Here is a 57,671-nt window from a genome sequence, read left to right on the forward strand (position 1 = left end):
TTTCAGCATTTTCACTTGCTGCCGCGGCTTTCCGCAGTAGAAAATGTGGAGCTGCCACTCGTATATGGCGGAATGAGCAAAAAGGAACGACGCCAGCGAGCGCTTGAGGCATTGGGAAAGGTTGGCTTGGCAGATCGGGTTGATCATTTGCCAAATCAATTGTCAGGCGGTCAGAAGCAGCGTGTAGCGATTGCGCGTGCAATTGCTAATCAGCCGTCCTTCATTCTTGCTGACGAGCCGACAGGTGCGCTCGATTCAAAATCAGGCGAGCAGGTAATGGATATTTTTACGCAGCTTAATCAAGAGGGAACAACAGTGATTATGGTTACGCATGAGGAAGAAGTAGCTGCTTATACGAAGCGCCGCATTATTTTACGTGACGGTCGGATTACGGAGGATCGGAGGGAAGTACATGAGCTTCATGGATAGCATTAAAATTGCGCTTTCCTCCATTATGGCGCATAAGCTGCGCTCTGTTTTGACAATGCTTGGCATTATTATTGGTGTCGGCTCCATTATTACGATTGTGGCGATTGGGCAGGGCGGCGAAGCGGCGTTAAAGTCGCAAATTGCCGGCGATGGAAATAACACCATTCAGCTTACCTTTACACCAGATGAAGAGGATTTGTTTGCCAATCCTTTTGAGCAGACGCCGACATTTACGCAGGATAACCTGTTCCAGCTTCGGAAGATTCCAGAGATCTCACATGTGATTACCATGAATAGCTCCATGAATGACATCACAGTGGGGGAAAAAACAAGCAGCGTAAACATCAACGGTATTACAAAGGATTATTTCGCGGTGAACAAGGTGGAAGTGACAAAGGGGCGAAAGCTCGACGAAGGGGATTTTTCACAGTCAGATAATGTTGTTATGGTGAATGAACGAGCAGTGAAGGAAGTGTTTCAAGGGGAAAACCCGGTTGGACAAATTATTGAGGTCATGGGGCAGCCATTTCGGGTCATCGGCGTATTTAAGTCAGGTGATGAGTTTTTAGGCTTTGGACTTCCAGAAATGCTGATACCATTATCTCTTTGGCCAGTTTTATTTGGAACAGATGATATTCAATCTGTTACGATCCAAGCCGTGGATGCAGACAGCATGCAAATCGCCGGCCAGAAGGCAGCTGATATGCTCAATGCAAGTAAGTCCGATGATTTGAAAGGGAAATATGAGGTATTCAATTTAGAGGAGCTGCAGAAGCAAATTTCGCAGTTGACCGGTATTATGACAAGCATTATCGGTGGGATTGCCGGTATTTCTCTTCTTGTCGGAGGGATTGGTGTTATGAATATTATGCTTGTATCTGTGACAGAGCGGACAAGAGAAATCGGGATTCGTAAGGCACTCGGTGCAACGCGCGGAAAGATTTTGCTGCAATTTCTCATTGAGGCAATGATGCTTACTGCACTTGGCGGCATCATCGGGATTGGTCTTGGTGTTGGCGGGGCATATATTGTTTCCATCTTTGCAAAATGGCCGCCTCTTGTCTCATGGCAGGTCGTTGTCGGAGGTGTTCTATTCTCCATGATACTTGGTATCATCTTCGGGCTTATTCCAGCCAACAAGGCGGCGAAGCTCGACCCGATCGATGCGCTTCGGTATGAATAAAAGTGCAATCGACCCGCTTTGCTCCCGTGGAAGGTGCTCCTTGCCTTCTATGGCGGGGGAATATTCAGCGGATGCAGTCTGTTTTACAGCCTGTGGTCATAAGATCTACAGGTTGTATCATAGAATTTCTAATGAAAGAGGAGGAGATTTCTATTGGAACCAAATGTAACAGCAACAAATGTAGAGTTAGAAAAACCGTCATTATGGGGCGTCATTACCTCTCCATCCCTTCAATTTGAAAGGATGAAGCAAAAAGCGCCAATCGGTCTGCCTATGCTGCTGATGGCAGTTTTATATGGGGTCATTGGTGCACTGAGCGCTTATTTTGTTGCATCAAGTCCGGAGATTGCAGGACAGATGCCGGCAGATATGCCGGAGGAGGCGCAATTTTTTACCTCTGCGATATTCGTTGCGATTATGGGTGGCGCTGGTGCTCTAATTGGTATTCCGTTATTATTTTTAATTACAGCACTGTTTTATAAAATTTGTATGATGATTATGGGAAATGATACATCCTACAAGAAGCTGTTGTCACTTTCGATTTATACGAGCGTAATCGGTGTGCTTGGTGGATTCTTGAATGCACTATTGATGGCTATATTTGGCGGTTTAGATGTACAGTATACAAGTCTTGCTCCACTGTTTGAAGCAGGCACGATGCTGCATAGCATTGGGTCAGCATTTGAGGTATTTAGTATTTGGGGTCTTGTTGTAACGGCCATTGCATTGCAAAAGACGGCGGGTCTTCGCAAAGGTCAGGCAATTACACTTGTTGTAATATTCTTTGCGATTAGCCTTGGTTTCAGTATACTTGGTGGTGTGCTTGGCAATGCCAGCTTTGCACCTTAATACGTAAGAGAAACGCCCCCATTGGTGTTGTAATTTTACAACCAATGGGGGCGTTTTTTATTGGTGACACATATCTTAAAAGCTGCCCCCGGATACGGATATATGGATTAAAAAATAACTAGCGTATTCTGTACTGGGAACGGATTCCTTAAGTAGCTCTACCTAGGGGGTGATAGAATTTCATCCTCCCGTAGCTTGAACTATTAATGTACACTGATTTCAATTGATTCTAACAAGAGGGTAGCAAATGGGGCACATGATTAGAGCCATATTGGTCGTGGATGATGAATTTTGGTATCAACAGCTTCCTTCAGATTTAGACAAGGAATAAGACATTAAATATTCAAATATAAAGGAAGGTATTATTGCTTCTATAGCAAATATATAGATTTACAGTTTTTTATTTTCTAAATTTTAGGAGAATGGAAAACTATCTTAATTAATATGGTTTACTCCTATCAAGAAAGGGGGGCAGCCAAGTTACATAAGGAAGTTCGTATGATTAATTTATATCCCTTCATGTGGTTTACTTCTAAGGTTAGTATCGTTCTTAATCAAGAATTTAGGGGGGCATTATGAAAAAGATTACTAGTATCGTTTTAAGTGCGAGTTTGGCATTTGGGGCTATCCCTGCTCTTGCAGAAGCTTCTCAATCCGCAGATCAGCCAACTGGAAATCTGAAAAAAGGATCTCAAAAGGTAACGCCAATTGTTCAGGTTCCAGCTAAAAGCGCCAAAAAGGCCAGGAATGTACAAAGTTTTGCAGTCAAAAAAGGTAAAAAGTTTAAAGAAAATGAGCTCATCGTAAAATTCAAGAATACCTATGATGTGCAAAGCTTAGGGGAAGTTCAGGGTGCACTAGGTTTAAAGAAGAAGAAGGATTTGGGGGATAAGGGAACTAAGCTTGTGGAGTTTAAATCCGGGGTTAAAATTGAGGATGCAATTAATGCCTTAAAGGCTTCACCTCTAGTAGAATATGCAGAACCCAATTATATTCTATATCCTTCAGATGTAGAAGCGGAAGCAACACCAAAGGATGTTACAGATCCTTTATACGGAGAGCTGTGGGGATTGAGAAATACCGGACAAAGTATTGAATGGGTTACGGGAACACCAGGAATTGATATTAAAGCAGAGGGAGCATGGCTAAGAACACAAGGAAATCCAAATGTTGTGGTAGCTGTTATTGATACAGGAACAGATATTAATCATCCAGATATAAAGAATCAAATCTGGAAAAACCCAGGGGAAATTGCGGGTGACGGCATTGATAATGATAACAATGGCTATATCGATGACGTAAACGGTTGGGATTTCTTTCATAACGATAATACAGTTTTTGATGCTGATGATGGGGATGAGCATGGGACGCACGTATCAGGTACAATTGCAGGCTCTGCTAATGGCATAGGGGTAATTGGTGTTGCTCCAAACGTAAAGATTATGCCGCTTAAGTTCCTTGGACCGGATGGCGGGGATAGTGCCGACGCTATTCAGGCAATTAATTACGCCAAGGCTAAAGGTGTAAAGATTACTAACAACTCATGGGGGGGCGGAGACTTTAGCCAAGCCTTATATGATGCGATTAAGGGCTCAAATTCTCTATTTGTAGCGGCAGCCGGAAATGACGGGATCAATATAGATACTCAGGTGAGCTATCCTGCAGGTTTTGACTTACCTAATATTCTGTCAGTAGCTGCGATTGATAATACAGGAAATGTAGCTGATTTCTCTAACTACGGTACGAAAAACGTAGATATTGCAGCTCCTGGAGTAAGCATAAAGAGCTCTGTTCCAAAAGGATGGTCCTCGGATTATTCTTATGCCTATGAGTACTTGAATGGAACATCGATGGCCACTCCTCATGCGACGGGGGTTGCGGCATTGCTGCAGAGTACAAATAGCACTATCAGCCCAGCGGATCTGAAAAGCTCTATTATGAATACGGTTACAAAACTTTCCTCTTTAACGGGAATAGTTGGAACAGGGGGGCTGTTGAATGCGCAGGCTGCTGTTAACACACAGGCAGATAATGATATTCCAGGTAAACCATTCCCTGGTACAACAGTGAGCAATACTGTAAGTGCTACAACGGATTTGGATGATGTCTATTCCTTGGATCTGAAAAAGGGTGAAAAGGTAACAGTAACATTAACAGGTGCTGCTGGAACAGATTTTGATCTCTACCTTTATAAGCCTAGCGCGACAACAGTAAAAAGCAGTGATGGAATTGCAATTTACTCCGAAAAGGCTGGGACTTCCAGTGAAACCTTCACGTATATTGCACCTGAGGCAGGAACGTATTATGTTGATGTATATGCTTACAAAGGAGCAGGAAGTTACACGGCAACTGTGAAGCAAGGGGCAACAGCAGGAACATATGAAAACAATGCTAAGGAGATTGGATATATAGGATCATGGAGTACTCTCTCCGCTGCAGATGCATCAGGGGGATCTTTTGTAAGAACGAATGTAGGTGGATCTCAAGTACAATTCGTGTTTAATGGAACCGGTATATCGCTAAGGGGGGCTAAAAGTAGCACACAGGGAATTGCAAAGGTAACGATAGATGGTGTGAGTTCGGAAGTAAACTTATATGCTCCATCTCTTGCGTATAAAATTGAATACTTTAAAAAGACGGGACTAGCAGCAGGAAGGCACGTCGTAACAATTGAGTGGACTGGAAAAGCTGCACCAGGTGCCCGTAAGAGCGCTACCTATATTAACTTGGATACGATTGTTGTAAATTAATCATTTCGGATAATCTCATGAGGGACGAGCAAAATGCTCGTCCCTTTTACTGCAAAAGGAAAACCGCCGGCTATGAACTGCACCTTAATTTGAAACACTCCTAATTTTATACATAGTAGCTGTTTTCTAATTGGTAATTTTAAGTTATGTCTAACTAAACTTCAAGTTAGGAATACATAGGGTCATGTTTGGGCAGATGAGCATTTCTAGCATTACTTTTATTGTAAAGGTACCGCGGAATAACAAGAAGGACGCGTCTTTTAGAAGGATGCTATGATGAAGCCGTCTACATTTGAGGAAGCTGCCCAGTTATATGAACGAATGATTCGAAAACAATTAAAGAGACTATGTATTTATCGGAATCATGATGAATTTTATCAGTGCGGTTTAATTGCACTTTGGAAGGCATATGAACAGTTTGATGAGCGAAAAGGGGCCTTTTCGACGTATGCGTTCTATACAGTGCGAGGTTATTTGCTTGGGAAGCTGAATGGGGAGCGAAAGATAGAAGAAAGGCAGGTTATGCTGGATCCAGAGCTTGCAGAAACCATTGCAGCTGATGAACCGGCGAGTGATGCTGATTTTTTTCAGTATTTGGCACCGTTAAATGGGAGGCAGCGCTTAGTTATTGAGGAGCGGTTTTATCATGGTAAGAAACTGACTGTGATTGCGCAGGAGCATGGGATGACATACGATCAAGTACGTTCATTTTACCGGAGGGCTATTCAGAAAATAAAAGAGTATACCGATGAGAAAAAACTAATGTGAGGGAGAGAAAGGCTGCCGTTTGGCAGCCTTCATTACGTAGAGCAAAGCTGGAAGTGCGTAAGAATGCGGGCGGCTCTTTGCAGCTGTTGCTTAGTATGGTATGTACTGCAGTCAAGCAGAAGCTCCTCGCCATTTGTAAATAGCAGCAAGGTTTTCTTTCCGTGCGCCTGGACCTCGCGTACATGGGCATAGCAGTACCAAATGCAATCCCATTTATTTGGTGATGTAGATGGAATAGGGCAAATATTTCGTTTCCAGCACAGCGGAATCGGCAGGTTTCTTTGGATATGGAGAAGACGCTTAATAGCTTCTCGTTTGCCTTGGTAGCTTGCGCCAGTACGTATACAAGCATCGTCGAGCAGCTGCTTACATGTTTTTTCGGAATAAAAGACACCTCTTGTATCAAGAATTTTCGTTTGATATAGCGGATGGGCATAGGGAAGAAATGCAATGGTGTGTTCACAAATCTGATAATCTGTTAGCTTCATTGGATATCCTCCTTTTATTTTTGGAGTTTTATTTCACTTTTATATTATAACTGAAAATTAGTTCCTATGAGGTGCGAAATTTAAAATTTTAGGATAAAACTTGTAAAAAGATGTTTGAATGTAGCGTTTTCGGGTACGATAACCGTATCTTTACGGGAAAGAGAGAACGAGCATGAAACGAAAACGAATTTTTATTTGGCTGGTCGTTTGTCTTGCGGTGCTTGTAGGGGGAGCTGGTGTTTATGCTTATCAAGTCTACTCCAATGTGAATCAAACACTTGAATCGGTGCATCAGCCTGTGCGTAGAGAGGCGATTGAAGTAAGACCAGAGCCTCTTGAGTTAAAGCAGCTTGACCCTGTTTCGATAGTGCTGCTTGGTGTGGATGAACGGCAGGGAGACAGGGGACGTTCTGATTCTCTTATGCTTGTTACTGTTAATCCGAATGAGAACACAACAAAGCTTGTTAGCATTCCGCGCGATACATATGTCACAATAGAAGGAAAGGGCAGGCAGGATAAGGTTAATCATGCATATGCCTTTGGCGGCGTTCCAATGACGCTGAATACGCTGGAGCGATTTCTTGGTATTCCAATTGACTATTATATTGAGGTGAATATGCAGGGCTTTCAGGAGATTGTTGATGCGGTCGGTGGTGTAACCGTTCATAATACATTTCCTTTTAGCTATGAGGGCCATTCATTTGCAGCAGGAAGCATTCCGCTTAATGGAGCGCAGGCACTTGCGTACGCACGCATGCGCAAGGATGATCCAAAGGGTGATTTTGGCAGGCAGGAGCGGCAGCGGCAGGTCATTGAGGCAGTGATGAAAAAGGGCGCTTCTTTTTCTTCCCTTACGCACTACGAGGATATCCTCCAAGTTATTCGGCAGCATGTAAGGACGAATCTAACAGCTGCAGAAATCTATGAGATGCAGAAGGATTATCAGCAAGCTGCGCAAAGCGTAGAACAAATTGAAATTACTGGGGAAGGAAAGCGAATAGGGGGCATTTGGTATTACGTTGTACCAGAGGCAGTGCGGCAGCAGTTATCAAATCAGCTGCGCAAACATTTGGGACTAGCTACAGAATCTTAAAGCAGATTGGAGAATTCCAGTCTGTTTTTGTTTGCTCTGATTTGGTAACATAGAAACGAAGGGAGTTGGTACGATGTGGAAAAGAGTTGGCGCAGCTGGTATTGTAGCCGTAACGTTAGGGGTAACAGTAGCCGGCAATCTGCATTTTAAGGACAAAATTCAAGCTGCAACAATTAATATGAAAACGGTGCTTCAAGATGCTGTACCTGGAGGACAACAGCAGGACTCTTCTTATACCGAGCACATGAAGAACCTGCCAGAGGCAGTACAAACGAAAATCAAACAGGCCATAGAGACGAAAAAGCCACTTCAGCTTGTGATTGCTGGGGATGAAGCTGTAACAGGCTGGCCTGATATACTAACAAAGAATCTACAGGATACATATGGGCCTGGTGTTTTTCAGGTTACTGTGAAATCGTACCCACAAAAAACAACGCAGCAATGGGTAGATGAGCAGATTTTTGAGGATATAGCCCACTCGAAGCCTGATATTGTATTGTACGAGCCTTCTTTGCTTGTTGATGCCGGCGTGATTGGAAAGCAGAAGTCGATGAGTAATATTTCTGTCATTTTGGATGAGATTACAAAGAGCGTCCCAGGTGTTGCTATATTTGTACAGCCGCCGAATCCGCTGCACCAGGCAAAGAATTATCCGATTACTATACAATTATTAAAAGACAGCATGGAAAGCAAGGGGATTACATATCTAGATCATTGGCAAAACTGGCCTGATCCAAATGGAGATGATATTGTAAATTATCTTGAAAAATCGGATGGCTGGGCAAATTCACAGGGACAGCAGGTTTGGGCACAATATTTAACAAACTATTTTACAGGGGACCAAAAGGAATAGAATAGGAATCTACCTGAATATGTTGACTTCATTTCTGTTTACTCCTACGATTAGAGAGAGTACATACAGCAGTGAGGGGGAGCGGGAGTGTTTTCGGATTTTTTAAAGAAAAATAAGAAGATGGCATGGTTTCTAGCGATTGTGCGGTTTTTCTTAGGAATTGTATGGTTTAGGCATGGGTTTGAAAAAATTTCAAACAAAAGCTTTGATGCTTCCGTCTTTCTGAAAGATGCAATCGCTAAAACATCAGGGACTGATCCAGTTGTGCAGGATTGGTGGGCATTTATCGCAAAGTACTTTTTCCTGCCGAATGTTGATATTTTGAATTATCTCGTGCCAATTGGGGAGTTCTTCGTCGGTCTTGGTCTCATGACCGGTGCATTTACAAGACCGGCTCTCTGTTTTGCTCTTATTATGAATTTCTCCTATTTACTAAGCGGCTCCATGAATATTAATCCACAAATGATTCTTTGGTCATGGCTGCTTCTATCGGCACGTGATAATGCTGGACGAGTTGGGGCGGATGGTTGGATTTTTTCTTCTATCAAGAAGAGAATGGCCCCGGCGCCAGCCAAGCCACCGGCCAAACCACCAGCGTAAAGCAGCTTATCTAAGCTTAAGCTGGTTCACGTTGGAAAATCCCAAAGTTTTGGGATTTTTTTTATGGACTACTTCGTTTTTCAACACCGTGAGTGCACCAGATGCCAAAGGCATCAGGTGCACTTTTTTTATTGTTCTCACAATAATTCTCTGTGTATTATCCAAGTGTGGAAGCGAAGGGAAATATGGAAGTAGTTTACTTGCTCAGTTTCTTCTTTTCCCTTATATGATCATTACACCATTATTTCTTCTTGCTCTATTCGGTTTTCTTGTAGAGCAAACAAGTCTGGGTGATTACTTTATTGAGGAAACTAGTAAATCACATCCCCTACCTAGTTACTTATTCTTTGGTCTGGCTCCTTTGTTTGTAGTTGGAATCACCGGGGGACTTCTAAGTTTTTTTGTAGCTTGGTCAGGTGGTTCAGGGAACAAGAAAGAACAACAAAGAGTACAAGAAATGAAATTGATAGAAGAAGTAAGGGAAAGACGGTTAATAATGTTGGCACGGGCAGGGGTGGTTTACTTATGAAGGGGGACGTACAAAAGTATTGGAAATATTATGAAATCCCTTCAACACCAGTAAGGTTTTCCTAACATATAATAATAGGACAAGTTGATAATATTGAGAGGAGAGTGATATATGGAAGGAAACGAATGTCGAAAGGAAGAGATAAAACAATTTAATGAAGAACAAAAGAGCCTATACCGAGATGTCCGTTCCTTAGAAACAAAGGTACTTCTTAATGAAAGAGATATCAATGAAATCAAAGGAGAGATTCAAGGAATCAAAAGTAATACCACCTGGATTTTACGTGTTATCATAGGTGCCGTTATTACGTATATCTTATCAGTTTTATTTCGAGGTGGGCTGTAAGATTACTCCGGATAAATAGGTGGGACTATACGGTCTATTGATTCATGTTTGCAATAGGAGATAGTAAGATAAATAAGGAGATTTACTATGGAACTCACAAAAGAGGATATTTTTAAGGGGCGGTGCAACTGGAAAACCATAGTTGTGCTTTCCTCGCACTGTAGGAGAGTATAAACTTCCAGCGAGAAATGAATTCGACATATCGGAAAGTTTCGGGAATACAGTATAAATGCGACCACGCCCCTGTCTCCGCCCAAGAACAGGGCTCGCTAATCGGCAAGTTTTTTTATTGGCCGGCTTAATTGCAACTCATTATAATCTTTTGCATTGGAAAATCGGGCTAGACCTTTGGAAAGAATTCAAGGACAATCCGCATTTTGAGTTATACAATGTAGTAGACAAGTTTGTTTTTTAACAGTCAGAAGCAGTTTATCTAAGCTGCTTGTTTTATTTCTTGAACTTGTTTCATAATCTATATTAAAGAAAAGCATTCGGTAGATAACATCTGAAGAAACGGGGGTGAAGAAATGAAATGGCGTTATATTTTGCTGCTTGCACTGATGGGCGGTCTCCTCTATTTAGCGAATACGAATCCGGAAAAGGAAGAATACACAAAGTGGGCTTCTGAGCAGCTGATTCAAGGAAGTGATCTTCATAAGGCGTTATCAAAAACCGAGCAGGAGGATGCAGGCAGTCTTTTTGGAGAGCTGGCGTCTCTTGGTAAGCGGCTGACAGAGAAATACGTACAGCCACAGGTTGGTTTGTTAATTGAAGAGTATACAACAAAGAAGGACTATATATTTTTTTCTACATATACAACCTCATTTACTATCGGGGGAAAAACTTATACGTACGTAACAATTGGTGCGGCAGATCGCTTTGTGCCGATTCAAGTACCAGAACAAACGAAAGAGGAAGGAGCTTAGGCTCCTTCCTCTTTCGTACTGTAAGAAAGTATAAATTTCCGGCTGAAAGATAATTCGACATAGCGAGAAATTTTAAGAATAGAGTATAAGGGCAACTATGACTCTGTCCCCGCCCAACGGCAGAGCGCGTCAATCGACGAGTTCTATTTATTGATAATAATTTATTATTACAGGGTTGTGTGGTGGAACATTTGGAGTAGAAGTCTGAGCCAACCGATAAGCGAAACCCATAAAATGAACGACAGGGCACCTCCAAAAAAAAGTCCCTTCAAAAAATTTCCTTCTGTGTGTGTGTTCATACTATCCTTCCTTTCTAGAATGAATGATAGTCATTATTGGTTTGAGATGCTTATACTATACATAATATTCTACATTAATTTTGAAAGCCCTTTCAAAAAGGGGTGTTTAACCTAAAATAATAAAATTTTTCTTATATTATAAAGATATGTAAAATTTTAATGAGAAGATTCTCTCCTTTTTACATCGTCGGTTATGGGCAAACGAGGACAATGTGATTTCTTATATTTTTATAGTGTGTGAGAGCAGAGGCTATATCTAATTTATAGGTGCTTTCCTCAAAATTAACCGTTCCTGTTTTTGTTGGATCGCGTTTAAAATATTTCATCTAATAAGGTAGTGGAAAATTAGAGAAGACCTAGTTTAGCTCACTTGCCTGGTTACACAAAATACAACATATGGGTAATTTATACTTTTCTGAGATTGATTGTTTAACATTAAAATCTATTATGCTATTATGGAAACATTGAAAATTAATAGATTGGGGAATGAAAGCATGAAATCGATCTTAGTGAGAGCAGGATTATTAGCTTGTTTGATACTCTTAGGTTGTTCCTATAAAGGAGCTTCCGCAGAGGTGACATGGCCATCTAAATGTGGATCATATGGTGTAATACAGCCAAATCAAAACCCTTCTTTTCAGCATTTAAACTGCTTACTTACAAATGCAGCTTTAGAAGCAAACATCCCTCCCGAGGTTGTAAAGGCTGTGGCTACAAAGGAGAGCGGTTGGAAGCAATTTGATGGGAATGGTCAGCCGATCATTTCACAAGATGGCGGAATCGGCCTTATGCAAATTACAAATCAATCAGGCTATGACCAACAGAAATTGAAGTATGACATCAACTACAATATCCAAGCTGGTGTTGAAATTCTTAGTAAAATGTATCAGCGTACAGATCTTCCAAAAATAAAGGATGCCAAACCAGAGGTTATTGAAAACTGGTACTTCTCTGTCATGGCTTACAACGGTACGAAGCCTGCAAATAGTCCTCTTTATCAGTCCAATGGGACAAGAAATCTAAACGCCTATCAGGAGAAAGTCTTCGCCCTTATTGAAAGGGACAGCTTCTTAAGTGATACGAAATTAGGCCAGTACCCTTTTAAGACAACTGATTTTGAATATAGTTCCAATAGTGATGCGAACATTAAGTTTAAAAAGCTGGAATACATACTAACGGATCCGCTGCATCCTTCTAGATACCTTTTCCAAACAGGTAATCAGGTAGTCGTAACAAGGGACAGTGTAAATTTAAGATCAAAACCTAGTAGCTCCTCTTCAATTGTAAGTGTGTTAGCTAAAAATACTAGCTTGATTATCCAAGGGAATTTTTCATATGATCAATCTTTAAGCAGTAGCAACCAATTTGTATGGTACCCAGTGAAAACTGCAGATCAAAGGGTAGTAGGTTATATTTCCTCTGCTTATATTATGAAGGTAGGAATGTAACAAAAGTAAATGTAGCAACAGATAAGGTAAGTCCAAAGGGTATTGGTACCCCAGTTATCATTTCAACAACATATGAGGGAAGCTGCAATCCGGAGTATCGATTCTTTGTCTGGGATGGTAACGGTGTTCTTACTACATTGCAGGGAAGTAATGAACGAAAAGCGTCCTCTAGACGGCGCTTTTCGTGACTGCTGTAATTGAAAATGTACTAGTTGATTTAATAGGAATACTGGTATATTGGTAACGTGGACAATTGAATTAGATAAGTTTATCTCCGCTGAATAGCGGTTTTTTTGTGCCCTACTATTACATTAGAGTTATGAACATCTTTCATAGAAGGGGATTTGATCCGTACCCTGCTGCTCGCATGACATATAGCAGCATGGCTGCACCAGGAAGAAAAGAACTGCAACTCGAAAAAATACATTATAATGATATCATTGCAACTACGGGGATAACTAACATCAAAGAAAGTACGGCTCACGTTCTTTCCGTCGAACAATTTAGGAAGTAAAAGGTATCGGAATTTCTTCATGAATAGCTATCTTAGCTAGAAAGGATAATATATGGGTAAGTCACTTAACAGAAAATCAGTATGGATCGGGATCGCTTTAATTTTTTTAGGCATTTCCATGCCGCATTGGCTCAGTTCGAAAAATATCGGTCTAGATAGGTTAATGAATAGTATGGAAGAAGATCCTCAAGGAAATACCCTCTTGATCATGGCTTTTTCGATAGTTACGCTTAATACAGTCCGTGCACTTCCTTTTTATCTCGGCGCTATTTTGTTGGGAAATGGGGTGGGAGAACGATTACAGAGAAATTGGCTCAAATTAGTTATTCCTATTGTGGCCATCCCACTTACCTATGTGATTATAAATCTATCAGTTAAATCCAATTATCATTTTGGTGCCCCAGCTATTCTTATACTTTTATGTATTATTTTAATACAGCTGTTGGAAAAAGAACGATTGGGGTTATTTATGAAATCCGTTATTATTGTTCAAATTCTTTTTGGAGTTCAATGGTTAGATGAAGTCCCCTTTCTCACGGATTATGGGTTTGGTCATGGAAGAATCTCAACTACAGTCAAGCTATGGGCTGTTAAAACTGGGTTTGATCAAGCTCTCTCATTATATGCAATCGTACTTTGTACTATATTTCTAATTAATGCGTTCATCCTAACGGGGTATTTGGTTAAATGGAGAATGATTCAAGAGCTGCATATTGTAAAATTACAGGCTCTTGAGGCCCGTTCTGATAAAGAGGTATTAAATCTAGTTCATGATCTAAAAACCCCATTAGCCTCTATTGAGGGGATTATTTCTTTAATTGGCCTATATAACAAAGATGGAAAAACCGAGGAATATTGCCGTGTGATTTCAGTGTCTATTCGTTCTATGAGTGAAATGATTTCTGAAATTTTATATAAATCTCATAAAAGCTGTTGTTCCTTAAAAAGTCTGGTTGATTACATATTATCAAGTCGGCTAAGTGGTACGAATAAAAGGGTTTATCTAGAATTACCCGATAACCCAGAAAAAGTTAAAATTTTGATTAACAAGATCCGGATGACCCGTGCAATCGTGAATTTGCTTAATAATGCTTTTGACGCTATTGAAGGATATCCTGGAGGAAAAGTGACGATAAAAGCTAAAATGTATGATAATCAGATTTTATTAGGTGTATCTGATAGTGGAAAAGGAATGCCTGAGGAGGAGCAGACGAAGATTTGGAGAGCAGGATATAGCACAAAAGGCCAATCAGGGATTGGATTATCTTTTGTTCAGCAAGTGATCGAAGAGCATAATGGAACAGTGTCTATTGAAAGTAACATTGGACAAGGAACCACAGTTTGGCTTCACTTAGCAGGGGGAAATGATGATGAAGATTTTAGTTGTTGATGATGACAAATCTGTTCGCTATATGTTGAAGGAAATTTGTGATTTTGCAGGGTGGGAAGCAATAGCTTGCAGCAATGGAATCGAGGGTGTAGAACAATTCGTAAAAAATGAGATTGATGTTGTTCTCGTAGATTTCCATATGCCTGAAATGGACGGATTAATGACTGTTCATGAAATCCGCAGGCTTAGTAGTGAGGTTCCCATTCTTGTTTTAACAGTAGATGAACGACAGGAGCTTGCGGATCGTTTTTTAGCGGGAGGGGCAACAGACTTTGCCTTAAAACCAATAAAGGCACCTGATCTCATTTGCCGCATTCAATTACATAAGCGGCTTTTCGAAGCGACAAAAACAAAGGAAGATGTTTTTGTAACGAAAGGAATGAGTCAAACGACGTTATCACATGTTTCGGTATTTTTACAATCCTGTAGCCAGCCCTGCACAATTGCTGAAATTACAGAAGAGGTAGGTTTAGCTTATCCTACAGTTTATCGCTGTCTCGTTCACTTAATCCAAACAGAGAAGGTCCGTAAGATTGTAAGCTATCAAAAGATTGGTAGGCCTAAACATCTTTATCAGTGGATATAAACTTGGCACGCAAAGCATAAATTTTGTCTAAGATTACAAAGACAGAATTTATGCTTTTTACTTTTTTTCTTTTTTTTCCGTTTTATTAGAAAAAAAGAAGAGATATACTCTTCTTAGCTTAAGAGGTGAAAGGGTTTTCAAAAGGGAGGGAGTTATCTTAAGTAAAAGAATTTTTTTGGAACCTAATCATGAAATTGACACAGAGGGGGTGTTTTTTAATTCTAGTAAGGTTATCCTCTGAGGAATGTAGCTCTTTGTAAAGATAAAGGATTTGCAGAACATCCATTATAGTAATGATTACCGATATTTCTGTTTAAACTCTGTTCTGTAATAGTAGCATGCGTCTTAACCTATCTTCATTTGTGCTTCCATTTCATTTTTTAATCACCCCAGACTAGACTAAACATTTATTGTTTCCATGTTTCCCTTGTGACTAAGGTCATGTTTTAGAATTCATTACACAATACAAAGTTAGTAAATTAGATTTATAAAGCGACTTTTTTTCTTTTTTTTCTCTGTGATTTATGTAAGAAAATATAACGCAAATGTGTTTTTAAAAAAAGTTAGCGATTATGATAGGAAACAAGGTTTTACAAAATCCTAGAAAAAGAAGGGAGTATTGGAATGAAAAGAATAGGACTAGCATGGCAAATTTGTATTGGATTAATTGGGGGAATTGTTGTAGGAGCCATTTTCTTTGGAAATCCAAAGGTGGCGGAGTTTCTGCAGCCAATCGGAGATATCTTTATTCACCTCATTAAAATGATTGTGATTCCAATCGTGGTCTCAAGTTTAATTATTGGTGTAGCTGGTGTGGGCGATTTGAAAAAGCTCGGTAAACTTGGTGGCAAAACCCTTTTATATTTTGAAATTATTACGACTATCGCCATTGTGGTTGGGTTGTTAGCAGCAAATATTTTTCAGCCTGGCAGCGGTATTGATATGTCATCCTTGCAGAAAACAGATATCGGCAGCTATGTTGCTACAACTGAAGAAACAAAGAGTCACGGCTTTGCGGAAACATTTGTTCATATTGTTCCTACGAATGTCTTTCAAGCAATGACGGAAGGAAATATGTTGGCGATTATTTTCTTCTCTGTGTTTTTTGGCATGGGAGTAGCTGCGATTGGGGAAAAGGGGAAGCCGGTTTTAAAGTTTTTCGAAGGTACAGCTGATGCAATGTTCTTTGTAACAAATCAAATCATGAAGTTTGCTCCGTTTGGTGTATTTGCCTTGATTGGTGTGACAGTATCTAAATTCGGTGTTCAATCACTCATTCCGTTGAGTAAGCTCACGATTCTAGTTTATGCAACGATGATATTCTTTGTTATTTGTATATTAGGTATTATAGCTAGATGGGTAGGCATTAACATCTTTCAGTTTATCAAACTATTAAAGGATGAACTTATCCTAGCTTACTCCACAGCAAGCTCTGAAACTGTTCTACCAAGGATTATGAACAAGATGGAGAAGTTAGGATGTCCAAAAGGAATTGCTTCATTTGTTATTCCAACAGGCTACTCGTTTAACCTAGATGGTTCCACGTTGTATCAGGCGATAGCGGCTATCTTTATTGCGCAAATGTATGGTATTGATTTATCGATTGGTACACAAATTTCGTTAGTGCTTGTACTAATGGTTACATCTAAGGGGATTGCTGGTGTTCCAGGCGTATCATTTGTTGTACTGCTGGCTACGCTCGGTACGGTTGGAATTCCTGTAGAGGGGTTAGCATTTATTGCTGGGATTGACCGTCTTTTGGATATGGCGAGAACAGCTGTAAACGTGGTAGGAAACTCATTAGCAGCAGTTGTTATCTCAAAGTGGGAAGGCCAGTTTAATGCTACCGGTAGAGTAGACCGCATAAAAACAAGAAGTGAAGAAGTTTCATAAGACTTTGATTTTCTGGTTCATTGCAATCCTAAGCGGAAAAACAAAAAAGATCTCGTTATTTTAAAAGAGCTAAACGGTTTCGTTGTTTATTGCCACAGTTTCTCGCACTGTGGGAAAGTATAAATTTCTAGCTGGAAGTCGATTCGATGTAGCGAGAAATTTTAGGAATACAGTATAAGTGCAACTACGCCTCTGTCTTTGCCCAAAGGCAGGGCTCGCCAATCGGCGAGTTTTCTTTAAAATTATTGTGGCAGAAGAAGTTTATTTTTATACATTTTGCAAGAGGCTATAGGCTTTTAAAAGATATAAAAGGAGACTATCTATGAAATATCTAAAAAAATCTATGTTAGTTACTTTTAGCTTTTTTTGTCTGACTACACCAGCTTTTGCAAGCGTTCCTGGGGTAGATGATTCTATGAAAAAAGGAGCCACAGAAGGAATAGTATCAGCTTCCCATCCACTAGCTGCCGAGGCGGGTAAAAAAATATTAGAACAAGGTGGAAATGCTGTTGATGCGGCAGCTGCTATTCAACTATCGTTAAACGTTGTTGAACCAATGATGTCAGGAATTGGTGGCGGCGGCTTTATGATGATTTATCGCAAGGATGAAAATAAAATAACTATGCTTGATAGCCGTGAAATGGCCCCGGAGAACGTCACACCTGAACTTTTTTTAGATGAAAAAGGACAACCAGTTCCTTTTAGTGAACGTCATACAACTGGAAAAGCAGTCGCTGTTCCAGGGACGATAAAAGGGGTTGAAGCAGCTCTTGAGAAATATGGAACAATGAAGCTATCCCAAGTGATTGAGCCAGCTATTGAGCAAGCAGAAAAAGGTATTAAGGTTAACTGGTCAATGGCTCAGTATATTGATGAGAATGTCCAGAAGCTCCAAAAATATCAAACAGCAGCAAATGTGTTTGTTCCCAATGGTAAGCCTTTAAAGGAGGGAGCAACCCTCATTCAGCCAGACTTGGCAAAGACGCTTAAATTACTTCAACAACAAGGGTCTAAGGCATTTTATACAGGTGAAATTGGGGAAGCACTTGTCAAAGAAGTGCAACAACGTGGCGGAACAATGACAACAAAGGATCTAGAAAACTATGTAGTGAAGGAACGGGAGCCTGTTAAATCGAATTATCGAGGCTTTGAGGTTGTCAGTGCAGCTCCACCAAGTTCAGGTGGTTTGACTGTTCAGGAGATTTTGAAGCTAATGGAAGGTTTCGATGTACAAAAGATGGGAGTAAACTCACCAGCATATCTTCATCATCTAACAGAAGCAATGCATTTGGCTTATGCTGATCGAGCGGCTTATATGGCAGATGAAGACTTTTATGATGTGCCAACAAAAGGACTTTTAGATGAAGAATATATAAAGGAGAGAAGAAAGCTTATTAATCCAGATAAGGCTACTGCTGATGTTAAAGAAGGTGATCCATGGAAGTATGAAGGCAAGGATTCCCCTTCCCAAGTGACAGTAAAAGAGAGCAACCCGATCGGACAAACAACTCACTTCTCCGTTATGGATAAATGGGGAAATATGGTTTCTTATACCACGACAATCGAACAAGTATTCGGTTCTGGTATTATGGTGCCAGGCTACGGATTTATGTTAAACAATGAAATGACCGATTTTGATGCAACCCCGGGCGGTGTTAATCAGGTAGAGCCAAGAAAACGGCCAAGAAGCAGTATGTCACCAACCCTTCTTTTAAAAGAAGGTCAGCCGTTTATGGCTATTGGTTCCCCAGGGGGACCAACGATTATCGCCTCAGTTGCTGAAACGATTCTTAACGTTATTGATCATCAAATGCCAATCCAGGAAGCTATTTTAACACCTCGCATTTATTCAGGGGGTTATCCTACTGTTAGATGGGAGCCAGGAATTGATCAAAATACAAGATTAGAATTAATGGCAAAAGGCCATGTGTTTGAGGAAGTCCCACAAAATATTGGGAATGTACAGGCGGTTATCTTTGATTATGAAAATGGAAAGATGTATGGGGGAGCCGATGATACAAGAGAAGGAACGGTGCTTGGTGTAGATGCAGTATCATATACGTCTAAAGAGCCAAGAGCAATAAAAGAAGAGGAAAAAGGACCGTTTACCTTTAAAGTAAATGGTAACGTGTATCCATATACGGCAAAGCAAATGAGGATAATAGATGGAAAACCTTTTATTCAATCAGATAAATTACTACTCGGTTTAGGGATTATCGAATCAACGGATTTAACAACATATAAATCGGATAAAACATCCTATTTACCTGTTATAAAAGTCGCTGAGTCATTGGGATATAAGGTGAGCTGGAATGAGGAAGAGAAGGTAGTACTACTAGAAAAGGATTTATCTAACTCTGACAGCCCAAATGATGATGAGGATGATGAGATTATCACGAAATAACCTTTTAAGTATTTTGTAGGTCTGGGTTAACTACAGTTTGTAGAGATAGATAGAGGAGGAATCGTAATGAGTGTGAAACAAGCCGAGATTAGAAAAGAAAAACGGGAGACAAACGAACAACTGAGTGTGTTAGAGAGCACCCAGCAGGTGATTCATACAGCACTTGAAAATATGGGATATAGAGAGGAAGTATATGAGTTATTAAAAGAACCCCTCAGATTATTAACGGTTCGGATTCCTGTGAGGATGGATGATGGCTCTGTTAGAGTATTTACTGGATACCGTGCACAGCATAATGATGCGATCGGACCGACAAAGGGTGGGATTCGTTTCCACCCGAATGTGACAGAGGAGGAGGTAAAAGCTCTTTCTATGTGGATGAGTATTAAATGCGGAATTACGGGTCTTCCTTATGGAGGGGGAAAGGGTGGAATTCAATGTGACCCGAGGGAGATGTCCTTCCAAGAGTTAGAACGGTTAAGTCGTGGTTATGTTCGTGCTATCAGTCAAATTGTTGGGCCAACAAAGGATATTCCCGCCCCTGATGTATTTACGAATTCGCAAATTATGGCATGGATGATGGATGAATATAGCCGAATTCGTGAGTTTGATTCGCCTGGGTTTATTACAGGGAAACCATTGGTATTAGGCGGTTCTGTCGGAAGAGAATCCTCTACTGCTAAAGGTGTGATTATCGCAATGAAAGAAGCTGCAAAAGTGAAGGGGTTAGAAATAAGAGGCTCCAAAGTGATTATCCAAGGATTTGGAAATGCGGGGAGTTTTCTTGCAAAGTTTCTTCATGATGAGGGAGCGAAAGTTGTTGGGATCTCGGATGCGTATGGCGCTTTATATGATCCGGAAGGTCTAGATATTGATTACTTATTAGATAAACGAGATTCGTTTGGAACGGTTACAAGGCAGTTCTCAAGCAGAATTACAAATCAAGAGCTTCTCATACAGCCGTGTGATATTTTAGTGCCGGCAGCACTTGAGAACCAAATTACCGAAGAAAATGCGGCAGATATTCAGGCGCAAATTGTAGTAGAGGCAGCCAACGGACCGACAACTTTAAGGGCGACAGAAATTTTAACTGAAAGAGGGACATTAATTGTTCCAGATGTGTTGGCAAACTCCGGCGGTGTCATTGTTTCTTACTTTGAATGGGTACAAAATAACCAAGGTTATTACTGGACAGAGGAAGAAGTCGACACTAAACTCGAAGCAATCTTGACGGCATCCTTTTTGCAGGTTCATCAAACGGCCATTACTCGAGGGATTAATATGAGATTGGCAGCATATATGGTCGGATTGAAAAAGATGGTAGAGGCTTCTAGTTTTAGAGGGTGGATATAAGTTTAATAGAGTAGAAGGTTTTGTTATTGGGGTTCTCTATCCATTCTAAAGGATTACAGGATAATTTTTCATTGGGGGAAGCGTTTCGTGTGGGTAATCACTGTTTATGCTAAAAATAAAATTAACATGCTTGAGTTTGATGTTGAAGGAGAGGCGAGAGCGGCTTTTGAGAGAATTCAAGGCTGTAAAATCCTTTCCGAGGTAATTTATTTTAATGATTGAAGCACTATGATATCAACTTAACGTATGATATCCCTCTCTCCTCCTGAGTGACCAAATGACTAGATAACTACGATTTAAGGGGGGAGAGGGGGAAATAAGAGAGAAGGCGGGATCCTCCTCTTTTTATGCATCAATCTGTTATAGTAACGGCTTCAAAACAGCATAAAATCAAGTATGTATAAAGTCATGCATAATTAATAAATTCCGGAAGTCATTCATACCAAGGGTTTTAGCATTTTCCAACTTCCGATAATTGTACGTTATGTAAATCTGACATGAAAAAATATGCATGTGTCATGCAACTTGCATTTTGAGGAAAGGCGAGCATCCATTTCTTCACCTCATTTAATCATTAATTAATTCTCACTTCCCAAATAAGCCTTTTCTTCCTCTGCTGTAGCAAGTCTGGTAGCTTTTCCGATGTTTCCACCTTCCCATTCCCAAACCTGATTATGAACCTCAACACAGTTGGAGAAATCACCTTGCTCCCACTTTTTCAGAGCTTCCATATAAAAGTCATAATGAGTAAGATGATCCTTATTTTTCTCCACTATTTCAATTGTTGACTTAATGTTTTTTGAAGACATTAAAGTGAATGTCCATTTCTCATTAGCTACTACCTTTTGATGAGTCATTCCATGAAGAAGATGTTCTACTTCTGCATCAGTAACCGATTCAGACTGTGGATCAACCACATCTTTGACTCTAAGCTCAGTTGGATTTACATCTTCAGCTTTATCTTCAGCTGGAACAGTCACATTCTTTACTTCCCAATTATTAATAAAATAAAAAGCCCCATAAGCACTTCCTGCTAACAATCCAATGGAAATCATAATCCACATTAAAATTTTCATTATCGATTTTGTCATAATATCCCCCTGTTGGAAAATCTTTTATTATTCATTATAACATCTGAATATCTTAGATGATCCAAAGGGAGGAAAGAAGCTTATTTTCTTGCTGCGATTCACCAACCTTATAAATACGAAATCATAGCACGGTTATGTATACTATATGTTTACTCATCTTTCACGTACTAGATTAAAAAAAGAAAAGTTTAAGACATTCCGTTCCCTGGGAGGTTACAATTAAAAGGTTAATATTTTTTACAAAAGGAGAGAAAACGTTGAAAAGAAGAATTGGAGTATTCACAGTATTATTATCATGCTCCCTTGCTCTTTTTGCATGTTCAGCAAAGCAAGAGACAAATGGACAAGCTACAACAACTACAGATAGTCCATCAAGCACAAGCAACACAGAAACAAAGCAAACGGAAGTGGAACCAGTTAAGGAATTGAAGTCAGTTGAAACAATGAAAAAGGAGACTCAGGAATTTTGGGAATCACTTAAGAATGTGGATGCTCCAAAATTGAATGAGTCTGTGCAGACATGGGATGAATATTACGCAAAACCAGATTATCCTAACCGATTATCTGCATTAAACTTTACTTCTTCTTCTTTTGAAGGGAAGTCAGTTGTTACTTCTTTCAGCATAGCTCCGCATAGTGCTACTGCTGGATATGACACAATAATGAGCTTACAAGATGGTATTGCAATTGCTAAGAACTTACTACCAAAAGGATATGATCAAAAAGAAGAGACATTTTCCATCTTATATCTAGATGCACCAGCATTATTAACTTATCAGGTGGAATATGTAGCAAATGGATCTGTACCAAAAGAATCAGAGCATTTTTATCTTGTGTTTACTTATAATAACCTTGGAATAACTTCAGTTTCTATGAGTAAGGAGAAGAGAGGTTATAACCAACCTGAAATGGGAGGTAAGTACACTTACCTCAAACCGGATCTAGTTGGAGATGAAGCTGCTCTCAAAAACCTCACAGAGGTTCAATCCAAGCAGGATGTCAAGCAAGAATATATTGTACAGTAGTCCACTTTATCCTAGAAACACCTTGTAGCATTGAATGAGCTGGCAAAAGAGTACAAAAAACAGCAGTATGCTAAGTATTTGGAGTAAATCGGCGGGGAGCTTGCAGAAATGCAGCTCCTTTTTATTTGAGATTAGATACCTCAAGGTGTCCGTAGATAAAAATATTTAAATTTATACATGTTTTTGGTGTAAATTACTTAGTGGACCATTAAATGGTAGTTCAATTTACCAGTCTAAAATAAAACATAACTTGGAAATTGAAGGCGTTGAAGAGGTTGAATGTTGGGCGGAAGCTCCATCGATTGCTGAAAAGGCAAATGTCAGATAGGATAGCATGCGGCAATGATGGAGGAGATGGAGCAAGAGACTGCTTAATTTAAAGTGAATTAATTGTAACAACACAAATCTTAGAAGCATGTATAAAAGAGGAGGCCTGAGAAAGCCCCCCTCTTTTGTATACTTAATTCAGCTTAACTTCCGCCACGGTACGCTCGACAATACGAGCTCCCTTTTTACGGGCATTTTGCCCAAGTGTTAGAAAGACATCGGCTGCGATCACTGTATCCATAACGCTGTTCACCGCTGCCTCATTCACAGGAGTGATGGGGCTATCGATGGTGAATGTGACGGTTTTGCCATCCTCACGCAAAAACTGCAATTCAAGAACCTGCATGTGAGATTCCTCCTTCTTTAAACGGTTTAGGATAGGGTTAGCTCAATGAAGAATATCAAGGAGCTAACCGCTTGATTACGCTTGGGCTACGTCATTTGTGCTTAGCACTTGCACCGCATCTAGTGTGTATGTTTGCAGGGAAGCAAGGGCAATTGCTGCTTCATGCACCTTGTCCGGCTGTGCATTTGGCTTGATTCCTTTGTACAGCTTGTTTTTCAAAACAGGTTTGCCGTTCATGTCCATCCCGCCATTGAAGACGAGGCGTACACTTACATCTGTTATCAATGTTTGTACTGCCATCTCCATCACCCCCTTCGCCTGATATATACATGCGAAGAGAGAAAATGGGCTTAAGCGGCGAAAAAATTTGGTTTTCCTGCCTGTTATAGAGAGAGACGTGCCCTATGTCCGCTTTTTATAAATATATGGTACACTGAGGGGGAGATGGAGGGACACTAGCAATGAAGAAATGGATGCAACTATGGCTGCCAGTGCTGCTTTGGATAGGGATGATTTTTTATTTTTCCTCGCAGCCATACGAAAAGCAGGATATGAGACCAACATTTGCGCAATATGTAGATGAGCATACTGTGGAGAAATATTTTTCTTGGGTAGATTTTACTTATGTGGGGCATGAGGTTAGCATTGCCCATTTAGGAGTACCAGGCTTTTTAGAGTTCTTTTTACGAAAGGGTGCACACTTCTCTGTATACTTTGTATTAGCTATTCTACTGCATCGTGCACTTTCTCATTATTCCATGAGGAAGGGACAGGCTGTGATATTTGCGCTACTGTTAACGGCTGCATATGCCGGATTTGATGAAGTTCATCAGTCGTTTACAAAGGATCGGACGCCGCTTTGGCAGGATGCTGTTTTAGATACAGTCGGAGGATCATTTGGACTTGCAGCTCGGTTGCTGTTTATGAGACTGAAGCGTAGAGGTTCAGCTGCCCGTATATAGGAGCTACAGAAAAGGAATATGCTTTGGAGAAGGAACGCCCTGGGAGAACCAGGGCGTTTCTTTTATATTTTGAACGCCCAGCTAAGCTATTGTCTGTTAGCTGATGAAAGTCTAGCCCGGAGAATATGGGTGAAGACCATGGACGGTGTGAAGAACTTGGAAGACAGCACCTAAGAATCCTCGAAGTTAAGGGGATATCTCCTCCCTCATAGTTTTCCTATACAACAATTACAAATATAAAGCTGCAATACCTACGTATTCTTTGATTGCAAGAAATAACGGTGTTTGGAGAGAAGGAGTGAGTTGATTTAGGTCTATAGATAAATCTTGGCTCGATTGGTAGTCTGTAGGATAGGGTTGTACACTAATCCCGAGATTGTTAAAGTTTCTTACTGCCCGTTCCATGTGAAAGGCCGATGTGACCAAAATAGGTTTGTGCCATTTATGTTTTTTCAATAATTGCTTTGTAAATTTGGCGTTCTGTTCAGTGTTAATACTCTTGTTTTCAAGGATAATTTTCTCTTCGGGTACTCCTAGGCTAATGAGTTGGCGTTTAGCGATATTAGCCTCATTTCCGTAATTTGTAAATACCTGACCACCCGAGAGGATAATAGGTAATCTTGTTTGATTGTAAAGTCTAATAGTAGTTAGTAGTCGATTGGCTCCATTACCAGAAAGTTGACCTTTCCCATCGATATCTGGTGAATCGGGTGTAGCTCCACCCCCTAGCATCACAATGACATCTCCATCCACTTGAGAAGGCGGTGTATGACGTTGCTCTAATGTTTGGGTGAGGATATTCCCAGTTAAAGGGATTACAGATATGTAAAGAAGTAACGTTATAATAAATAACACTTTAGCTACTAATTTTTCCCGTCGGTATAGCCAAATACTCAAAAGAACTAATAAGGTTACGAAGCCCCCCGGCGGAAGAATGAATCCGTAAATAAGTTTTATAATGTAAGTCATAGCATACGATGCCCCTTTCTTCTTCCCGATTATAACTCACACTTAACTTTAGATTAAACTAGTATGAAGTGAAAAGATTTAAATTTAAACAAATACGGTTTCGGTTCTTTGTTATATAGACATATTTTAAGAATAGCTCCGTGGTTGTTCTTTTCTTTTGAGTAAAGAGAGTATACAAAGGGATAGCTGGGAAGACTTTCATAATATTTTCATTTTGACTTTATAGAAAATAAACAAAAAATCTTTAATGAAAATTGGTTACTCTAGAGGTATTTAAAAAGGAAGAGTTTAATAAAATAGATCTTATTTTACTAAATTTACCAATTGGGAGATGGTAAAATGCGAGCCTTGTATTTGAAGCAAGTCTGGACGCCATTAAAATGGTTTGGTATATCCGTTTTTAAGGATCAAGAAGACGGAAGGTATTATTAAAGGAAGTAAGGTGAGCGTCTGAAACGTCTAGGGAAAGTCAGGTAGAGTAATTTTTATATTAATGTTTTTGAAGGGAGCTACATAGCTCTCTTTTTCCATTATGGGGAGGGGATGTAGACAGGGAGATCTGATAAAAATCTCATAATGTTTTCATTTTCATTTTATAAAATATAGATAAACCTTTAATAAAAATTGGTTATTGTAGATGAGTAGATTCATGGTTTATATATGGGCGTTGCTGAAAATAAAGTATTTATGTTTTAAATAAATACGGATTTTGTAATATAGGCATTCTACTTTGTAAAAAATATATACATTGGAAACGTTTTCATATATGATTGATGTACACAGTTAAAAATTGTAATTAATTAACAAAGCCTGTTAAGGAGTGAGTTTACATGGAAGAGCAAGGGAATTTCTTAATTGGTTTAATGTGTGGGGCCCCTTTGAGTGTTCTACTATGGATTTCATTCTTTGGGTGGTTAAAGTTAATATGGAATCTTATTTGATAAATGCTTTGAGTAGAAACTTAGAGAAGAGAATATTATGTTTTTTATGTCAAAACACCATTTTTTATTAAGCTAGAGGGGCAGAGATGCTGCAAATACAGTTTTTGTAGTAAATAAAGAACGATTTCTCTCCCTTTTTATGATTAAAAGAAACTTTAGAAGATAGCAGGAGTAAAAACCTTACTAATAATCGAGGTTTCCTTGAAAGAAAGGATCTAGGGTTCTCATTGGTTATTTTCATGCAGACCTGTTTACTAGAAAAAGGCCTATAAATAGGCCTTTTTTATCAGAGCGTTGAGGCAGCCCAAGGGCTGTCTCGAGAAATCAGTCCTCTACTCTACGAGTGCAACTACAGCACCGTCCTCGCCAATTAGCGGGTGTTCTTTACTAGTCTCATCTTATGCCAATTAGTGTGTCGCCCGTATAGCTGATTTCAACAATTTTATTATAGTATTCGTTTGTATAGTCTATCCCTTGTCGTGAAGGGATTAATTCGAGTGTTTCTCCGCCATTTAGAGGTGAAAACGCAACTGTATCGTCACCTGCCCCTAAACAAATGGCAACGACTACTGTGACATCAGAAGGAATTTTAATAATCTGGTTGGCTCTAACCTTGTTTAGGTTAAGTCCTGGATTAGCGGCTGCAATGTCTTGCAGTGTCGCATTATAAAATGAGGCTAGTTCGCTAACCGTTTCTCCCTTTTTGATGCTAACATCAAGAATGGTCTTCTTTGTAGCATTTACAGGACTTGCGATAGGTTGTTGAGCCTGCTGTTGTATCATTGGACTTGCAGTAGGGGTTACTGCCGTTTCTTGACTTGCTGGTATGTATAACGAATCAGGATCAACCTGGTGTTGTGTAATATAATTACTTCCGTTTACTTTGAGTTTCTCAGCTGGCGGCAGGGTGATAACCGTTCCGGCAACGAGCTGCCCTTTTTTGTTCAATTTGTCTTGGTTCACATCTAAGACCCTCTGCCAAGAGAGTTCCTGATAATAAGACGCTAATTTGCTCGGTGAGTCCCCAGGCTGAACCTGATAAGCAATATCCATTCCGCATTCACAAGCTTCTGAATGAGTATATACCAAAAGTCCACTCACGAACACAAATCCTGTCAGCGCTCTTCTTAAAACTGGCTTTTTGTTGCTATTCTTCGTTCTTTGTAGAAAGCTTGTGCTGATAAATTTTAATTGGATCCCCTCTAGTTTAAAGATTTTTCTCTTTGGTTTCTTTCCAAACCTTGCTTTTCTGCTTGCCCCGGCTGGTACAAAGAAGCCGTCCATTGTTAATGTGGCAGTTGCTTGAATAGTTGAAGTTTGCATTTGTTCTCCTCCTTATGAATAGGACGTGTTATTTTGAAATTTGAGGCTGTTGAAAAATATCAGGATTTTCAAATGTGTCAACCATTTCTTATGTATAAATGTAGAGCAGAGCAAGCATAGCGCGGTAGTTTGCGCTGTAAAAGCGTATAAATCTCTAGCTGGAAGACTATTCGACGTAGCGAGAAATGTTAGGAATACAGTATAAGGGCAACCACTCCTCTGTCTTCATCCAAGGGCAGGGTTTGCCAATCGGCGAGTTTTCTATATTTAGATGTCGAAAAATTCTGATTTTTATTTTCATACTTGAACTTATATCTATCTATGTGTAAATAATTCGTCATGATTTTACATAACTCCTTCAGATTAGGAGGAATTCGTGTCTTATAAGCATAAATGAAGTATCTGAAAGGGGAGTATATCAAAAGCTATTAGCAGCACAAGAAAAAGGAGTGCTGCATCATGCTACACTCCTAATAACTCCTTCAATTCATCTGTTGTTAGCTCTGTAATCCAGTTGTCGCTTGTAATAATGGCATCATTGAGCGATTGCTTTCGGTCGAGCATTTCATCAATTTTTTCTTCTAAGGTTCCGGTCGTAATCATTTTATGCACGTGTACAAATCGCTTTTGGCCAATGCGGTAGGCGCGGTCGGTTGCTTGGTTTTCTACAGCAGGATTCCACCAGCGGTCGTAGTGGATCACATGATTGGCAGCTGTTAGGTTCAGACCAATGCCGCCTGCCTTTAATGAGAGAATGAAAAACTTATAATGCCCATTTTGAAACTGTTCAATCATGTTGTCGCGTTCTGTCTTCCGAACGCTGCCGTTTAGAAAGAGAACCCGTTCTCCTGTTGCTTCTTCGATGAGCTGCTTCAGCATATCGCCCATGCGGATGTATTGCGTGAAGATCAGGCAGCTTTCATTACGATCCTGAATATTGTCTACAAGCTCCAGCAGCTTTTGCATTTTTTCTGAGCGTTCAATCACATCATGCGGCTCTGCTTCCTTTAGGTATAGCGCAGGGTGATTGCAAATTTGCTTGAGCTTATTGAGCATCAGCAAAATAAAGCCGCGTCGTTCAATGCCCGAGAGCGTTTGGATATGAGAGAGTGTATCTTGAACGAGCTGCTCATATAAAGAGGCTTGCTCGACGGTGAGCGGGCAATATTCCTTTTGCTCCTGCTTGTCCGGCAAATTGAGCGCAACATCTGGGTCCTGCTTCGTGCGGCGCAGCAAAAATGGTGAAATGAGGCGCTGCACCTGCTGAATTTTTGAATGATCGTTATCTTTTTCAATCGGTGTTACAAAGCGGCGCTGAAACTGCGGCAAGCTGCCGAGATAGCCATGGTTGAGAAAATCAAAAATGGCCCATAGCTCAGAAAGCCGGTTTTCCATCGGTGTTCCTGTCAGTGCAACCTTATGATGGGCGTTCAGATGGCGAACGGCGCGGGATTGCTTCGTTTGCGCATTTTTAATATTCTGCGCCTCATCAAGGACAACGCTGCTCCACGTATAGGAAGCAAGCTCCTGTTCATCTAGATTAGCTAACGCGTAGGATGTGAGAACGACGTCAGCTTCTTGTAGAGACGACAAGAATTGATCGCCCTTTGGACGGTTGCTTCCGTAATGAAGAGAAACACGTAAGCTTGGCGCAAAGCGTTCCAGCTCTCTTTGCCAGTTTCCAAGCACAGAGGTTGGAGCAACGATGAGCGCTGGTCCTTGGCTTAAGCTATGTTCTTTTGCGTATAAAAAGTAAGCAATGGTTTGGATGCTCTTGCCTAGCCCCATATCATCAGCCAGTAGCGCCCCGAATCCCAAGCCGCGCAAATATAGCAGCCATTCCACGCCCTTTTGCTGATATGGCCGTAGCTCGGCGTGCAGCTGCTCTGACACCGAAAGCGGCGGCACTTCACCAATTTCTATTAAGCGGTGCAGCAAGCCCTCATAATAATCATCCAGCTCAATTTCAATTTCAGAAAATGGATCATCCTCATCAAGCTCCTGCACGAGCTCGGCATCGGCGCGAAGCAGCTCCTGCTGCAGCAAATCTTTCATTTGTAAACCATAGCGGTCCGCTTTGTCCATCAGCTTCTTTACCTGTTCGATAAATGCTGGGTCCAGCTTAATCCATTGTCCATTAATATTAATCAGTCTGCGATTTTGTTCGACAAGCTGGCGGAATTCCTCCTCTGACAGCTCGATGCCGTTTGTGGAGATGCGCCAATCGAAATTAACAAGCGTATTGATGCCAAAGAAGGATTGACCGCTGTGTGCAGTGTCGCTTTTTACCTTGGCCCGAAGCGAGAAGCCATTTTGGGCGAGCGCCTGCCACCAGGACGGCAGCAAAATATCCACACCAGCCGCCAATAGTTCATTGCTTGCCTCTGTTAAGAAGCGCCATGCTTCTTCCTCAAATAGCTCATGGCGCCATACTCCATTCTCCAGCAGCCACGGAACGAGCTTTCCCCAGCCTTCATATGCGTTTTGAATGCGGTCTTCATGGCCTTGCCAGCGTTTTGGGAGCGAAGCGGCATTCTCGTATACATATGAGCGCTTTGCCCCCCTTTTTGGAACAAGGACTGTTTCCAGATGCCACATTTCCCCGTCTTCATGGGGCTCTAGCAGGCGGAGACTGATGGTAAACGGTGTATCATCCTCGATATAGCCAATTTTGCGAAGCCAATCCTCTTCATCTGCGGCAGCGAGCAGCTGCTTGAGGGAGAATTCACGGTGGTTATACAGCCGTTTTGCTTTTTCCCACTCCTCGCTTGGCAAGGCCTCCATGTGCAGTGTTTCATTGACCGCATCGGAAAATAATTGTGCAAGCATCGAACCGTTGACCAGGGCGTGTGCCGGCTTCCAAATTGGCTCGTTTGCCCAATGCTCCATGTCCGGTAGGAAGAGTCCTTCCTTGTAGTCACTCCATGCTTCCTGCGCAGCACTTTCAGGCATCCAGGCATCCAGGCCGTAGCGTAAGGGAGCGAAGGAGTTCGCCGGGCGCTTTGCTGTATATTCAAGTGCTTGAACAGCGGTTAGGATAAAACCTTCGCGTCCTTTATAGCACTCTTCCTGCAGAAATGTTCCGTAAAATGATGAGGTATGCCATGCAAAAGCATGACGAAGCCAAGAGGAACGCGACACGGGAGCTCCTGTTTCATCCTCTCCCCACAAAAACCATGCTTTTCCTACCCCTGTTAGACGTAGTGTAATTTCAGGTTTCATCGAGCAATTTTCCTTTCTTCAATTCTTCTTGAAATGCCCGCAAGCGGGAGAATGAAGCTGCAAGCTGTGTGATGTAGACATTCCATTCTTCCGTTCGCTTCAATTTCTTGTAGTGAGTACGTAATTTTTTCAGATAGCGAACAGCCAGCTTATAGGCCTGCCTGTTTTTCATTCCGATGGCATCGATTACCCCCTGATGATATAAAGGAAGAACTGCTTCACGGTCTTCTTTTTCTACATCCTTTAATGCTTCTCTTAAGCCTTCGAGCGTTTCAAAGCCGACGAACATCCGGAGCTCTGCCCATGTACGGTATTGCCCTCTTGCAATTAGGTATGTTTCGTATTGCCGTAGGCTGTACGGAAGCAGCTCCTGCAAAATAGTTTCAAATCCGCCAGTGTCGTTTGTGTGATTCACATAATACTCGTAGGAGGAGAGAAACAGCCGGACAATGTCGTTCTGTAAAAACTGGTCTTCAGCTCTGGCCAAATATTGCTTGAGCTTCTTATATGAAAACGAGAGCCAGTGCTCGACGCGGTCCCACTGCAGTTCGGCACACAATTCCTCAACCCAGTAGAAATAAAAGCCGACAAGCATATCCGACTCTGCTTCTAGCAGCTCCATTGCTTCTGTATCCTTTTGGTAGAGAAAGAGGACATGTGACAGGGCAAGTGACCGAAGAAGAGAGGGCTCTGTTGCCTCCAGCTTTGTTTGCTCTTCTAGAAGCCAGTCTGATTGATTCAATACGTCTGTCCAAAGATAGCGATACAAAAAGAAGCGCTCCTGCAGGCAAAGAGTATGCGAAAAGAACAAGGAATGTACTAGATCACTTGTTCGTTTTAAGAGCGGCTCAAATGCAAGCGGAAAGGCAGTGGTTTTTATTTTTTCAATATGCATTTCAACTTCGTCAATAAAGCGGTGCGCCACTGCAGTTGGGCTGAAGTAGGAGTAGGTTTGTTCTGCCGCATATTGCTCTGCCGCTTCAAGCAAACGCTCAAAGGAAAAAAGCGCAGCACTAAGCTCAAACAGCTCACGCAGCGCAGCGGAGCGCGGCGCTTTTTTCAACAGCTTCATATAAAAATCTTCAAAGATGCTCATGAGATAGTACATTTTTCGATATGAATATTTATTTTGTTCTGCTTTAAAGCTTGTAAATTCCCGATCAAAATAACGAAGCCAGCTATCAAAATCAAGCTCATCAAATGTTGATGCCTGAAGCAGCTGCTTTGCTGTTTTTAGCTGAGGCTGAGCAGGCTTTCCTTTATTCTTAAACCGCTTTGAAATCTCTCCTACTTGTCCAAAGCTTGATGCAGCATAAAACAAAACAGCAGCCTGATGCTCGCAATAGTCAATTTCAAAGCAGTCACAGGAGCCTTCTGCTGCATCGTTGGTGGGAAGAGCTGAATCATACACACCGGTTTCGTCTTCTACAGTTCCTTCTAGCACAAAGCCGTTGAATGAAACATTATATACACGGCCTTCCCGATACAGCTGCAGCCCCTTTGCCATGAGGGAGCGATCCGATTCTGCCTTCGGATCCAGCTCTGCAATCATCGTGTCGGCCATCGATAACACATCTTCTTTTTCTAGTGAATGCTGAAGCATACAATCCCTCCGTACAAAAAAGAATTCCATCTACTCATTATAGCCCAATTTTTGAATTATGAGAATTTTAGGCGCTGAGACTCGACTTGTTCATCATTCCAAAGGCCAGCATCAAGGAAGCAAATTAGAGGCATGCTTTGACGTAAGGATCCTGTAGAATCGCCTCAACGAGCGGCATCATCTCATTTGTAAATGGAATATCAATCGGGTATGGCTTCTGTGCTCCAGGCTTCACACCGTATTGTTTACATTCGTATTGCACACCAGTGCTGCTTGTCCTAATGATAAGTCTATAGCGGTTATCATTATCTGCTAATGAAAAGTCGATAGCAACAACCTCATTCTGCTCATCATGATAGCGGCGAGGGGTGCCAATCCAGTCTGGCTTTACGTGTATGTTCATTACAAATCCTCCGTTTCTATTTGTTGTTTGCATGTCGGGACTAAGCGACTGTTTGTGTTTTTCTTAATGCTTTAAGAAAGCATAAATTTCTGGCTCGCTGCCAATTCGGCGGGTCTTCTTTCATTATAGACAAAAAAGAAGTCTATTTCTCCATGAGAGAAGCAGACTTCTTTATAGTTTCATGCTTTATTGGTAGACTTTCACTTTTACTGTTTTGCGGCCCCATTGCAGAGCTTGTTGTGTTGTTGGCATTAAAACGTCAATTCTATTGCCTTTAATCACACCGCCCGTGTCACCTGCAATCGCATCACCATAGCCTTCCACCCATACCTTTGAGCCAAGTGGAATTACCTTTGGATCAACTGCAATAAGCTTCACATTCGGGTTTGCCTTCACATTGTAGCCAGTAGCGGTAATGCCCGTTGTTGATTCCCATGGTGTATAAGCAGTTGCTTCTGCATAAAATTCCTTGGCAACAGCAGGTGCTACAGGTGCTGCAGGCGTTATGTATGGTCTAAATACGTAAGCGGTTTGCCCGTTATAGTTAACCTTCATCCAGCTATTTCCTGCATCAGCCAGTACATGTACAGCTGCTCCTTTACGAAGCTGTGCAAGAACACCATAGCCTGTTCCAGGACCAGTACGTACATTTAAGACGTCCGCACTTACGTGATATAATTGGCCTGTAGGAGCAGGAGCAGTGCTGCTAGTTTCCTTTGTATATGCCGTGCTCACGTAAGCAGTTTTTCCGTTATATTGAATTTGAAGCCAGCCGTTCAGGCGTTGTGTTACATTTAAAGATTGTCCGTTCGTTACTTTTCCCACAACAGCAGAGCTTGTCGTTGGTTGTTGTCGAACATTTAGTGCACTTGCTGTTACAACTGTTGCAGCATCCGCCGAAGATGCAAAAAAACCAAGACTACAAAGTGCAGCTGCTGTCATGCCAAATAATTTCTTCATAATTTCCCCCGTTGCCCGTTGTTTAAGTTGCTATTATTATAGCAACTTTTATACTAGCAAAATGAAAAATTACATAACTAAAAAGTTTCTGTAATATCAATGTAACATTCTGTAATGTATAAAAAATGGGGAAATAGGTGTCGGACCTTGGCGGAATAAGGGTTTTGTAAGCGTTATCGAAAAATGGAATGTAACAGACGAACATGTCTATTTCCTGAGAAATAAATCGAATATCTTCTGTAAATGTCGATATAGAATAAGGTAGTTTCTATTTGTGATTTATTCCCAAAATTCCTTGATTTATCAAGATGCTTCTAGCTGAAAATTTATACTTTTAAAAGTACAACAAAAACAATGGATTAAACTGTCTGTTTGTGGAAAAATAGGTTGATTCTTTATGAAAAATGTATTATATTAGTAATCGGAAGCGTTTTCAAACAGAGCGGGGTATGATTCAATATACTGTTTAGAGCAGTAATAGGGGAAAGAACTTCCTTCTGTTACTAAGGATTTAAATTCCACAGCGGCTGTTTTCTTTATGGGGATGAAGAGATCGGCATATTTTTAAGGTAATAACCACACACAACAAAAAGGATGCGATAATCGAGGGGATTATCGTATTCTTTTTTGTTTTGCATTGATATAGAGTGAAAAAACGATTTTATTCCGCATGATGGGGGTTGAATTTTTTTAGAATAATGATTGTGCGTCGATTTTCCAGTGTATCTACTACAATTTTTCTTTACATTTTAATAACGTGTCAATTTCTAGCTAGAAGACAATTCGACGTAGTGAGAAATTTTAGGAATAAAGTATAAGTAGGGCTCGCCAGTCGGCAATTTTTCTTTTTAAAGACGAGAAACGATTTCCCGTTTGAGCATTGTATAGCTCTCATGGTCTGCTCCCGTCCTTAAAATAAATTATGAAACAAAAGGAAAAGAACGTCCTATTGCTGGAAAACATTCTTTTGCCTTTCTTAATATGCGTACAAATGGGTATCTATTTTCTCTCCTAGAGTAATAGATTTGTAATTCAAATAATTGATATAGTAATATACAAATCGCACAAACTGTTGTTAGTTCGCTTTTGCATAACCTAAGAAATGCTGCTGCCAATATGGGTTGCTGAGAGAACTGATGGCAACGCCGGAATCTCCAGCTTGGATAAAGCTGCCGCCCCCAAGGTAAATTCCCATATGAGAAGGACCAGCAGTATAGGTGTTTTGGAAGAAAACAAGATCACCAGGCTGTGGGTTTGTTGTCTTAGTTAGGCTGCTCCAATAACCTGCTGTGCTAGTACGTCCAAATGAACTATTGAACTTATGGTAAACGTGATAAACAAAGCCGCTGCAATCAAATCCCGCTGGAGTTGTTCCGCCCCAGACATAAGGTATGCCAACTAATGATTTTGCATAAGACAGCAGTGATGCTGCATTATTCGATCCAGCTGTAGATGCTGTATTCACCGCTGTAGATGGAGCAGGTGCAGGCGCAGGAGTTGCAGGAGCTGCAGCTGCTACTGGTGTTTCGGAAAGATATGCTTTTGCAACATAGCCAGTTTGTCCATTATAGCTAATTTGAAAGAAGCCGTTTTGTTCATTGGATACTTCAAGCTTTTGTCCTTGCTTCACGCTTCCTAGTACTCCATATTGTGAACCTGCTCCGCTTCGGACGTTTAAGGAAGCCGTGTCTACATAAAGGCTTTGCGTTGTTGGCGCCGCAGGGGCTGCAGCTGCTACCGGTGTTTCAGAAAGATATGCTTTTGCAACATAGCCAGTTTGTCCATTATAGCTAATTTGGAAGAAGCCGTTTTGTTCATTGGATACTTCAAGCTTTTGTCCTTGCTTCACGCTTCCTAGTACTCCATATTGTGCACCCGCCCCGCTTCGGACGTTTAAGGAAGCCGTGTCTACATAAAGGCTTTGCGTTGTTGGCGCCGCAGGGGCTGCAGCTACAGTATTTTCAACATTTGTACCACTTTGTACAAAGCGGACATATTCACTGCTAACATAACCTGTTGCACCCTTATATGTGACTTGATACCAGCCGTTTTCTACGCCGGTTACCTGCAATGATTGTCCTTCCACGACACCGCCGATGATAGGGTGGTAGGTCCCAGCTCCTGTTCTGACACGCAAGGAGGCAGCATCTACAACGTATGTACCGTCTTGTTGCACAGTGACAGGGGAACTTGTTTCTGCTTGGCTGTCGCTTCCAGCAGAAATATAATCCTTACCTACATATGCTGTTTGTCCGTTAAAGTTAATTTTATACCAATGCTCCAGTTCTGATACTACCGTAACCTCTTGTCCCTTTTGAACATATCCGATAACAGGGTGAGCGTTGCTAGGACCGACGCGAACACGCAATGATGATACATTAACAGTATAGGAGGTGCTGCTAACATAATCCTTACTTACATATGCCGTTTCCCCATTATAATCAATTTCATACCAGCCTTGCTGTTCACCTGTGACTTCTAGCTCCTGCCCTTCTCTTACAAGGCCAAGTATGCCATGGGAGGTGCTAGGACCAGTACGCACGCGGAGGGCATCTGCTTCTACCGTGTGGTGGGCAACGCTTGTCTCACTTGGTGTGGATGGCTCTGACGCCGATGCTTCTGCATGGTCAATAGCCGCTGTGGCTCCTAAGGCAGACAGGGCGGCTATGCTGCCGAGAACTTTCTTCATTTTCTTCGTATCCTCTCTTTTATAAAATTCAGTTGATGTAAAATTTACCAACGTTAAAAATCTTAAATTGGATACGTAGTACTGTCAATGTTTATTCTTTAATCCGTATATGAGAAATGAGCTGGTGATAGGAAAGGAGGGGGAGGCTTTTTGAGTTGCACTGTGGGAAGCTCTATAAATGATAGGAGCTTGTAGCTTTGTTAACACTGTAAGAAAGTATAAATTTCTAGCTGGGAGACCATTCGACGTAGTGAGAAATTTACACCTTTTTTAAGGTGTAAAAAAGGCCGCTGTAGGCGGCCTTATAATTGAAAGGCAATTCGATCCCCAGGCAGGCTTTCTTGGAAGCTTGTTTGCAGCTGCCTTGTAACTCGACCAACAATCCCGTGAGAGATCGCAGTACCATCAAGATGCGTGACCGGGGTAATTTCCGATGTTGTTCCGGTAATAAAGCATTCATCTGCCTGCAGCACATCCCGGACGCTAAATACTTCCTCCCGTACAGAGATACCAAGCTTTACGGCGAGGGAGAGGATGTATTGCCGGACGATCCCATTTAAAATCAGGTGATTGGCAGGGTGGGTATAGAGTGTTCCGTTTTTGACGATAAAGCAGTTTGAACTGCTTCCTTCCGTAACAATGCCGCTCCGAACGAGCAGGGCCTCCTGGCAGTTTTTTCGTTCCGCATTTGTTTTTGCCATAACATTGGGAAGCAAATTGAGCGATTTAATATCGCAGCGAAGCCAACGGATATCCTGCTCTGTACAAGCGTGAATACCACGGAGCATCTCATCAGTTGGGCGTTCCTTTTTCGTGAGGTATGCATAGAGCGTCGGCTTAGTGTTTGCAGCATATGCGTGGCTGCGGGATTGAACGCCGCGTGTTACCTGTAAATAGACATTGCCATTTTTGGTAAATTCGTTATGCTCCACTAGCTCGTATAACCACTTCACAAGCAGTGCTTTTGAAAAATGAGGGATAAGTTCAATTTCCTCCATGGAACGGTATAAGCGTGCTAAATGAGGCCCTAATAAGTGAAATGTACCTTCATATAATCGGATTACCTCATACACACCATCACCAAACTGCAAACCGCGTTCCTCCATGTCAATAGAAGGCTTTGCTTGTCTCGTATCTACAAATTGTTCTTCGAATAATACAATTGGTTCGTAGCTCATATGTATTTTCTCCCCATTTCTATTTGCGTTAGGATGAAATAAGGCTCTTTTGAATACAATTAGGCATTTTTTTTAAGAATCCTGCTTATTTGTCACAAAAAAAACAACGTTTCAACGAGAAACGTTGTGCGCCGTGTCGATACACCGCCGCATAAAGAGGGTTCATGCTAGGAACATCATCTAGACAGGTTTAGTATAGGCTATAAATATAAAGCTACTGTAAATTGAATGTGAAGCTTTTGTAGGAATGAAGAGGGAAGCGGGTTTTTGCTGCAAGAACAGCAGACATATTTTGTTATAATAGAACAGAAGTCTTTAATAGAGAGGGGACTATACATATGCAAACAGTACAGCTTTCAGAACAGGTATCATTTTCCCGGATTGTGCACGGGATGTGGCGGCTGCGGGAATGGGGGATGGACAAGCAGGAGCTGCTTCGATTGATTGAGGAATGTCTGGAGATGGGGATTACCACCTTTGACCATGCAGACATTTATGGCGATTATAGCTGTGAGGCTTTGTTTGGTCAAGCATTACGTGAGAAGCCAGCTTTGCGTTCCGCGATGCAAATTGTCACAAAATGTGGCATTAAGCTTCGTTCGGCTGCATATCCTGAGCATCTCGTGAATCATTATGATACAAGCAAAGAGCATATCATCCGAAGTGTGGAAAATTCGCTGCGCCATTTCGGAACAGATTATGTGGACACGCTTTTGATCCACCGTCCAGATCCGTTTATGGACCCGGCAGAGGTAGCAGAGGCATTTGCTCAGCTCAAGCAGGAGGGAAAGGTGCTTGAATTTGGTGTTTCTAACTTCTTGCCGTCACAAATGGAGATGCTTGCTTCTTACCTTAGCATGCCGCTTGTAACCAATCAGTTGGAAATTTCGGTTATGCAATTTGAGCATTTTGAAAAAGGGACGATTGAGAAATGCCAGGAGAAGCGCATTGCACCAATGGCATGGTCACCGCTTGCTGGCGGAAGCATTTTCTCTGCTGCAACAGAACGGGCATCGCGGGTTAAGAACACTTTAGAAGAAATAAAAGAGGAGATCGGTGCGGACTCCATCGATGAGGTAATGTATGCCTGGTTATTGGCGCATCCGGCAAAGATGATGCCAATCGTAGGATCCGGGAAAATAGAACGCGTCCGTACAGCTGCGCAGGCAGTAAAGCTTACACTCAGCCGTCAGCAGTGGTTCCGGATTTATATTAGCTCTCTCGGACATAATGTACCGTAATCAAAAGCGAAGTACATATATAATAAAAAAGGCGGATGAATCAATCCGCCTTTTTGCTTATTCTTCTTTTTCTGCTTCTTTAATAGCTGTTTTCACAGTTCCGGTCTTGATCTTATTTCCATCAAAGAATCGAAGCAAGTCACCTGAAATAATCGTATCCGACATGCGTAATTCATTTTGCGCACGGTCAGTGAGTGCTTTTGCTTCTGCTGCAGGAACTGTTACTATTTCACCAGTGTTGCGGTCGTAGAATGTGTTTTCGTAGTAGTAATACTTGTCTGTTACGAAGTTACCATCACGGAATACAACAAATGGTTTACGATCTGGCGCAAATAAGTCATGGCCAAACTCGATATCGTTTGATGTATCAACGCCAAGTAAGCTTAAAATCGTCGGCTTTACATCCACTTGACCAGCAGGAGCAGAAATTGTTTTTCCTTCTGTTTGACCTGGAACGTGAATGAATAGCGGTGTGCGCTGTAGGTTCACATGGTCAAATGTCGTAATTTCTTCTTTGCCTAGGAATTGTGCCATGGCTTTGTCATGGTTTTCAGAAATACCGTAATGGTCGCCGTAGAACACAAGGATTGAGTTGTCATAAAGACCTTCAGCTTTTAATTTCTCAACAAAGTTCTTTAATGCTTCATCCAGATAGCGAGCTGTTACAAAATAACGGTCCAAGACGCCGTCACCAGAATTAAATGGCTCAATCATTTTCATGTCATCACTGTACGTAAACGGATAGTGGTTCGTTAACGTCAGGAAGCGAGTATAGAACGGCTGCTTGATTGTTTTTAACATCTCAACAGATTGATCAAAGTATTCGATATCTTTTAAACCCCAGCCAATTTTTGTTTCTGGCGTAGTTTTATAATCTAATTCGTTGAAGTAACGGTCATATCCTAATGCCGGATACATCATGTTACGGTTCCAGAACGTTGCATTATTCGCATGAAATACTGCTGTATAGTAGCCTTGCTGACGCAATATTTCTGGTGTTGCTACAAATTCATTATTTGAATGCGTAAAGTATACAGCACCGCGGTCTAATGGATAAAGGGAGTTATCAATTAAAAACTCTGCATCGGACGTTTTACCCTGACCCGTTTGGTGGAAGAAGTTTTCAAAATAATAGCTCTCCTTCATAAATTGGTTCAGGAATGGAGTAACCTCCTGTCCATTTACCTTTGCTCCAAGTAAGAAGGATTGTGTTGATTCAAGAGATACTATAATTACATTCTTTCCTTTTGCACTGCCGAATAATGCGGGATCCGAATGTACAGCATTTGCTTTCACATAGTTTTCTGTTTCCTGAAGCTTGCTGCCATCAGCGAAAGCTTTTTGTGAGCTTGATCTTGCTTGTAAGCCTAAATCATATACCTGATGCACATATAATCCTAAGTTTTTGACAAGCATAACACGGTCGAAGGAACGCGTTAGCAATTCGGGACGCTCCATTTCAGCAAGTCCAAGATTCACTAAGAATACTGCAGCTGTTACAAGAAAATACAATGCTTTAAATGGACGGCTCAATCGTTCGACACGTACAGAGCTGCGTGCCTTCCTAGCTATGTATAATAGGAAGAAAATATCTGCAAACATTAATAAAATTTTGTAGTTGAATAATTCCTTTATACTAGAACCAAGGCTTCCGAAGTTGGACGTTTGCATTAAAACAGGCAGTGTCACAAAGTCATTAAAGAAGCCGTAAAACATTACGTTTCCAATTAAAATAACTGTTAAAAGGAAGTCCATAAAGATTGCCATATAGTTGCGCCTTTTGCCTGTCAGAAACAGTGATAAGCCAACTAGCAGCAAGGACGATGCAAGCGGACTAATAAACAAAATAAACTCCTGCATCGGTGACTCTAATTTTAGGTCAAAGCTTACACGAGTGACGATATAGGTTTTGAGCCATATGAACAGAGCAGCTAATAAAGTAAATTTGGCGTTTTGGAATTGTGCTTTCAGGGATTCCTTCATTCACCCTCACCCTTTCTCTTTCTCACCTTACATAGCCTTTTATACAAAAAGAAAAAAGGAGTTCCGCAATGGATTCGCATTGTGTGTCTTTTCAAGGAGGCATAAGCATGCTCAATGTAAAGTGGGCAATTACGTTCCTATTGCGTCATTCCCGGTTTTTCCTAATTTATATGGGATATGGGAATTTTATCAAATGTCATTTTTGTATTATACTATAAACATGGTTGTTTAGAAACTATATAATAGGTTGAAAATTTTTACAAATGATTTACATCAATCACACAAAACTTTATCACTACGTTTATATGCTCGTCAACAATTAAATATAACATGCTTATTTAGTTTGGCGCTTAGAAGGAATGTTTACAATTACAGCGGATTGATGGGTAATTTTGAGAAAAATCATATTGCTCCATATAATAAAAAGTATGGGGAACGAGATTGGAGGTTTTCAGATGGAACAAAAATTTTCCGTAGAAGCATTTTGGGATAAGACGAAGGGAGCTGCAAAGAAGGCTGGTCATTTCGTGGTGTATACGGGCTTGCTTTTGTTTTATGTCCTGCAGCGGCCAGATGTTCCAAAGCGGGTAAAGTTCACAATTGTTGGAGCGTTGGCTTATTTCATTGCACCTGTTGATGCGATTCCAGATATCATGGCCGGTCTTGGGTATACGGATGATCTAGGTGTATTGAGCGCGGCGCTGCTGCAATCTGCCGAGTATGTTGATGAGGAAGTGAAGCAAAAGGCGAAGGCTAAGCTTGCGCAATGGTTTGGCTCAGATGCCGACACTTCCCAGATTGATCGTAAAATAGAAGAAGCAAGCGAAGAAAAGTAAGCTTGCCAGTAGATAGGTGAGGGGAAATTTAGATGCCATCAGGAAGAACACATACAAGATTCAATTTATTAAGTCTGCCCGTTGTTATTTGTTTGCTCATTTCATACGGGATGACGAGCTGGGGTTTTTTACTGTGGTTTGCGGGAGGATTTGTGTTTGGCACATACTTTTTGACGCCGGATTTAGATACTGTCAGTTCAGCGTATCGAAATTGGGGACCGCTGCGCATCATTTGGCGCCCATATCGAGCTGTCATGCCGCACCGATCCTTCCTCACACATACAATTGTGCTTGGAGATTTGATTCGGCTACTGTATTTATTTGTGATTTTTCTTCCGTTTCTATACATATTAAATGTGCAAATATTAGACGGTGCACTACCAGGGCTTGTCCGTGCGCATAAGCCGGTGCTTGGTGCGGCGGTGCTGGGGATTTTCACGACAAGCGCTCTTCATATTATACTTGATACATTGAATACAAAACGGAAACGGATGTTTCGATCAAAGAGAAGCAGACGATAAGTGGATCTTATTGCAAGGAAAGGCTGCATTTATAATAATAGGAAAGAAGCGCCTTGCGTCAGGGAGAACACGCAGAAAGCTTCCATAAAGCAGCTACTAAGCTGCGCGCTTTACATGCGGGCTGTTTTGCTGCGGAAGCAAGGGCGGGACGTGTCCACTGTCCCCGTTCGAAAAATATATTCAGAAAATGCTTTATTTTTCCACTGCTTTCTGTATAATAAGGGTGTAAATTAAATTTATAAGTGATACTAGGGGTGCCTCATGTGCGAGGCTGAGAGGGAAGCGCGATATGCTTCTTAACCCTTTGGACCTGATCTGGTTCGTACCAGCGTGGGGAAGTTTTTAGACGTGTTGCATCATGTACATATGCTGCTTACGCCAGGTCCTGTTTTGCTATAAGGATCTGGCGTTTTTTGTTTTATACATGTTAGCCTGCAGTCTGCCAGTAGCCGACTGTGAGAGCTTTCGTATGCACGTTGCGCTGGCGCGTTTTACTAATGTCCTTGTCACATAAAGAAAAGGGGAAAGGTATTATGTCGCAAACAGAGTCAATTAAGCAATTGGAGCTAAAAACAAGTCTTCCAGGAAGTGAAAAGGTATTTGTACAGGGATCACGTCCCGATGTACAGGTACCGATGCGTGAAATCGCATTAAGCCCAACAAACGAAGTGGAAAATGAGCCGGTTCGGGTCTATGACACAAGCGGCCCATATACAGCATGTGATTATGAAGTAAATGTAGAAAAAGGGATTCCAGCGCCGCGCTATGCATGGGTTGTCGAACGCGGAGATGTAGAAGAGTATGAAGGCCGGGAAATTAAGCCTGAGGATAATGGCTACAAGGACATAGACAAAGCGTCTATATTCCCAGGATTAAGCCGGAAGCCGCTTCGTGCGAAGCCAGGCCAGAATGTTACCCAAATGCACTATGCTCGAAAAGGGATTATTACGCCTGAAATGGAGTTTGTTGCCATTCGTGAAGGTGTAACGCCTGACTTCGTGAGACAGGAAATTGCTGAGGGACGCGCGATTCTTCCTGCTAACATCAACCATCCAGAATTGGAGCCAATGATCATTGGCCGTAATTTCCACGTGAAGGTAAATGCCAATATTGGAAACTCTGCGGTTAGTTCCTCCATTGTGGAAGAGGTTGAAAAGATGACATGGGCAACTCGTTGGGGAGCCGATACGATTATGGACCTTTCCACAGGAAAGAATATTCATACAACACGTGAATGGATTATGCGTAATTCACCTGTTCCAGTCGGCACAGTTCCATTGTATCAAGCGCTTGAGAAGGTAAATGGAATTGCGGAAAATCTAACATGGGAGATTTACCGTGATACGCTTATCGAGCAGGCGGAGCAGGGTGTAGATTACTTTACAATCCATGCTGGTGTGCTGCTTCGATATATTCCGATGACAGCAAAGCGTGTAACAGGTATCGTTTCACGAGGCGGCTCGATTATGGCGCAGTGGTGTTTATATCATCATCAGGAAAACTTCTTATATACACATTTTGAAGAGATTTGCGAGATTATGAAGCAGTACGATATCTCCTTCTCACTAGGAGATGGACTGCGTCCAGGCTCTATTGCTGATGCAAACGATGAAGCGCAATTTTCTGAATTACAGACGCTTGGTGAACTAACAACGATTGCTTGGAAGCATGACATCCAGGTTATGATTGAAGGTCCTGGACATGTACCAATGCATTTGATTAAAGAAAATATCGACAAGGAAATTGAAATCTGTCACGGGGCGCCATTCTATACGCTTGGTCCGTTGACGACGGATATTGCGCCAGGATATGACCACATTACCTCAGCGATCGGTGCGGCAATGATCGGCTGGTTTGGTACATCTATGCTTTGCTATGTGACGCCGAAGGAGCATCTTGGCTTACCGAATAAAAACGATGTACGCGAGGGTGTAATTGCCTATAAGATTGCGGCTCATGCAGCGGATCTTGCAAAGGGCCATCCGCGCGCGCAGCAGCGTGACGATGCATTGTCTAAGGCACGCTTTGAATTCCGTTGGCGCGATCAATTCCATTTGGCGCTTGACCCTGAACGTGCGATGGAGTATCATGATGAAACTCTTCCGGCAGAAGGCGCAAAAACAGCTCATTTCTGTTCTATGTGTGGACCGAAGTTCTGCAGCATGAGAATTTCGCACGACATCCGTCAATATGCGGAGGAAAAAGGGCTGAATGAAACAAGTGCGATAGAAGAAGGTATGAAGGAAAAAGCGCAGGAGTTTAAGGAACAAGGCTCTGAGTTATATAAGTAAGAAAAGTAATTTCTGTAGTAATCTGTACTTAGCCGCGGCTGGCGTTGTCTGTCTATTGGCTGGCGGGAATCAGTGATAGCGGCGAGATAGGAAAGCTCCTCTGTATTCACAGTGGAGCTTATTCCTTTTTATCGCCCGCAAAGGTGCGGTCTTTCAAAAATAAATTCCAAAACATAATAAATCCTGGAAGTAAAATGGCGATGCCGACAGCGTACAAAATCAGCAGGGAGTAGAAGGTTGTCTTTTGGGTAAAGCTCGTATACATCGTAACGTCAGGGAAAATGATGTATGGCAGATGCGCCTTTCCGTAGGCATAGCTTGCAAAGGCGTATTGCGCAACGACAGAGAGAACCGCAACACGGGGCCAGCCGAGTTCCTTGTACCCCTTGTTGGTCCACCAAAGCGCTGCATACCCAATAACAAACAGACCAAGCGAGACCGCAAACCAAAGAATCTCGTCCGCTAAATTCGATAGCAGCCAGCGGGCATTGCCTTGGATTGAGACCGAGACGAGCGCAATCACTGCACTCAGGAGAGTAGCTGGTCCGAGAATAATTGCGTTTATTCTATATATGCGGTACGCCTTCTCATCGTCGCGTTCACGAGAGAAGTCAGCTAAAAAGAGTGCGGATAAAAACAATGCAGATGTTAATCCGAACAGCATATAGCTGTACACAGACGGACTGCTTAGCAGCTGCTTATACATAAGCGTTTCCTTTCCGCCGATCATTTTCACAAAGGATCCTTCCGTAACTGGCAGGACAGTGATAAGCAGTGCCGGGACGAGCAGCCCGGTGATGCCTGCAATGAAACGCAGCTGCTTTTCACTGCTTGGAAAGGAGTGGGAAAATACCATGAATGAACTGCGAACAGCGATTAAAGCAAGAATTAAGGTAACCGGAACGAACATAGCAGTAGCTAATGAATAGGCTGCATTTGGGAAAAAGCCGATAAAGGCAACGACGACAAAGACAAGAAATGTATTCGTCAATTCCCAGGTAGGAGATAAATATCGGTTCGCAATATCGCCAGCAGTCGAGTTGCGTTTCATATAGATCATCGACCAAAAGCCCGTTCCAAAGTCAATGGAGCCAAGAATACTGTATGCAAAGACAAGCGCCCATAAAATGAGAATCGCAATGCTTTCTTCATGCATTTGACTTACCCCCATATGCCTTAAGATCCCGATTCAGCGGATTCCGTCTAAAGAAGGAGCGAAGCACAATTACTGTTAACACTCCTAAAAATACGTATAAGCAAATAAACACAAAGAATAGCGGTCCCACGTAGTCTGCCTGTGTCGCTGCCTCAGTTGTTCGTTGGAATTGATAAATCGTCCAGGGCTGACGGCCGCTGCAGCTGAAAATCCAGCCTGTTTCAATCCCGATAAAAGCAAGCGGGCCAAGTGCGACAATTGCCCACAGGAGCCAGCTCGGAAACTGTGCGTTTCGTTTTTTAGCAATCAAATACCAATATGCGAGCGCAATTGCGGCAATGGCAAGCTGCAGCATACCGGCAAATACCATTAGGTTAAAAAATAAATGCGTATATGCAGGCGGCCAAGTTTCACGCGGAAACTCTTCTAATCCCTTCACAACAGTAGACGGCTTCCAATCGGCCAAAATACTGAGCGCCCAAGGAATCTCAAGACCGTATTTAACCTCTTGCGTATCCGGGTCAACGATGCCGCCGATGGTAAGAGGTGCGTGCGAGGTTGTTTCAAATAACCCCTCTGCTGCCGCCAGTTTTTCCGGCGAGTGTTCATATAGATTAATCGCAGATTCGTGACCGGACATTCCCATAATAAGACCAGAGATGAGCGTAACGACTAAAGCAAGCATTAGCCCTTTTTTATGGTAAGCAATTTCAGGAGCGGTTTGATTCCGCTTGAGCAGCTTGTAGCCGGCAATTGCAGCGATAACAGCACCGCCTGATAGATAAGCTGTAATGACAACGTGAAACGAACCGCTAAAGAAGCTCGGATTAAAGAAGGCTTCCCATGGATTTACATTGAAAATGGTACCGTCCTCACGCATAGAGAAGCCGGCAGGAGTGTTCATCCATGTATTTGCCGCTGTGATTAACACGGCGGAGGCGGTTGCCCCAAGCATAACAAAAAAAACAGAAAGCAGGCGCATAAATGGTGATAATTTATCCGCTGCATACACATAAATAGACATAAATAGCGCTTCTAAAAAGAAGGCGAAAATCTCAATTTGAAAGGGTACAGAAATGACTTGCCCAACAATCTTGACAAAGCCGGGCCAAAGCAGGGCAAGCTGAACGCCAACAATCGTACCAGTTGGAATTGCGACTCCAAGCAAAATAGCAAACGCCTTCGTCCAGCGCTTCGCCATTACTGCGTAATCGGGGTCTTTTTTCCACTGGTATAGAATCTCCATAAGTAAAATCATAAGCGAAAGACCAATTCCAAGTGTCGCGAAAATAATGTGGAATGCTAATGATGTTCCAAAAAATGACCGCGACAAAGTGACTGTATCCATTTTTGTTATCTCCTTCACCTTTTTCCAGTATTTTCTTACAGAAAGGGTGGATTTATACAATGGTTCTACAAAATCTTATCTATATTGACAGATTTTGAAATTTTGCTATCATAATGTTACGATTGCTAGAAAAAATATTATATTGTTCCTTCTCGTATTTTTACTTTGCAATTAAGGGCAATTTATATTATGATACGAACATAAGTTCTTTTTTGCGCGTGGTGAGAAATAGGAGGTAATTTTCATGTATCCAGAGGTAATCAACAAGATGGCTTTTTCCAAGGAACATAAGGATTTGCTGTTAAAGCTTTATAATAAAGAAATTACAAGACGTGAGTACGACCAGCTCGTGAAAGTGCTTTATCGACCAGCGAAGGAAGAACGTACATATCAGGACTAAAGAAAAAGGAACTGCCCTAACAATCTGCTGCACGTGGAATGTTGGGGTCAGTTCCTTTCCTTGTTATTTACAGTTTAGATGTAGAAAAAGATGATTTTCCTTTTAAGTTGGTCATTCATTTTTACAGTCATCAGTATTCAAATAAGCTCCAAACGATTACAATAAGGGCATATACCTTGTCTAAGACGCTGTTCTTTTTGCACTGAAAGTATAAATTTCTAACTGGAAGACAATTTGACTTAGTGAGAAATTTTAGGAATCCAGTATAGGTGCAACTACGCCTCTGTCTTCGTCCAAGAGCAGGGCTCGCCAATCAGCAAGTGTTTAAAAGGTAACTTACATTTGGTCAGGAGGTGCTATCTTTGAAGAAAAAGCAGATTAATGCGATAGAGGTTGCGAAACAAGCTGGTGTGTCACAATCAACTGTATCAAGGGTTTTTACTCCTGGTGCAAGTGTGTCCGAAAAGGCACGTCGCCGTGTATTAGAGACGGCAAAGGAGCTAGGATATCGTCCCAATGCCCTGGCAAGAGGGTTAATTACGAATAAGACAAATATTATTGGTCTTGTTATGAGGGAAATTCAAAATCCATTCTATCCGGAGGTTTTGGAGAAGTTTACGAAGGGGCTGCGTAAAAGAGGCTATCAGGTCTTGTTTGTTTACGCCGAAAAGGATGAACTTCAGCATGATGATATCTCCCAATTTCTAGAGTACAACGTAGAGGGTGTTATTGTGACAGATGCTTTATTATCTTCTAAGGTTGTCTCACATTTTACTGAAAATAGTATCCCAGTTCTCTTGTTTAATCGCTATGCTAAGGATTTTTCCGGACATGTTGTTTGCTGTGACAACTATTCTGCAGGTAAAAAGATTGGGGAATACTTGCTTGAAAACGAGCATCGTCAATTTGCTTATATTGCCGGAGATACAAATACATCAACGAGCCGTGACCGGGAAAGGGGATTCCGAGAGGCACTTTGCCACGAGGGGATTGAGCCTAAGGTTGAGGTAGGTAACTACACATACGAAGGAGGATATCAAGCAGCTTTACAGCTCTTAAAGTCGGATCCTCAACTCGATGCTATTTTTTGTGCAAATGATATTATGGCATTAGGGGCAGTTGATGCAGTTAAATCTTTAGGATTAACAATCCCTAAGGATGTATCTATTATGGGGGTTGATGATATTGTAATGGCTTCTTTGCCTCCATATAGCTTAACAACCTGGCAGCAACCAGTTGATGAAATGATTGAAGCAAGTATTAACATCCTGCTGGGTGAAATTTCCGGTGAAAACGAGGGGCCAGTTTCCATATTGCTTCCTGGAAAACTAATTGAAAGACAATCTGTAAGCACTTTCAAAAAATAGTTGACAGTAGAATGCGTATCGAATATCCTAATAACAGGTAGAACAAACCAAACTATTCTAGTCTAAAGCTTCAACAGAAATCAATTTTATAGTTTCGTAAAAAAGATATGCTGTATATCTTTTTTCATTCCGAAAAATTGCATACGTATGCAATTTTTTAAAGAAACATTTTGGGTACGTATGCAAAAAAATAAAAGGGGGAAGTTGTTGTGGCAAGATATTTGAAAACGGGGAAAAGCCAAGCAGAAATTGCAGAGAATGATGCGAAGGTATCTGAAACAGTAAGACAAATTATTCGTCGTGTTGAAACAGAAGGGGATCAAGCTGTAAGATCCTTGTCTGAGCAATTTGATAAATGGTCACCGGAGAGCTTTAAGCTTACCCAAGAGCAAATCGAGCAGATCATTAGTGAGGTGCCAGAACAAACAATTGAAGATATTAAATTTGCACAAGCTCAAGTACGAAAATTTGCAGAAGCACAACGCAAATCTATGACTGATATTGAAGTTGAAACATTGCCAGGTGTTGTTCTTGGTCATAAAAATATTCCGGTAAATAGTGTCGGATGTTATATTCCGGGAGGACGTTATCCGATGGTTGCGTCCGCACATATGAGTGTTCTAACAGCAAAGGTAGCTGGTGTAAAACGTGTCATCGCGTGCACTCCTCCTATTAAAGGTGAAATTCCTGCTGCAACCGTAGCTGCGATGCATTTGGCAGGGGCCGATGAGATTTATATTCTTGGCGGTGTACAGGCGATGGTAGCAATGGCCGTCGGTACAGAAACAATTCAACCGGTTGACATGCTTGTAGGACCTGGAAATGCCTTTGTAGCGGAAGCGAAACGCCAGTTATATGGACGTGTTGGTATCGACCTTTTTGCAGGACCGACAGAGACGCTGGTAGTTGCGGACGAAACAGCAGACGCAGAAATGATTGCATGTGATATTTTAGGACAGGCAGAGCATGGTCCAACATCACCAGGAGCTTTAATTACTACATCAGAAAAGCTGGCACAGGAAACTGTAGTAGAAATTGAGCGTCAATTACAAACGCTACCAACTGCGGATGTAGCACGCGTGGCATGGGAAGAAAATGGCATCATCATCCTCGTGGAAAATGAGGAAGAGGCATTAATTGAAGCTGATAAACTAGCTTTTGAGCATGTTGAAATTTTAACAAAGGATCCAGATTATTTCCTAACTAATATGACGAACTATGGATGCTTGTTCTTAGGACCAGAAACAAATGTCGCATACGGTGATAAAGTAATTGGTACAAATCACACACTTCCGACAAAAGGTGCAGCACGCTACACAGGAGGTCTTTGGGTAGGGAAATTCTTGAAAACATGCACATATCAAAAGGTTACAGAAGAAGCAAGTGCCTTTATTGGCGAGTATGCTGCCCGGTTATGTCAGCTAGAGAATTTTGCAGGCCATGCAGAGCAAGCCTTATTGCGTGTTAAACGATACGGCAAAGTAACAGTTTAATAGATTATGGGGGACGCTCTGATCATCAAGAGGGGGGTCCCCCTCACTAAAACATAGTGAAAATTTGTAGGTTTTGCTATTTGGATATAATAACCAAGGGGTTTAACTAGCTTATGTATAGAAACTAAGTGATCCTAATGCTAAGCTTAAAATGAAGACGTTAACGATATTTCAGGCTTTAAGAAAATACAAATTTCCAGCCGGAAGTGAATTTGACGTAGTCAAAAATTTTAGGAATATAGTGTAAGCGCAACCATATATCGATCCTCTCCTAATAGCTCACTTATAAATGCAACTACGCCTCCATCTTCGCCCAAAGGCAGGGCTTGCCAATCGGCAAGTTTTCTTTAAAAATGCTAATGCTCTTTCTAGACGACTGCATGGAGATAGATATATTTATAAGGATATTTGATAACGTTTACATATGAAGGTGTTAAAAACTTATATTCCAGAAAAATAAATGGAAGGGCTGGAAAACAGAGATTATCTAGAAGTAAGGGGATGCTAGAGATGACATTTCATCAATTACTCATGCCAAGTCAGGTCCTGTATGGGAAGGATTCTTTCACTGAGGTTGGTAAACAGGCAAAGGCTCTAGGGAAAAAGGTCTTAATTATTAGTGATCCGATTATGGATAAGATCGGAAATGTAAAGCTTTGTGAAACATACTTGCAAAATGAAGGACTTCCATATGCGAAGTATTTAGGAGTAGATTCTGAACCTACAGATATTCATGTAGATGAAGCACTTGCGCTTTGCAGGGAAGAGCAATGTGACGTCATTGTTACGGTAGGTGGCGGCAGCTGTATTGATACTGCAAAAGCCGTAGCGGTTATCATGACAAATGGCGGACATATAAGAGATTACTATGCTAGTAAAAAATTATTTGATACAAAGCCGTTACCGCTCATTGTTGCCCCAACTACTGCAGGGACTGGATCAGAAGTAACGTCAGTAACGGTTATTACGGATACAAAGCATGACGTAAAAATGATGCTAAAGCAGCCAGAATTATTACCTACGGTTGCAATTGTTGATCCAACACTGACAATTTCTTGTCCACCACCAGTAACAGCTGCAACAGGAGTAGACGCTTTATGTCATGCACTGGAGGCATTTATCTCCCGGCGGGCACAGCCGGTAACAGATACGCTCGCTTTACAGGCGATTGAGCTCATCATGGGCAATATTCGTACTGCGTATACAGATGGGGAGAATATTGAAGCAAGAGACAAAATGGCATTGGGCTCGATGCTGGCGGGGATAGCATTTTCAAATGCTTCCGTTACATTAGTACACGGGATGTCGCGTCCAATTGGTGCTATGTTTCATGTGCCTCACGGTATATCTAACGCAATGCTCCTTCCAGCTGTACTGGAGTTCACGAAGGAAGAAGCTGCTGCTAGATTAGCTGAGGTAGCAAGAAAGGTATTGAAGGAACGAGTTGGACTTTCAGAAAATGAATTAGTAGCAGAATTCATTAATGAGGTTAAACAATTATGCAAGGATTTGAGTATCCCAAATTTAAAGTCGTGGGGAATCGATAAGGACAAGCTTGATGCGGTTGTTGCTAAGATGGCCGAGGATGCAATCATAAGCGGAAGTCCGGCGAATAATCCGAAGGTACCTACGCATGATGAAATTGTAAATCTGTATTATGTTTGTTACGAATACGAGCTTTCCGTAAGACAGCAAGTAGCTAAATCATTTATCTAGATCAGCAGGAGGGGGAAACAGCAATGGATTTACTCATTATTATATTAGCTTTAGGGCTTCTGATGCTCATTGCCTACCGGGGTTTTTCCGTTATTTTATTTGCACCGCTTTGTGCATTGCTTGCAGTCATCTTAACTGAGCCTAATTATGCTTTACCATTCTTTTCAAGTATTTTTATGGAGAAAATGGTCGGATTTATCAAACAATACTTTCCTGTGTTTCTATTAGGCGCTGTTTTTGGCAAGCTCGTTGAAATGTCAGGCGTAGCTGATTCAATTGCCAAAACAATTGTAAAAATCGTAGGAGCAAAAAGGGCTATCCTTGCAATTGTCTTAATGTGTGCAATTTTAACTTATAGCGGTGTGAGCTTATTCGTAGTAGCATTTGCAGTTTATCCATTTGCTGCGAACCTTTTCCGTCAGGCAAACATACCGAAGCGCCTTATTCCAGGTGCGCTTGCTTTAGGGGCATTATCATTCACAATGGATGCAATGCCGGGAACTCCGCAAATTCAAAACGTTATTCCTACTACTGTTTTTAAAACAGATATTTACGCAGCACCAACACTAGGAATTATCGGGGCAATCTTTGTCTTTGTTCTAGGGATGATTTATTTAGAAAGTCGACGTAAAAAAGCGCAAGCAGCAGGTGAAGGTTATTTCGGCTTTGGTGATGCAAGCGGAGAAATTGCTGCTGCTGCCGCTGAGAAGATTGACACTTCGGTAGCCGATACAACTGCTTCAGTAAGCGGCCTTCGTCAAGTGTTAGCATTTGTCCCGCTTATTCTTGTAGGGGTAGGAAATAAATTCTTTACAGTTTTTATTCCTAAATGGTATCCGAATGGATTTGATTTTTCCAAAATTGGTTTAAAGGAATTTGGTGTAGTCGATCTTTCAAAGGTAACTGGTATTTGGTCAGTAGAGCTTGCGTTGCTATTAGGGATTGCAGCGACAGTTGCATATAACTGGAAAGCTGTAGCTTCTGGATTCCAAGCAGGTATGAATGCAAGTATTGGCGGAGCCTTGCTAGCGGCTATGAATACGGGCTCTGAATATGGTTTTGGTGGGGTTATTTCAGCTCTTCCTGGCTTTGGGGTAGTGCGAGATCATATTTCACATACGTTTACAAATCCTTTAGTAAATAGTGCAGTAACAACGAATGTATTAGCCGGGATTACTGGTTCAGCATCCGGCGGAATGGGAATTGCCTTAAGTGCAATGGGAGAAAAGTACATGCAGGATGCTATTCAGTACAATATCCCTCCTGAGGTTATGCACCGTGTTGTTGCGATGGCATCTGGCGGAATGGATTCTTTACCTCATAACGGGGCAGTTATTACACTCCTTGCTGTAACCGGATTAACACATAAACAGTCCTACCGCGATATTTTCGCAGTTACGGTTATTAAAACGCTTGCTAGCTTCTTCGTTATCGGAGTTTATAGCTTAACTGGTATAGTTTAATCATTTAAAAAATCAACAGGAAAGAAGGATATACAATGACAACAACGACAGCAAAAACAGTAAAAAATTATATTGGCGGCGAATGGGTTGAAGCATCAACAACAGCAACGGAGCCTGTGTACAATCCAGCAACAGGAGAAGTGATTGCCGAGGTTCCTCTTTCAACAAAGGAAGACGTTGATAAGGCAGTTCAGGCAGCAAATGAGGCATTTAAAACATGGTCAAAGGTCGCTGTGCCAAGACGTGCACGCATCCTCTTTAAGTATCAACAATTATTAGTGGAAAACTGGGAAGAGCTTGCAAAGCTTGTAACCATTGAAAATGGTAAAAGCTATAAAGAGGCCTATGGAGAAGTGCAACGTGGCATTGAGTGTGTAGAGTTTGCTGCAGGGGCGCCAACGCTCATGATGGGTCGTCAGCTTCCTGACATCGCAACAGGCATTGAGTCTGGGATGTACCGTTACCCAATCGGGGTGATCGGCGGAATTACGCCGTTTAACTTCCCGATGATGGTGCCTTGCTGGATGTTCCCGCTTGCGATCGCATGTGGTAACACATTTGTATTAAAGCCATCTGAACGTACACCGCTTCTTGCGGCTCGTCTTGCGGAATTGTTTGAACAAGCAGGTCTTCCAAAAGGCGTATTAAACATCGTAAACGGTGCGCATGACGTCGTAAACGGCTTGCTTGAGCACAAGCGTGTTAAAGCGATTTCCTTCGTAGGATCTCAGCCGGTTGCAGAGTATGTATACAAAAAAGGATCTGAAAATGGAAAGCGTGTACAAGCCTTAGCAGGTGCGAAAAACCATTCCATCGTACTAAACGATGCAGATCTTGATGTAGCAACAGCTCAAATTATCGGCGCGGCATTCGGTTCTGCAGGTGAGCGTTGTATGGCGGCAGCTGTTGTAACGGTACAAGAAGAAATTGCGGATGCGCTAATTGCACGTTTGGTAGAGGAAGCAAACAGTATGAGAATCGGAAACGGTATGGATGAGAATGTGTTCTTAGGTCCTGTTATTCGTGAAGGTCATAAAGCACGTACACTTGGTTATATCGAGTCCGGCATTCAAGAAGGTGCTCGCTTAATCCGTGATGGCAGAAACGACGAAGCGGCACAAGGAGACGGTTATTTCGTAGGACCAACGATTTTTGATGAAGTAACCCAAGAAATGAAAATTTGGCAGGAAGAAATTTTCGCACCGGTTTTATCAGTGATTCGTGTGAAATCATTAGATGAAGCGATTGAAATTGCAAATAACTCCCGCTTCGCAAACGGAGCATGCATTTACACAGACTCTGGCGCAAGCGTTCGTCAATTCCGTGAAACAATCGAAGCAGGGATGCTAGGAGTAAACGTAGGTGTACCAGCACCAATGGCGTTCTTCCCATTTTCCGGCTGGAAGGATTCCTTCTACGGCGATCTTCATGCGAACGGCACAGACGGCGTGGAGTTCTATACAAGAAAGAAAATGGTCACAGCCCGTTATTAATGAAGGATCCCTTAGGTACCTACAGGGGATTGTATGAAAACTAAAATGAAGACACCGATTTGTTGCTCGGTGTCTTTTTTGCAAAGTGGAGTGCAGTAGGGAGGATGTTATGACGTATTTTCAAGAAATAAAGGGGAAAAAGGTTTTAATTACAGGGGGAAGTAAAGGAATTGGGAAGGATATTGCGATTGCCTTTGCAGAGCTAGGAGCAGATGTTGTCATTACTGGCCGGAATGAAGCTGATTTGGTTACCGCAACAGAGGAACTGAAGCAAATCCATTCAAAGTGCTCTTATATTGCAGCAAATATGCAGAATGTGCAGCAGGTTTATCACATGGTGGATGAAGCGGTAGCGAGAATGAACGGAATTGATATATTGATTAACAATGCAGGAGTTAACATTCCAAAACCAGCATTAGAAGTAACAGAGGAGGATTGGGATCAAGTATTAGATACAAATTTAAAAGGGGTATTTTTTTGTACACAGCGTGCAGGAAAGTATATGACGGAGCAGAATAAAGGAAAAGTAATACATATTGTTTCGCAAATGGCGTTTGTCGGGTATGTAAAACGTGCCGCCTATTGTGCAAGCAAGGGTGGCGCCGTCCAATTGACAAAAGCTTTGGCGGTTGAATGGGCACCTTACAACGTCAAGGTCAATGCTGTTGCCCCTACATTTATCGAGACGGATTTTACGAGAAAAATGTTTGATGATAAAGAGTTTTATCACGATGTACTGCAGCGTATACCGCTCGGAAAGCTAGCTCAGCCTGCTGATGTTACAGGAGCTGTGCTATTTCTTGCTTCTGATATGGCTAACTTTGTTACGGGAGAAACGATTAAGGTAGATGGGGGATGGACAGCTATATGATGACCTTTAGCGAACAACTATCAATTCTTGGCTCAGGTACAATGGGACATTCTATTGCCTTGGCAGCTGCTTTAGCTGGTATGGAAGTGAGAGTTTGGGGAACGGGTAACCAGGATATTGAGCGAGGCAGACTAGGAGTTGCAGAGAAAATAATGATTCTAAGGAAGCATGATGTAATCAATTCAACGGAAGCTAACGTCATTGCAGCTCGTATTGGATTTACGGATTCCTTAGAAGAGTGTATTTCGGGGGCAACATTTATCATTGAGGCTGTACCAGAAAACCTTGCATTAAAGCAGAAGCTTTTTCAAGAGCTGGATCGCCTTTGCCAGCCAGATGTTATTTTAGCTAGCAATACGTCGGGTTTAAGCCCAACCGCTATCGCATCCTTAACATTATCTCCGGAAAGAACGCTCGTTACCCACTTTTGGAATCCAGGACACTTAATTCCATTAGTGGAAGTGGTGCGGGGAGAGAAGACTGCAGCTGGAACTGTTGAGCGGGCAGTCCAACTGCTTCAATGTATGGACAAGAAACCAGTTGTTGTGAAAAAGGATATTTTAGGTTCCATTGTGAACCGTCTGCAGTATGCTTTATTCCGCGAAGCACAGTATATTTTAGAGCAAGGCGTTGCTACCGTAGAGGATATTGACGCAGCTGTACGCTACAGCATCGGCCGCCGCCTGCCGGTAACAGGGCCGTTTATGTCGGCTGATATGGGAGGACTAGATGTATTTGACTCTATCTCTAGTTATCTATTTCCCGACTTAAGCAGCCATCAAGAGTCCTTCTCAAGGATGAGAAATCTAGTGGATGAAGGAAAATATGGCCAAAAAACAGGTGCAGGCTTTTATCAATGGGAACCTGAACAATCAGAAAAGATCAATGAAGAACGTGAAGGGGAGCTTATTTATTGGCTGAAGAAGGATCGGCAAGCTAAGGAACTGGTGAAATAGGTTCGACTGAATCGTTAAACAAGGTAGATTTTATGGGAGGAGGAGACGATATGGGAAAAATCTTAGAGGGAAAGGTAGCATTTGTGACAGGTGCTGCAAGTGGTGTTGGGTTACAGATAGTAGAAACATTTGCTGATGAAGGGGCGAAAGTAATTCTTTCTGATATCAATGAGCAGGGGTGCAAAAATGCGGCCAAGGAATTACAAGCACGTGGTTATGAAGTATTAGCAGCTCCTTGCGATGTGACTGATGAACAGCAATTTAAAGATAGTCTCAATTATGCGATTCAATCCTTTGGAGGTCTCGATATATTAGTTAATAATGCGGGGCTTCAGCATGTCGCGCCTATTGAGGAGTTTTCTACAGAGAAGTTTGAGCTGTTAATAAAGGTTATGCTAACAGCGCCTTTTATTGGAATGAAACACGCACTTCCGATTATGAAGAAACAGAGGTACGGCAGAGTCATCAATATGAGCTCCATTAATGGGCTAATTGGATTCGCGGGGAAGGCTGCCTATAATAGCGCCAAACATGGAGTGATTGGCCTCACGAAGGTTGCAGCCTTGGAAGCAGCTGAGTATGGAGTTACTGTAAATGCTCTTTGTCCAAGTTATATAGATACGCCGCTTGTAAGAAACCAGCTAAAGGACTTAGCAGCGACGAGGGGCGTTCCGATCGAACGAGTGCTGGAGGAGGTTATCTATCCGCTTGTTCCGCAAAAGCGTTTGTTGTCTGCTGAAGAGGTGGCTGATTATGCAGTCTTTCTAGCGAGCGAAAAAGCTAAAGGAGTTACAGGT

At 41.7% G+C, this 57,671-nt stretch carries 49 protein-coding genes and 1 riboswitch (2 of these 50 running past the window's edge); of the genes, 34 read left to right on the forward strand and 15 right to left on the reverse strand.

Annotated elements, in window-relative coordinates; all coding sequences use genetic code 11:
* The 5 genes from EP737_RS08745 to EP737_RS08765 all read left to right on the forward strand — a co-directional run.
* Positions 1–429: the 3' portion of an ABC transporter ATP-binding protein gene (locus tag EP737_RS08745; protein ID WP_129727586.1), read on the forward strand. It extends 264 nt beyond the left edge of the window; only the last 429 of its 693 coding nucleotides appear in the window; its start codon lies beyond the left edge, outside the window; the stop codon is at positions 427–429.
* On the forward strand, positions 413–1,612 hold the full coding sequence (locus EP737_RS08750) for an ABC transporter permease (protein WP_129727587.1): 1,200 nt from the start codon (positions 413–415) through the stop codon (positions 1,610–1,612). Before EP737_RS08745 ends, EP737_RS08750 begins: the two co-directional genes overlap by 17 nt.
* Before the next feature lie 153 nt (positions 1,613–1,765).
* Positions 1,766–2,461 (forward strand): YknW family membrane protein, encoded by a 696-nt coding sequence (yknW, locus tag EP737_RS08755; RefSeq protein ID WP_129727588.1) that lies wholly within the window; start codon positions 1,766–1,768, stop codon positions 2,459–2,461.
* A gap of 575 nt (positions 2,462–3,036) precedes the next feature.
* Complete coding sequence (locus tag EP737_RS08760; RefSeq protein WP_129727589.1) at positions 3,037–5,211, forward strand: S8 family serine peptidase; 2,175 nt, start codon at positions 3,037–3,039, stop codon at positions 5,209–5,211.
* A gap of 276 nt (positions 5,212–5,487) precedes the next feature.
* Complete coding sequence (locus tag EP737_RS08765) at positions 5,488–5,979, forward strand: sigma-70 family RNA polymerase sigma factor (RefSeq protein ID WP_205650907.1); 492 nt, start codon at positions 5,488–5,490, stop codon at positions 5,977–5,979.
* A gap of 32 nt (positions 5,980–6,011) precedes the next feature.
* Here EP737_RS08765 and EP737_RS08770 read toward each other — a convergent pair whose 3' ends face one another.
* Positions 6,012–6,467: a competence protein ComK gene (locus EP737_RS08770; protein WP_129727591.1), complete on the reverse strand. Its 456-nt coding sequence runs from the start codon at positions 6,465–6,467 to the stop codon at positions 6,012–6,014.
* Positions 6,468–6,639: 172 nt separating this feature from the next.
* Here EP737_RS08770 and tagU point away from each other — a divergent pair, with 172 nt between their 5' ends.
* The 14 genes from tagU (at position 6,640) to EP737_RS26515 (ending at position 20,922) form a co-directional block, all read left to right on the forward strand.
* Positions 6,640–7,560, forward strand: a complete 921-nt coding sequence (tagU, locus tag EP737_RS08775; RefSeq protein WP_129727592.1) for a polyisoprenyl-teichoic acid--peptidoglycan teichoic acid transferase TagU — start codon at positions 6,640–6,642, stop codon at positions 7,558–7,560.
* 73 nt (positions 7,561–7,633) lie between these two features.
* Positions 7,634–8,413, forward strand: a complete 780-nt coding sequence (locus tag EP737_RS08780) for an SGNH/GDSL hydrolase family protein (protein WP_129727593.1) — start codon at positions 7,634–7,636, stop codon at positions 8,411–8,413.
* 87 nt (positions 8,414–8,500) lie between these two features.
* Positions 8,501–9,013 carry a DoxX family protein gene (locus EP737_RS08785; RefSeq protein ID WP_129727594.1) on the forward strand — a complete coding sequence of 171 codons (513 nt, stop codon included), beginning with the start codon at positions 8,501–8,503 and terminating at the stop codon, positions 9,011–9,013.
* An 88-nt stretch (positions 9,014–9,101) separates the two neighbouring features.
* Positions 9,102–9,542 (forward strand): hypothetical protein, encoded by a 441-nt coding sequence (locus EP737_RS08790; RefSeq protein WP_205650908.1) that lies wholly within the window; start codon positions 9,102–9,104, stop codon positions 9,540–9,542.
* Positions 9,543–9,653: 111 nt separating this feature from the next.
* A complete protein-coding gene (locus EP737_RS08795) occupies positions 9,654–9,887 on the forward strand; it encodes a hemolysin XhlA family protein (RefSeq protein ID WP_129727596.1) in 234 nt (77 codons plus the stop codon).
* 527 nt (positions 9,888–10,414) lie between these two features.
* Positions 10,415–10,813 (forward strand): DUF4359 domain-containing protein, encoded by a 399-nt coding sequence (locus EP737_RS08800; RefSeq protein ID WP_129727597.1) that lies wholly within the window; start codon positions 10,415–10,417, stop codon positions 10,811–10,813.
* Positions 10,814–11,606: 793 nt separating this feature from the next.
* Positions 11,607–12,560 (forward strand): transglycosylase SLT domain-containing protein, encoded by a 954-nt coding sequence (locus EP737_RS08805; RefSeq protein WP_129727598.1) that lies wholly within the window; start codon positions 11,607–11,609, stop codon positions 12,558–12,560.
* 319 nt (positions 12,561–12,879) lie between these two features.
* Positions 12,880–13,074, forward strand: coding sequence for a hypothetical protein (locus EP737_RS25990; RefSeq protein WP_205650909.1), 195 nt, complete (start codon positions 12,880–12,882; stop codon positions 13,072–13,074).
* Positions 13,075–13,126: 52 nt separating this feature from the next.
* Entirely contained in the window at positions 13,127–14,464 is a 1,338-nt protein-coding gene (locus tag EP737_RS08810) for a sensor histidine kinase (RefSeq protein ID WP_129727599.1), read from the forward strand.
* Positions 14,445–15,050 carry a response regulator gene (locus EP737_RS08815; RefSeq protein ID WP_129727600.1) on the forward strand — a complete coding sequence of 202 codons (606 nt, stop codon included), beginning with the start codon at positions 14,445–14,447 and terminating at the stop codon, positions 15,048–15,050. Before EP737_RS08810 ends, EP737_RS08815 begins: the two co-directional genes overlap by 20 nt.
* A 624-nt stretch (positions 15,051–15,674) precedes the next feature.
* Positions 15,675–16,943 carry a cation:dicarboxylate symporter family transporter gene (locus tag EP737_RS08820; protein WP_129727601.1) on the forward strand — a complete coding sequence of 423 codons (1,269 nt, stop codon included), beginning with the start codon at positions 15,675–15,677 and terminating at the stop codon, positions 16,941–16,943.
* 322 nt (positions 16,944–17,265) lie between these two features.
* Positions 17,266–19,347, forward strand: coding sequence for a gamma-glutamyltransferase (gene ggt / locus EP737_RS08825; protein WP_129727602.1), 2,082 nt, complete (start codon positions 17,266–17,268; stop codon positions 19,345–19,347).
* Positions 19,348–19,413: 66 nt separating this feature from the next.
* Entirely contained in the window at positions 19,414–20,700 is a 1,287-nt protein-coding gene (locus tag EP737_RS08830) for a Glu/Leu/Phe/Val family dehydrogenase (protein ID WP_129727603.1), read from the forward strand.
* Between the two features lie 87 nt (positions 20,701–20,787).
* Positions 20,788–20,922 carry a hypothetical protein gene (locus EP737_RS26515; RefSeq protein ID WP_281278881.1) on the forward strand — a complete coding sequence of 45 codons (135 nt, stop codon included), beginning with the start codon at positions 20,788–20,790 and terminating at the stop codon, positions 20,920–20,922.
* Positions 20,923–21,278: 356 nt separating this feature from the next.
* Here EP737_RS26515 and EP737_RS08835 read toward each other — a convergent pair whose 3' ends face one another.
* Complete coding sequence (locus EP737_RS08835; RefSeq protein WP_129727604.1) at positions 21,279–21,791, reverse strand: DUF6241 domain-containing protein; 513 nt, start codon at positions 21,789–21,791, stop codon at positions 21,279–21,281.
* A 257-nt stretch (positions 21,792–22,048) separates the two neighbouring features.
* On the opposite strand from EP737_RS08835, the gene EP737_RS08840 reads away from it, so the two are divergent.
* Positions 22,049–22,816, forward strand: coding sequence for a hypothetical protein (locus EP737_RS08840; protein WP_129727605.1), 768 nt, complete (start codon positions 22,049–22,051; stop codon positions 22,814–22,816).
* A 460-nt stretch (positions 22,817–23,276) separates the two neighbouring features.
* Here EP737_RS08840 and EP737_RS08845 read toward each other — a convergent pair whose 3' ends face one another.
* Both EP737_RS08845 and EP737_RS08850 read right to left on the reverse strand, forming a co-directional pair.
* Complete coding sequence (locus EP737_RS08845; RefSeq protein WP_129727606.1) at positions 23,277–23,489, reverse strand: DUF2922 domain-containing protein; 213 nt, start codon at positions 23,487–23,489, stop codon at positions 23,277–23,279.
* A 75-nt stretch (positions 23,490–23,564) separates the two neighbouring features.
* Positions 23,565–23,789: a DUF1659 domain-containing protein gene (locus tag EP737_RS08850; RefSeq protein ID WP_129727607.1), complete on the reverse strand. Its 225-nt coding sequence runs from the start codon at positions 23,787–23,789 to the stop codon at positions 23,565–23,567.
* A gap of 161 nt (positions 23,790–23,950) precedes the next feature.
* Here EP737_RS08850 and EP737_RS08855 point away from each other — a divergent pair, with 161 nt between their 5' ends.
* The gene (locus tag EP737_RS08855) at positions 23,951–24,451 is read left to right on the forward strand and encodes a VanZ family protein (protein ID WP_129727608.1); all 501 of its coding nucleotides are present in this window, start codon (positions 23,951–23,953) and stop codon (positions 24,449–24,451) included.
* Positions 24,452–24,679: 228 nt separating this feature from the next.
* Here EP737_RS08855 and EP737_RS08860 read toward each other — a convergent pair whose 3' ends face one another.
* From EP737_RS08860 to dat, 8 genes are all read right to left on the reverse strand, one after another.
* Positions 24,680–25,420 carry a YdcF family protein gene (locus tag EP737_RS08860; protein WP_129727609.1) on the reverse strand — a complete coding sequence of 247 codons (741 nt, stop codon included), beginning with the start codon at positions 25,418–25,420 and terminating at the stop codon, positions 24,680–24,682.
* Positions 25,421–26,754: 1,334 nt separating this feature from the next.
* Positions 26,755–27,684, reverse strand: coding sequence for a LysM peptidoglycan-binding domain-containing protein (locus tag EP737_RS08865; RefSeq protein WP_129727610.1), 930 nt, complete (start codon positions 27,682–27,684; stop codon positions 26,755–26,757).
* Between the two features lie 462 nt (positions 27,685–28,146).
* Positions 28,147–30,906, reverse strand: a complete 2,760-nt coding sequence (locus EP737_RS08870) for a DEAD/DEAH box helicase (RefSeq protein ID WP_129727611.1) — start codon at positions 30,904–30,906, stop codon at positions 28,147–28,149.
* Positions 30,896–32,509 carry an SWIM zinc finger family protein gene (locus EP737_RS08875; RefSeq protein WP_129727612.1) on the reverse strand — a complete coding sequence of 538 codons (1,614 nt, stop codon included), beginning with the start codon at positions 32,507–32,509 and terminating at the stop codon, positions 30,896–30,898. Before EP737_RS08875 ends, EP737_RS08870 begins: the two co-directional genes overlap by 11 nt.
* 124 nt (positions 32,510–32,633) lie before the next feature.
* Complete coding sequence (locus EP737_RS08880) at positions 32,634–32,912, reverse strand: DUF3910 family protein (protein WP_129727613.1); 279 nt, start codon at positions 32,910–32,912, stop codon at positions 32,634–32,636.
* 186 nt (positions 32,913–33,098) lie between these two features.
* Positions 33,099–33,872, reverse strand: a complete 774-nt coding sequence (locus tag EP737_RS08885; protein ID WP_129727614.1) for a 3D domain-containing protein — start codon at positions 33,870–33,872, stop codon at positions 33,099–33,101.
* A gap of 1,075 nt (positions 33,873–34,947) precedes the next feature.
* Positions 34,948–36,561 (reverse strand): C40 family peptidase, encoded by a 1,614-nt coding sequence (locus tag EP737_RS08890; RefSeq protein WP_129727615.1) that lies wholly within the window; start codon positions 36,559–36,561, stop codon positions 34,948–34,950.
* A gap of 302 nt (positions 36,562–36,863) precedes the next feature.
* Positions 36,864–37,739, reverse strand: coding sequence for a D-amino-acid transaminase (gene dat, locus EP737_RS08895; protein WP_129727616.1), 876 nt, complete (start codon positions 37,737–37,739; stop codon positions 36,864–36,866).
* Positions 37,740–38,077: 338 nt separating this feature from the next.
* On the opposite strand from dat, the gene EP737_RS08900 reads away from it, so the two are divergent.
* Positions 38,078–38,980: an aldo/keto reductase gene (locus EP737_RS08900; RefSeq protein WP_129727617.1), complete on the forward strand. Its 903-nt coding sequence runs from the start codon at positions 38,078–38,080 to the stop codon at positions 38,978–38,980.
* A 57-nt stretch (positions 38,981–39,037) separates the two neighbouring features.
* On the opposite strand, the gene EP737_RS08905 is transcribed toward EP737_RS08900, so the two are convergent.
* A complete protein-coding gene (locus EP737_RS08905) occupies positions 39,038–40,963 on the reverse strand; it encodes an LTA synthase family protein (RefSeq protein ID WP_129727618.1) in 1,926 nt (641 codons plus the stop codon).
* A 455-nt stretch (positions 40,964–41,418) separates the two neighbouring features.
* On the opposite strand from EP737_RS08905, the gene EP737_RS08910 reads away from it, so the two are divergent.
* From EP737_RS08910 to thiC, 3 genes are all read left to right on the forward strand, one after another.
* On the forward strand, positions 41,419–41,799 hold the full coding sequence (locus EP737_RS08910; RefSeq protein ID WP_129727619.1) for a YkvA family protein: 381 nt from the start codon (positions 41,419–41,421) through the stop codon (positions 41,797–41,799).
* Positions 41,800–41,831: 32 nt separating this feature from the next.
* Positions 41,832–42,320 (forward strand): metal-binding protein, encoded by a 489-nt coding sequence (locus EP737_RS08915; protein ID WP_129727620.1) that lies wholly within the window; start codon positions 41,832–41,834, stop codon positions 42,318–42,320.
* Positions 42,321–42,560: 240 nt separating this feature from the next.
* Positions 42,561–42,674, forward strand: a riboswitch (TPP riboswitch).
* Positions 42,675–42,853: 179 nt separating this feature from the next.
* On the forward strand, positions 42,854–44,611 hold the full coding sequence (gene thiC, locus EP737_RS08920) for a phosphomethylpyrimidine synthase ThiC (protein ID WP_129727621.1): 1,758 nt from the start codon (positions 42,854–42,856) through the stop codon (positions 44,609–44,611).
* Between the two features lie 118 nt (positions 44,612–44,729).
* On the opposite strand, the gene EP737_RS08925 is transcribed toward thiC, so the two are convergent.
* Together EP737_RS08925 and EP737_RS08930 are read right to left on the reverse strand one after the other, a co-directional pair.
* On the reverse strand, positions 44,730–45,767 hold the full coding sequence (locus EP737_RS08925) for a cytochrome d ubiquinol oxidase subunit II (protein WP_129727622.1): 1,038 nt from the start codon (positions 45,765–45,767) through the stop codon (positions 44,730–44,732).
* Positions 45,760–47,115 (reverse strand): cytochrome ubiquinol oxidase subunit I, encoded by a 1,356-nt coding sequence (locus EP737_RS08930; RefSeq protein ID WP_129727623.1) that lies wholly within the window; start codon positions 47,113–47,115, stop codon positions 45,760–45,762. The genes EP737_RS08925 and EP737_RS08930 overlap by 8 nt, the downstream gene beginning before the upstream one ends.
* Positions 47,116–47,359: 244 nt before the next feature.
* On the opposite strand from EP737_RS08930, the gene EP737_RS25490 reads away from it, so the two are divergent.
* The 9 genes from EP737_RS25490 to EP737_RS08970 all read left to right on the forward strand — a co-directional run.
* Positions 47,360–47,515 (forward strand): hypothetical protein, encoded by a 156-nt coding sequence (locus tag EP737_RS25490; protein WP_165350729.1) that lies wholly within the window; start codon positions 47,360–47,362, stop codon positions 47,513–47,515.
* Positions 47,516–47,868: 353 nt separating this feature from the next.
* On the forward strand, positions 47,869–48,882 hold the full coding sequence (locus EP737_RS08935; RefSeq protein ID WP_246040208.1) for a LacI family DNA-binding transcriptional regulator: 1,014 nt from the start codon (positions 47,869–47,871) through the stop codon (positions 48,880–48,882).
* A 209-nt stretch (positions 48,883–49,091) separates the two neighbouring features.
* Positions 49,092–50,375, forward strand: a complete 1,284-nt coding sequence (hisD, locus tag EP737_RS08940; protein WP_129727625.1) for a histidinol dehydrogenase — start codon at positions 49,092–49,094, stop codon at positions 50,373–50,375.
* A gap of 510 nt (positions 50,376–50,885) precedes the next feature.
* Positions 50,886–52,091, forward strand: coding sequence for an iron-containing alcohol dehydrogenase (locus tag EP737_RS08945; protein WP_129727626.1), 1,206 nt, complete (start codon positions 50,886–50,888; stop codon positions 52,089–52,091).
* A gap of 23 nt (positions 52,092–52,114) precedes the next feature.
* Positions 52,115–53,554, forward strand: coding sequence for a GntP family permease (locus EP737_RS08950; RefSeq protein ID WP_129727627.1), 1,440 nt, complete (start codon positions 52,115–52,117; stop codon positions 53,552–53,554).
* A gap of 35 nt (positions 53,555–53,589) precedes the next feature.
* Entirely contained in the window at positions 53,590–55,047 is a 1,458-nt protein-coding gene (locus EP737_RS08955) for a CoA-acylating methylmalonate-semialdehyde dehydrogenase (protein ID WP_129727628.1), read from the forward strand.
* A gap of 109 nt (positions 55,048–55,156) precedes the next feature.
* Complete coding sequence (locus EP737_RS08960) at positions 55,157–55,918, forward strand: SDR family NAD(P)-dependent oxidoreductase (protein ID WP_129727629.1); 762 nt, start codon at positions 55,157–55,159, stop codon at positions 55,916–55,918.
* Complete coding sequence (locus EP737_RS08965; RefSeq protein WP_342772895.1) at positions 55,903–56,874, forward strand: 3-hydroxyacyl-CoA dehydrogenase family protein; 972 nt, start codon at positions 55,903–55,905, stop codon at positions 56,872–56,874. The genes EP737_RS08960 and EP737_RS08965 overlap by 16 nt, the downstream gene beginning before the upstream one ends.
* Before the next feature lie 50 nt (positions 56,875–56,924).
* A protein-coding gene (locus EP737_RS08970) for a 3-hydroxybutyrate dehydrogenase (protein ID WP_129727630.1) crosses the window boundary here: on the forward strand, positions 56,925–57,671 show its 5' portion. 39 nt of this gene lie beyond the right edge of the window; 747 of the gene's 786 nt are visible here — the first part of the coding sequence; it begins with the start codon at positions 56,925–56,927; its stop codon lies beyond the right edge, outside the window.

It is taken from the genome of Ectobacillus funiculus (genome assembly GCF_004138295.1).
GTDB lineage: Bacteria > Bacillota > Bacilli > Bacillales > Bacillaceae_G > Ectobacillus > Ectobacillus funiculus.

What these genes read in the sequence shown, in the direction of transcription:
- EP737_RS08950 (WP_129727627.1), top strand. Translation starts at nt 52,115, where the DNA reads ATGGATTTACTCATTATTATATTAGCTTTAGGGCTTCTGATGCTCATT.
- EP737_RS08930 (WP_129727623.1), bottom strand. Translation starts at nt 47,115, where the DNA reads ATGGATACAGTCACTTTGTCGCGGTCATTTTTTGGAACATCATTAGCA.
- EP737_RS08850 (WP_129727607.1), bottom strand. Translation starts at nt 23,789, where the DNA reads ATGGCAGTACAAACATTGATAACAGATGTAAGTGTACGCCTCGTCTTC.
- thiC (WP_129727621.1), top strand. Translation starts at nt 42,854, where the DNA reads ATGTCGCAAACAGAGTCAATTAAGCAATTGGAGCTAAAAACAAGTCTT.
- tagU (WP_129727592.1), top strand. Translation starts at nt 6,640, where the DNA reads ATGAAACGAAAACGAATTTTTATTTGGCTGGTCGTTTGTCTTGCGGTG.
- EP737_RS08805 (WP_129727598.1), top strand. Translation starts at nt 11,607, where the DNA reads ATGAAATCGATCTTAGTGAGAGCAGGATTATTAGCTTGTTTGATACTC.
- EP737_RS08905 (WP_129727618.1), bottom strand. Translation starts at nt 40,963, where the DNA reads ATGAAGGAATCCCTGAAAGCACAATTCCAAAACGCCAAATTTACTTTA.
- EP737_RS08860 (WP_129727609.1), bottom strand. Translation starts at nt 25,420, where the DNA reads ATGACTTACATTATAAAACTTATTTACGGATTCATTCTTCCGCCGGGG.
- EP737_RS08955 (WP_129727628.1), top strand. Translation starts at nt 53,590, where the DNA reads ATGACAACAACGACAGCAAAAACAGTAAAAAATTATATTGGCGGCGAA.
- EP737_RS08795 (WP_129727596.1), top strand. Translation starts at nt 9,654, where the DNA reads ATGGAAGGAAACGAATGTCGAAAGGAAGAGATAAAACAATTTAATGAA.
- EP737_RS08750 (WP_129727587.1), top strand. Translation starts at nt 413, where the DNA reads ATGAGCTTCATGGATAGCATTAAAATTGCGCTTTCCTCCATTATGGCG.
- EP737_RS08865 (WP_129727610.1), bottom strand. Translation starts at nt 27,684, where the DNA reads ATGCAAACTTCAACTATTCAAGCAACTGCCACATTAACAATGGACGGC.
- EP737_RS08900 (WP_129727617.1), top strand. Translation starts at nt 38,078, where the DNA reads ATGCAAACAGTACAGCTTTCAGAACAGGTATCATTTTCCCGGATTGTG.
- EP737_RS08855 (WP_129727608.1), top strand. Translation starts at nt 23,951, where the DNA reads ATGAAGAAATGGATGCAACTATGGCTGCCAGTGCTGCTTTGGATAGGG.
- EP737_RS08880 (WP_129727613.1), bottom strand. Translation starts at nt 32,912, where the DNA reads ATGAACATACACGTAAAGCCAGACTGGATTGGCACCCCTCGCCGCTAT.
- EP737_RS08765 (WP_205650907.1), top strand. Translation starts at nt 5,488, where the DNA reads ATGAAGCCGTCTACATTTGAGGAAGCTGCCCAGTTATATGAACGAATG.
- EP737_RS08885 (WP_129727614.1), bottom strand. Translation starts at nt 33,872, where the DNA reads ATGAAGAAATTATTTGGCATGACAGCAGCTGCACTTTGTAGTCTTGGT.
- EP737_RS08800 (WP_129727597.1), top strand. Translation starts at nt 10,415, where the DNA reads ATGAAATGGCGTTATATTTTGCTGCTTGCACTGATGGGCGGTCTCCTC.
- EP737_RS08835 (WP_129727604.1), bottom strand. Translation starts at nt 21,791, where the DNA reads ATGACAAAATCGATAATGAAAATTTTAATGTGGATTATGATTTCCATT.
- EP737_RS08965 (WP_342772895.1), top strand. Translation starts at nt 55,903, where the DNA reads ATGGACAGCTATATGATGACCTTTAGCGAACAACTATCAATTCTTGGC.
- EP737_RS08960 (WP_129727629.1), top strand. Translation starts at nt 55,157, where the DNA reads ATGACGTATTTTCAAGAAATAAAGGGGAAAAAGGTTTTAATTACAGGG.
- EP737_RS08810 (WP_129727599.1), top strand. Translation starts at nt 13,127, where the DNA reads ATGGGTAAGTCACTTAACAGAAAATCAGTATGGATCGGGATCGCTTTA.
- EP737_RS08760 (WP_129727589.1), top strand. Translation starts at nt 3,037, where the DNA reads ATGAAAAAGATTACTAGTATCGTTTTAAGTGCGAGTTTGGCATTTGGG.
- EP737_RS08945 (WP_129727626.1), top strand. Translation starts at nt 50,886, where the DNA reads ATGACATTTCATCAATTACTCATGCCAAGTCAGGTCCTGTATGGGAAG.
- EP737_RS08845 (WP_129727606.1), bottom strand. Translation starts at nt 23,489, where the DNA reads ATGCAGGTTCTTGAATTGCAGTTTTTGCGTGAGGATGGCAAAACCGTC.
- EP737_RS08820 (WP_129727601.1), top strand. Translation starts at nt 15,675, where the DNA reads ATGAAAAGAATAGGACTAGCATGGCAAATTTGTATTGGATTAATTGGG.
- EP737_RS08830 (WP_129727603.1), top strand. Translation starts at nt 19,414, where the DNA reads ATGAGTGTGAAACAAGCCGAGATTAGAAAAGAAAAACGGGAGACAAAC.
- ggt (WP_129727602.1), top strand. Translation starts at nt 17,266, where the DNA reads ATGAAATATCTAAAAAAATCTATGTTAGTTACTTTTAGCTTTTTTTGT.
- EP737_RS08925 (WP_129727622.1), bottom strand. Translation starts at nt 45,767, where the DNA reads ATGCATGAAGAAAGCATTGCGATTCTCATTTTATGGGCGCTTGTCTTT.
- EP737_RS08870 (WP_129727611.1), bottom strand. Translation starts at nt 30,906, where the DNA reads ATGAAACCTGAAATTACACTACGTCTAACAGGGGTAGGAAAAGCATGG.
- EP737_RS08915 (WP_129727620.1), top strand. Translation starts at nt 41,832, where the DNA reads ATGCCATCAGGAAGAACACATACAAGATTCAATTTATTAAGTCTGCCC.
- EP737_RS08815 (WP_129727600.1), top strand. Translation starts at nt 14,445, where the DNA reads ATGAAGATTTTAGTTGTTGATGATGACAAATCTGTTCGCTATATGTTG.
- EP737_RS25490 (WP_165350729.1), top strand. Translation starts at nt 47,360, where the DNA reads ATGTATCCAGAGGTAATCAACAAGATGGCTTTTTCCAAGGAACATAAG.
- EP737_RS25990 (WP_205650909.1), top strand. Translation starts at nt 12,880, where the DNA reads ATGAACATCTTTCATAGAAGGGGATTTGATCCGTACCCTGCTGCTCGC.
- dat (WP_129727616.1), bottom strand. Translation starts at nt 37,739, where the DNA reads ATGAGCTACGAACCAATTGTATTATTCGAAGAACAATTTGTAGATACG.
- EP737_RS08910 (WP_129727619.1), top strand. Translation starts at nt 41,419, where the DNA reads ATGGAACAAAAATTTTCCGTAGAAGCATTTTGGGATAAGACGAAGGGA.
- EP737_RS08780 (WP_129727593.1), top strand. Translation starts at nt 7,634, where the DNA reads ATGTGGAAAAGAGTTGGCGCAGCTGGTATTGTAGCCGTAACGTTAGGG.
- EP737_RS08890 (WP_129727615.1), bottom strand. Translation starts at nt 36,561, where the DNA reads ATGAAGAAAGTTCTCGGCAGCATAGCCGCCCTGTCTGCCTTAGGAGCC.
- EP737_RS08770 (WP_129727591.1), bottom strand. Translation starts at nt 6,467, where the DNA reads ATGAAGCTAACAGATTATCAGATTTGTGAACACACCATTGCATTTCTT.
- EP737_RS08875 (WP_129727612.1), bottom strand. Translation starts at nt 32,509, where the DNA reads ATGCTTCAGCATTCACTAGAAAAAGAAGATGTGTTATCGATGGCCGAC.